Source organism: Exiguobacterium sp. s40 (assembly GCF_018617905.1).
In the GTDB taxonomy this organism is placed as follows: Bacteria; Bacillota; Bacilli; order Exiguobacteriales; family Exiguobacteriaceae; genus Exiguobacterium; species Exiguobacterium mexicanum_A.
Window position 1 is genome coordinate 57,148 of record NZ_JACSLC010000007.1, and the last position, 57,671, is coordinate 114,818.

The 57,671-nt window shown below is 49.5% G+C and carries 51 protein-coding genes and 1 pseudogene (2 of these 52 only partly in view); 31 read left to right on the forward strand and 21 right to left on the reverse strand.

Features of this window, described 5'->3' with window-relative positions:
- Nucleotides 1–1,396 carry the 3' end of a DEAD/DEAH box helicase gene (locus KNP02_RS08455; protein ID WP_214708239.1) on the forward strand. The gene continues 1,484 nt to the left of window position 1, outside the view, so 1,396 of the gene's 2,880 nt are visible here — the last part of the coding sequence; its start codon lies beyond the left edge, outside the window; the stop codon is at nucleotides 1,394–1,396.
- Between the two features lie 20 nt (nucleotides 1,397–1,416).
- Here the strand turns inward: KNP02_RS08455 and KNP02_RS08460 are convergent, their stop codons facing one another.
- Nucleotides 1,417–1,830 (reverse strand): (deoxy)nucleoside triphosphate pyrophosphohydrolase, encoded by a 414-nt coding sequence (locus KNP02_RS08460; protein WP_214708240.1) that lies wholly within the window; start codon nucleotides 1,828–1,830, stop codon nucleotides 1,417–1,419.
- 224 nt (nucleotides 1,831–2,054) lie between these two features.
- Between KNP02_RS08460 and mqo the strand changes: the two genes are divergently transcribed.
- From mqo to KNP02_RS08475, 3 genes are all read left to right on the forward strand, one after another.
- Nucleotides 2,055–3,554, forward strand: a complete 1,500-nt coding sequence (gene mqo, locus KNP02_RS08465; protein ID WP_214708242.1) for a malate dehydrogenase (quinone) — start codon at nucleotides 2,055–2,057, stop codon at nucleotides 3,552–3,554.
- A 116-nt stretch (nucleotides 3,555–3,670) separates the two neighbouring features.
- Nucleotides 3,671–4,159, forward strand: coding sequence for a hypothetical protein (locus tag KNP02_RS08470; protein WP_214708244.1), 489 nt, complete (start codon nucleotides 3,671–3,673; stop codon nucleotides 4,157–4,159).
- A 15-nt stretch (nucleotides 4,160–4,174) separates the two neighbouring features.
- Nucleotides 4,175–4,867, forward strand: coding sequence for a hypothetical protein (locus KNP02_RS08475; protein ID WP_214708245.1), 693 nt, complete (start codon nucleotides 4,175–4,177; stop codon nucleotides 4,865–4,867).
- Nucleotides 4,868–4,897: 30 nt separating this feature from the next.
- Here KNP02_RS08475 and KNP02_RS08480 read toward each other — a convergent pair whose 3' ends face one another.
- Nucleotides 4,898–5,422, reverse strand: a complete 525-nt coding sequence (locus KNP02_RS08480; RefSeq protein WP_214708247.1) for a CarD family transcriptional regulator — start codon at nucleotides 5,420–5,422, stop codon at nucleotides 4,898–4,900.
- Nucleotides 5,423–5,528: 106 nt separating this feature from the next.
- The gene (locus tag KNP02_RS08485; protein WP_214708249.1) at nucleotides 5,529–5,957 is read right to left on the reverse strand and encodes a MarR family winged helix-turn-helix transcriptional regulator; all 429 of its coding nucleotides are present in this window, start codon (nucleotides 5,955–5,957) and stop codon (nucleotides 5,529–5,531) included.
- A gap of 135 nt (nucleotides 5,958–6,092) precedes the next feature.
- On the opposite strand from KNP02_RS08485, the gene KNP02_RS08490 reads away from it, so the two are divergent.
- The 4 genes from KNP02_RS08490 to KNP02_RS08505 all read left to right on the forward strand — a co-directional run bounded on the left by KNP02_RS08490 (nucleotide 6,093) and on the right by KNP02_RS08505 (nucleotide 9,200).
- Nucleotides 6,093–6,839: a hypothetical protein gene (locus tag KNP02_RS08490; protein WP_214708251.1), complete on the forward strand. Its 747-nt coding sequence runs from the start codon at nucleotides 6,093–6,095 to the stop codon at nucleotides 6,837–6,839.
- A 114-nt stretch (nucleotides 6,840–6,953) separates the two neighbouring features.
- Nucleotides 6,954–7,700, forward strand: a complete 747-nt coding sequence (locus KNP02_RS08495; RefSeq protein WP_214708253.1) for a methionine ABC transporter ATP-binding protein — start codon at nucleotides 6,954–6,956, stop codon at nucleotides 7,698–7,700.
- The gene (locus KNP02_RS08500) at nucleotides 7,693–8,355 is read left to right on the forward strand and encodes a methionine ABC transporter permease (RefSeq protein WP_029596402.1); all 663 of its coding nucleotides are present in this window, start codon (nucleotides 7,693–7,695) and stop codon (nucleotides 8,353–8,355) included. Before KNP02_RS08495 ends, KNP02_RS08500 begins: the two co-directional genes overlap by 8 nt.
- Before the next feature lie 26 nt (nucleotides 8,356–8,381).
- Nucleotides 8,382–9,200: a MetQ/NlpA family ABC transporter substrate-binding protein gene (locus KNP02_RS08505; RefSeq protein ID WP_214708255.1), complete on the forward strand. Its 819-nt coding sequence runs from the start codon at nucleotides 8,382–8,384 to the stop codon at nucleotides 9,198–9,200.
- Between the two features lie 35 nt (nucleotides 9,201–9,235).
- Here KNP02_RS08505 and KNP02_RS08510 read toward each other — a convergent pair whose 3' ends face one another.
- Entirely contained in the window at nucleotides 9,236–10,072 is an 837-nt protein-coding gene (locus KNP02_RS08510; RefSeq protein WP_131472018.1) for an aldo/keto reductase, read from the reverse strand.
- Between the two features lie 142 nt (nucleotides 10,073–10,214).
- Between KNP02_RS08510 and KNP02_RS08515 the strand changes: the two genes are divergently transcribed.
- From KNP02_RS08515 to KNP02_RS08540, 6 genes are all read left to right on the forward strand, one after another.
- A complete protein-coding gene (locus KNP02_RS08515; protein ID WP_029333962.1) occupies nucleotides 10,215–10,475 on the forward strand; it encodes a hypothetical protein in 261 nt (86 codons plus the stop codon).
- 655 nt (nucleotides 10,476–11,130) lie between these two features.
- A complete protein-coding gene (locus KNP02_RS08520) occupies nucleotides 11,131–12,984 on the forward strand; it encodes a heavy metal translocating P-type ATPase (protein WP_029333961.1) in 1,854 nt (617 codons plus the stop codon).
- Between the two features lie 192 nt (nucleotides 12,985–13,176).
- Nucleotides 13,177–13,410, forward strand: a complete 234-nt coding sequence (locus tag KNP02_RS08525) for a heavy-metal-associated domain-containing protein (protein ID WP_029333960.1) — start codon at nucleotides 13,177–13,179, stop codon at nucleotides 13,408–13,410.
- A 33-nt stretch (nucleotides 13,411–13,443) separates the two neighbouring features.
- On the forward strand, nucleotides 13,444–13,743 hold the full coding sequence (locus KNP02_RS08530; RefSeq protein WP_128123856.1) for an iron-sulfur cluster repair di-iron protein, ric: 300 nt from the start codon (nucleotides 13,444–13,446) through the stop codon (nucleotides 13,741–13,743).
- A 65-nt stretch (nucleotides 13,744–13,808) separates the two neighbouring features.
- The gene (locus tag KNP02_RS08535; protein ID WP_026907428.1) at nucleotides 13,809–14,042 is read left to right on the forward strand and encodes a heavy-metal-associated domain-containing protein; all 234 of its coding nucleotides are present in this window, start codon (nucleotides 13,809–13,811) and stop codon (nucleotides 14,040–14,042) included.
- A gap of 64 nt (nucleotides 14,043–14,106) precedes the next feature.
- Entirely contained in the window at nucleotides 14,107–14,814 is a 708-nt protein-coding gene (locus tag KNP02_RS08540) for a Crp/Fnr family transcriptional regulator (protein ID WP_029333958.1), read from the forward strand.
- A 670-nt stretch (nucleotides 14,815–15,484) separates the two neighbouring features.
- Here KNP02_RS08540 and ahpF read toward each other — a convergent pair.
- On the reverse strand, nucleotides 15,485–17,008 hold the full coding sequence (gene ahpF, locus KNP02_RS08545; RefSeq protein WP_214708257.1) for an alkyl hydroperoxide reductase subunit F: 1,524 nt from the start codon (nucleotides 17,006–17,008) through the stop codon (nucleotides 15,485–15,487).
- A gap of 12 nt (nucleotides 17,009–17,020) precedes the next feature.
- Nucleotides 17,021–17,584, reverse strand: coding sequence for an alkyl hydroperoxide reductase subunit C (ahpC, locus tag KNP02_RS08550; RefSeq protein WP_021067918.1), 564 nt, complete (start codon nucleotides 17,582–17,584; stop codon nucleotides 17,021–17,023).
- Between the two features lie 322 nt (nucleotides 17,585–17,906).
- Between ahpC and KNP02_RS08555 the strand changes: the two genes are divergently transcribed.
- Nucleotides 17,907–18,593, forward strand: a complete 687-nt coding sequence (locus KNP02_RS08555; RefSeq protein WP_138860196.1) for a BglII/BstYI family type II restriction endonuclease — start codon at nucleotides 17,907–17,909, stop codon at nucleotides 18,591–18,593.
- 13 nt (nucleotides 18,594–18,606) lie between these two features.
- Here KNP02_RS08555 and KNP02_RS08560 read toward each other — a convergent pair whose 3' ends face one another.
- Both KNP02_RS08560 and KNP02_RS08565 read right to left on the reverse strand, forming a co-directional pair.
- Nucleotides 18,607–19,053, reverse strand: coding sequence for a very short patch repair endonuclease (locus KNP02_RS08560; RefSeq protein ID WP_058765246.1), 447 nt, complete (start codon nucleotides 19,051–19,053; stop codon nucleotides 18,607–18,609).
- A 54-nt stretch (nucleotides 19,054–19,107) separates the two neighbouring features.
- Nucleotides 19,108–20,478 carry a Sau3AI family type II restriction endonuclease gene (locus tag KNP02_RS08565; RefSeq protein WP_214708259.1) on the reverse strand — a complete coding sequence of 457 codons (1,371 nt, stop codon included), beginning with the start codon at nucleotides 20,476–20,478 and terminating at the stop codon, nucleotides 19,108–19,110.
- A 142-nt stretch (nucleotides 20,479–20,620) separates the two neighbouring features.
- Between KNP02_RS08565 and dcm the strand changes: the two genes are divergently transcribed.
- Together dcm and KNP02_RS08575 are read left to right on the forward strand one after the other, a co-directional pair.
- Nucleotides 20,621–21,955, forward strand: a complete 1,335-nt coding sequence (gene dcm / locus KNP02_RS08570) for a DNA (cytosine-5-)-methyltransferase (protein WP_214708260.1) — start codon at nucleotides 20,621–20,623, stop codon at nucleotides 21,953–21,955.
- A gap of 275 nt (nucleotides 21,956–22,230) precedes the next feature.
- Nucleotides 22,231–23,427, forward strand: coding sequence for an MvaI/BcnI family restriction endonuclease (locus tag KNP02_RS08575; RefSeq protein WP_214708262.1), 1,197 nt, complete (start codon nucleotides 22,231–22,233; stop codon nucleotides 23,425–23,427).
- A 53-nt stretch (nucleotides 23,428–23,480) separates the two neighbouring features.
- Here KNP02_RS08575 and KNP02_RS08580 read toward each other — a convergent pair whose 3' ends face one another.
- Together KNP02_RS08580 and htpG are read right to left on the reverse strand one after the other, a co-directional pair.
- Nucleotides 23,481–24,842: a DNA cytosine methyltransferase gene (locus KNP02_RS08580; protein WP_214708264.1), complete on the reverse strand. Its 1,362-nt coding sequence runs from the start codon at nucleotides 24,840–24,842 to the stop codon at nucleotides 23,481–23,483.
- Between the two features lie 297 nt (nucleotides 24,843–25,139).
- A complete protein-coding gene (gene htpG, locus KNP02_RS08585) occupies nucleotides 25,140–27,008 on the reverse strand; it encodes a molecular chaperone HtpG (protein ID WP_214708266.1) in 1,869 nt (622 codons plus the stop codon).
- A 279-nt stretch (nucleotides 27,009–27,287) separates the two neighbouring features.
- On the opposite strand from htpG, the gene gloA2 reads away from it, so the two are divergent.
- Nucleotides 27,288–27,668, forward strand: a complete 381-nt coding sequence (gene gloA2 / locus KNP02_RS08590) for an SMU1112c/YaeR family gloxylase I-like metalloprotein (protein WP_214708268.1) — start codon at nucleotides 27,288–27,290, stop codon at nucleotides 27,666–27,668.
- Nucleotides 27,669–27,694: 26 nt separating this feature from the next.
- Here the strand turns inward: gloA2 and KNP02_RS08595 are convergent, their stop codons facing one another.
- Nucleotides 27,695–28,321, reverse strand: a complete 627-nt coding sequence (locus tag KNP02_RS08595; protein ID WP_214708270.1) for a TetR/AcrR family transcriptional regulator — start codon at nucleotides 28,319–28,321, stop codon at nucleotides 27,695–27,697.
- 122 nt (nucleotides 28,322–28,443) lie between these two features.
- Here KNP02_RS08595 and KNP02_RS08600 point away from each other — a divergent pair, with 122 nt between their 5' ends.
- The 3 genes from KNP02_RS08600 to KNP02_RS15085 all read left to right on the forward strand — a co-directional run bounded on the left by KNP02_RS08600 (nucleotide 28,444) and on the right by KNP02_RS15085 (nucleotide 32,038).
- The gene (locus tag KNP02_RS08600) at nucleotides 28,444–29,193 is read left to right on the forward strand and encodes an SDR family NAD(P)-dependent oxidoreductase (protein ID WP_214708272.1); all 750 of its coding nucleotides are present in this window, start codon (nucleotides 28,444–28,446) and stop codon (nucleotides 29,191–29,193) included.
- 220 nt (nucleotides 29,194–29,413) lie between these two features.
- Entirely contained in the window at nucleotides 29,414–29,542 is a 129-nt protein-coding gene (locus KNP02_RS15005) for a hypothetical protein (RefSeq protein ID WP_256441047.1), read from the forward strand.
- Entirely contained in the window at nucleotides 29,543–32,038 is a 2,496-nt protein-coding gene (locus KNP02_RS15085) for a S8 family peptidase (protein WP_353047347.1), read from the forward strand.
- Nucleotides 32,039–32,087: 49 nt separating this feature from the next.
- On the opposite strand, the gene KNP02_RS08610 is transcribed toward KNP02_RS15085, so the two are convergent.
- On the reverse strand, nucleotides 32,088–32,414 hold the full coding sequence (locus KNP02_RS08610; RefSeq protein WP_034780432.1) for a hypothetical protein: 327 nt from the start codon (nucleotides 32,412–32,414) through the stop codon (nucleotides 32,088–32,090).
- Nucleotides 32,415–33,154: 740 nt separating this feature from the next.
- Here KNP02_RS08610 and KNP02_RS08615 point away from each other — a divergent pair.
- From KNP02_RS08615 to KNP02_RS08630, 4 genes are all read left to right on the forward strand, one after another.
- Nucleotides 33,155–35,392 carry an SNF2-related protein gene (locus KNP02_RS08615; protein ID WP_483297729.1) on the forward strand — a complete coding sequence of 746 codons (2,238 nt, stop codon included), beginning with the start codon at nucleotides 33,155–33,157 and terminating at the stop codon, nucleotides 35,390–35,392.
- A 266-nt stretch (nucleotides 35,393–35,658) separates the two neighbouring features.
- Complete coding sequence (locus KNP02_RS08620; protein ID WP_214751496.1) at nucleotides 35,659–37,383, forward strand: hypothetical protein; 1,725 nt, start codon at nucleotides 35,659–35,661, stop codon at nucleotides 37,381–37,383.
- Nucleotides 37,280–38,239: a hypothetical protein gene (locus tag KNP02_RS08625; RefSeq protein ID WP_214751499.1), complete on the forward strand. Its 960-nt coding sequence runs from the start codon at nucleotides 37,280–37,282 to the stop codon at nucleotides 38,237–38,239. Before KNP02_RS08620 ends, KNP02_RS08625 begins: the two co-directional genes overlap by 104 nt.
- A gap of 21 nt (nucleotides 38,240–38,260) precedes the next feature.
- Entirely contained in the window at nucleotides 38,261–39,490 is a 1,230-nt protein-coding gene (locus KNP02_RS08630; protein WP_214708278.1) for a hypothetical protein, read from the forward strand.
- A gap of 286 nt (nucleotides 39,491–39,776) precedes the next feature.
- Here KNP02_RS08630 and rluF read toward each other — a convergent pair whose 3' ends face one another.
- Nucleotides 39,777–40,487, reverse strand: coding sequence for a 23S rRNA pseudouridine(2604) synthase RluF (rluF, locus tag KNP02_RS08635; protein ID WP_214708280.1), 711 nt, complete (start codon nucleotides 40,485–40,487; stop codon nucleotides 39,777–39,779).
- A 95-nt stretch (nucleotides 40,488–40,582) separates the two neighbouring features.
- On the opposite strand from rluF, the gene KNP02_RS08640 reads away from it, so the two are divergent.
- Nucleotides 40,583–41,392: a hypothetical protein gene (locus KNP02_RS08640; RefSeq protein WP_214708282.1), complete on the forward strand. Its 810-nt coding sequence runs from the start codon at nucleotides 40,583–40,585 to the stop codon at nucleotides 41,390–41,392.
- Here the strand turns inward: KNP02_RS08640 and KNP02_RS08645 are convergent.
- Both KNP02_RS08645 and KNP02_RS08650 read right to left on the reverse strand, forming a co-directional pair.
- Nucleotides 41,380–42,039, reverse strand: a complete 660-nt coding sequence (locus KNP02_RS08645) for a C39 family peptidase (RefSeq protein ID WP_214708284.1) — start codon at nucleotides 42,037–42,039, stop codon at nucleotides 41,380–41,382. The genes KNP02_RS08640 and KNP02_RS08645 overlap by 13 nt on opposite strands.
- 73 nt (nucleotides 42,040–42,112) lie before the next feature.
- The gene (locus KNP02_RS08650; protein ID WP_214708286.1) at nucleotides 42,113–43,489 is read right to left on the reverse strand and encodes a YjiH family protein; all 1,377 of its coding nucleotides are present in this window, start codon (nucleotides 43,487–43,489) and stop codon (nucleotides 42,113–42,115) included.
- A gap of 272 nt (nucleotides 43,490–43,761) precedes the next feature.
- On the opposite strand from KNP02_RS08650, the gene KNP02_RS08655 reads away from it, so the two are divergent.
- On the forward strand, nucleotides 43,762–44,754 hold the full coding sequence (locus KNP02_RS08655) for an MsnO8 family LLM class oxidoreductase (RefSeq protein WP_214708288.1): 993 nt from the start codon (nucleotides 43,762–43,764) through the stop codon (nucleotides 44,752–44,754).
- Between the two features lie 41 nt (nucleotides 44,755–44,795).
- Here the strand turns inward: KNP02_RS08655 and KNP02_RS08660 are convergent, their stop codons facing one another.
- Nucleotides 44,796–45,107, reverse strand: coding sequence for a hypothetical protein (locus tag KNP02_RS08660; RefSeq protein WP_214708289.1), 312 nt, complete (start codon nucleotides 45,105–45,107; stop codon nucleotides 44,796–44,798).
- A 153-nt stretch (nucleotides 45,108–45,260) separates the two neighbouring features.
- Here KNP02_RS08660 and KNP02_RS08665 point away from each other — a divergent pair, with 153 nt between their 5' ends.
- The 4 genes from KNP02_RS08665 to KNP02_RS08680 are packed head-to-tail and all read left to right on the forward strand — an operon-like array spanning nucleotide 45,261 to nucleotide 50,506.
- Nucleotides 45,261–48,446 (forward strand): EAL domain-containing protein, encoded by a 3,186-nt coding sequence (locus KNP02_RS08665; RefSeq protein ID WP_214708291.1) that lies wholly within the window; start codon nucleotides 45,261–45,263, stop codon nucleotides 48,444–48,446.
- Between the two features lie 14 nt (nucleotides 48,447–48,460).
- Entirely contained in the window at nucleotides 48,461–49,222 is a 762-nt protein-coding gene (locus tag KNP02_RS08670; RefSeq protein WP_214708293.1) for a P-loop NTPase family protein, read from the forward strand.
- Nucleotides 49,209–50,069 carry an MBL fold metallo-hydrolase gene (locus KNP02_RS08675; protein ID WP_214708295.1) on the forward strand — a complete coding sequence of 287 codons (861 nt, stop codon included), beginning with the start codon at nucleotides 49,209–49,211 and terminating at the stop codon, nucleotides 50,067–50,069. Before KNP02_RS08670 ends, KNP02_RS08675 begins: the two co-directional genes overlap by 14 nt.
- Nucleotides 50,069–50,506 carry a GNAT family N-acetyltransferase gene (locus KNP02_RS08680; protein WP_214708297.1) on the forward strand — a complete coding sequence of 146 codons (438 nt, stop codon included), beginning with the start codon at nucleotides 50,069–50,071 and terminating at the stop codon, nucleotides 50,504–50,506. The genes KNP02_RS08675 and KNP02_RS08680 overlap by 1 nt, the downstream gene beginning before the upstream one ends.
- Nucleotides 50,507–50,534: 28 nt before the next feature.
- On the opposite strand, the gene guaC is transcribed toward KNP02_RS08680, so the two are convergent.
- The 5 genes and pseudogenes from guaC to KNP02_RS08705 all read right to left on the reverse strand — a co-directional run.
- Nucleotides 50,535–51,518: a GMP reductase gene (gene guaC / locus KNP02_RS08685; RefSeq protein ID WP_214708298.1), complete on the reverse strand. Its 984-nt coding sequence runs from the start codon at nucleotides 51,516–51,518 to the stop codon at nucleotides 50,535–50,537.
- A 199-nt stretch (nucleotides 51,519–51,717) separates the two neighbouring features.
- Nucleotides 51,718–53,775, reverse strand: coding sequence for a PAS domain S-box protein (locus tag KNP02_RS08690; RefSeq protein WP_214708300.1), 2,058 nt, complete (start codon nucleotides 53,773–53,775; stop codon nucleotides 51,718–51,720).
- 110 nt (nucleotides 53,776–53,885) lie between these two features.
- Nucleotides 53,886–55,070 (reverse strand): MFS transporter, encoded by a 1,185-nt coding sequence (locus KNP02_RS08695; protein WP_034780462.1) that lies wholly within the window; start codon nucleotides 55,068–55,070, stop codon nucleotides 53,886–53,888.
- A gap of 212 nt (nucleotides 55,071–55,282) precedes the next feature.
- Nucleotides 55,283–56,092 (reverse strand): annotated as a pseudogene (locus KNP02_RS08700) (MFS transporter); the annotation flags it as partial.
- A 120-nt stretch (nucleotides 56,093–56,212) separates the two neighbouring features.
- Nucleotides 56,213–57,671, reverse strand: the 3' portion of a protein-coding gene (locus tag KNP02_RS08705) for a catalase (protein ID WP_214708304.1). It continues 551 nt past the right edge of the window; only the last 1,459 of its 2,010 coding nucleotides appear in the window; its start codon lies beyond the right edge, outside the window — the gene reads right to left on this strand; the stop codon is at nucleotides 56,213–56,215.

Consider the following 57,671-nt stretch of genomic DNA (forward strand, 5'->3'; position numbering starts at 1 on the left):
GGAAGAGGGTCGTCTAGATTACATTTTAACAGTTGATATATTCAACGAAGGTATTGATATTCCAAGCATTAATCAAGTCGTCATGTTGCGACAGACAGAATCAAGTATTATTTTTATTCAACAACTAGGACGGGGATTAAGAAAACACAGCTCAAAACAATACGTGACCGTTATCGATTTCATTGCTAACTACAAAAATAACTATTTGATTCCAATCGCTTTATCCGGAGACCGCTCTCAAAATAAAGATTCGATTCGGAGAAAAGTAATCGATCGTAGCTATATTTCTGGCACGTCGACCATTAATTTTGAAGCCATCGCAAAAGAGCGAATTTACGAATCGATTAATCAAGCAAAACTAACGGACTTAAAAGTGTTAAAAGAGGCTTATCACAATTTGAAAAACCGTTTAGGCCGACCTCCGATGCTAAGTGATTTTGTTGAACATTATTCAATGGATCCAATTGTTATTGGAACAAAGAAGGGTCATTACGGTGCCTTTTTGAATATAGTGGAGCCTGATCTCCCTGATCTTCCTTCCATTCATTCGAAAGTTCTGTTGATGGTGACCCAAGAGTTATTATCAGGAAAACGAGTACATGAGGCATTGTTAATGCAATTTCTGTTGGAGCAGGAAAGTTTGAACAAACAAGATTTTATTCATCGCTTGCGTGAGCAGGGCATACGAAGTGATAAAGCTACCATTCACTCTTTAGAAAACGTATTATCACTAAACTTCTTTAAAGATGCTGATCGATTGAAGTATGGAGGACACGCCTTAATTTCTTGGGAAGGTGAGGTGTATAGATTCTCATCTCATATGCACTCTTTATTAAAAGATGAATGGTTCACTCAGCTGTTTAAAGATGTATTAACAGCTTCCTTAGCTAGAGGTCAACGATACGATCAAACAAAACCATTAACCCGACTTGAAAAGTACACGAGGAAAGATGCTTGCCGCCTATTAAATTGGGATAAAGAAGAACAATCGACGATATATGGCTACAAAATAAAACATCAAACTTGTCCGATTTTTGTCACGTACCATAAGGGTGAAGACGTTGAAGCTAGCGTCAATTATGGAGACTCCTTTATTAATCCAGAAGTGTTTCATTGGTATACGAGAAGCAGAAGAACGACAAAATCGGAAGAAGTACGTAAAATCATTGAAGCACAGGAAAGAGAAATCGATATTCATCTCTTTGTGAAAAAGGATGATGATGAAGGCGGAGATTTCTACTATTTGGGTGAAGTCAAACCGGATCGCGAATCTGTTCAAGATACGACAATGCTGAATCAAGACGGACAGGAATTGTCTGTTGTTACGATGAACTTACTCCTCCAAGAACGTGTCGATCAGCAAATTTACGACTACTTACACGAACAAACGCATTAATAAAAGCCGAGACGTGATTGTTACACGTTCTCGGCTTTTGTCGTTTGATTAATGACGTCGTTGACGGCAGGAATATCTGCTGGGGCCCACACAAGGGAATGTAAGTTATCGCGTTTTAACCAAATTAACGCATCGTGTTCTGTCGCGATAGGCGTTCCTGATTTTAACTCAGCACGCAATGAAATCAATTGAATGATGAACGTTTCATATTCATGTACATGTTCATTAATCACTTCGTGCGCAGTGATTTCGCAAGCTAACTCTTCAGAAATCTCACGTTCAAGTGCTTCTTGCAAATTCTCACCGTTTTCAACTTTTCCACCAGGGAACTCCCACATGTTTGGGATCAACATATTTGTTGAGCGAAGGGCGCAAAGGATTTCTTGGTTTTCATTTTCAATCACTGCTGCAACCACTTTTACTTTCTTTTTCATCATAGCAACCTCATTCTCTTCAGTATTCGTTGCACTCATCATAACATCTCTAGTTACTGAGAGTTGTCTAAGGGAGAAACTCTAAAAGTTTTCCGTACTTAACCCTTATCAAACATCACAAAAGCGTTATAATTAATATAACAATTATAAACGGGGCGAGTCGGCGAATGGGGATTTACCGAATCGTCTCATACACAAATCCAGGGGAGAAGGATGGGGTTTTCATGAGCAGTGTTCAAAAGAGAACAGACGTCATTTTGATTGGTGCCGGTATCATGAGTGCGACGCTCGGGTCGCTTTTTAAAGAGCTCGTACCAGAGTGGGAAGTCAAAGTGTTTGAGAAGCTCGAAAGTGCAGGGGAAGAGAGTTCGAACGAATGGAATAACGCCGGGACGGGACATGCCGCCCTCTGTGAGTTGAACTATACGACCGAGAAGCCAGATGGCACGCTCGATATCTCGAAAGCGATCAACGTGAACGAGCAGTTCCAAATCTCGCGTCAGTTTTGGGCGCATCTCGTCAATAAAGGCTTGATTCAAAACCCGGAAGCGTTCATCCGTTCGATTCCACATATGAGCATGGTCCAAGGCGAGAAAGACGTCGACTTCTTGAAGAAACGTTTGGAAGCGCTAACAAATAATCCGTTGTTTGAAGGAATGGTTTTATCGGATGACCCGGAACAACTCCGTGACTGGATGCCGATCGTCATGGAAGGACGTTCCGTCGATGAGCCGATCGCGGCGACGAAAATCGATTCAGGTACCGACGTCAACTTCGGTGCGCTCACACGGATGCTGTTTGACCATTTGACCGGCCAAGGCGTCGAGGTCAATTACAAGCATAGCGTCGAGGACGTCAAACGGTTGGCGAACGGGCTGTGGGAAGTGAAGGTAAAGGATATTCAGGCGAACACAATCGAGACGCACACGGCGCCATTCCTGTTTATCGGCGGCGGTGGCGGCAGCCTGCCGCTCCTTCAAAAGACGGGCATCCCGGAGTCGAAGCACATCGGCGGATTCCCGGTGAGTGGTCTGTTCCTCGTCTGTAAGAACCGTGACGTCATCGAACAGCACAACGCGAAAGTATACGGCAAAGCGAAAGTCGGCGCACCGCCGATGTCGGTGCCGCACCTCGACACGCGCTTCATCGAAGGGCGCAAAGAGTTGTTGTTCGGACCGTTCGCCGGCTTTACGCCGAAGTTCTTGAAGACGGGCTCAAACCTCGATCTCATCCAATCGGTCAAACCGTACAACGTCGTGACGATGCTCGCGGCCGGGGCGAAAGAGATGCCGCTCACAAAATATTTGATTGAACAGGTGCTCTTGTCGCATGACAAACGGATGGACGAGCTCCGCGAATTCATCCCGACCGCGAAGAACGAGGAGTGGGAAATCGTCGTCGCCGGACAACGAGTCCAAGTCATTAAAGACACGCCGGATGGCAAAGGGACGCTCCAGTTCGGGACGGAAGTCGTCAGCGCCGAAGACGGATCGGTCGCAGCGCTGCTCGGTGCGTCACCGGGAGCCTCGACGGCCGTGCACGTCATGTTGAAAGTGCTCGAGCAGTGTTTCCCAAGCCGAATGCCGGAATGGGAGCCGAAAATCAAAGAGATGGTGCCGTCTTATGGCGTCTCGCTCTCGGATCACCCTGAACTGTTCAAGACGATTCACGAATCGACAGCGATGGCGCTCGGCTTGAAAGAGAAAGGTGTCGTCCACAATTAAGCGAGTACAGGCGAGGATATGAACATATTCTCGCTTTTTCTTTTTGATTGTAAGACAATTAATCCATATATTGGTTAAAAATAAGTAGGAGTCTACATAAAAATAGGAGGTGCTGCATGAATAAAATCATTCTTTCTGAATGGGAGCGTAAAAAATACGGTGATTATGTCAACAAACTTCGAGAGTACCCGGACTGTTTCGAGTATTGTGTGGTCCCTAACTACGAAGACCATATGGAGATCGCACAGACGGAATGTATCCAGTTGGGCGACTGTTTCGCAGTCCTGATGAGGCATGCGGATCACTATATCCTTGTTGCCATCCTGTTCGATGTCGAATGGGAAACGAGACAAGTGTTAGAATGGCTTGACCGCTGGGAAATGCGTTGCATGAGACCGACAACAGAGACGCTTCTAATCTCACATGCGAATGATGTGGTTGAACAAATCAAATTCAAAGACCATCCACTTCTCTTGATTGAAAAAGGGTCGAAGACATTGCTTGTGGATCCCGAAGAACTTGTTGATGTGGCGGATGTGTATGATCAGTATAAGAAAATCAATAACACAGGGCTCGCGGAAGACATCATTATTGAGAAGGAATGAGGAGGGGGATTAGTGATGCAGAAGAACATGGAGGAGCTGGTTCAGCTAAAAGAGGAAGACTCCTATTTTAGACCGTTTGTTGTTGAGTCTCCGGATTCAAAAGGGAATGTATTTATCGTCGGCATCAATCCAGCCACACCTATGAAAGTGAAAGACTTCGAAGATACTAGCGAATATATCGATCTGATTTATAATCGAAGTCGATTCATGGAACGGATGCAGACGCTTCGAATCCGAGACGGAAAATCACGACTCTCTAAGACGCGGGTCGGTTTGAACGCATTCGTGAAAGATTTGGAGGCCAAATCTAGCGGAGTGATTAACGTGGTTGAAACGAACATGAATGCATGGCCTACAAAATCTGCAAAATGCTTGTCTTTACTAAAAAACAAACAAGCGGCAGTATACGGTGCACAAATCTTCAAAAGGGTTTTCTTCCACTACAAACCTAACGTGTTGATTGTCCACAGTAAGCAAGCACTTGGCGAATTACTGGCGTTTTTGGAAATAGAAAAACTAAACCCATCCGTAACCTTCGATTCGAACGTGCGATTAGTGGACTGGATTGCAGCCGGCCCAATTACTTTTACGTACGAAGATGGAACAATCGGGACGATTTTCTGCTCTAAGCATTTTATGTACCACGGACATGTCGGACATAGCTTCCAACCGCTGAAAGAACAGGTGCTGGCCATCTTTGAACAATAAAAAAAGACCTCTTCGCACGGAAGGGGCCAATCAAGTAGTGGCGACAGGTTCTTCGCTCAAATAAGCAGCAATTTGTTGATCGATAATTTCTTCCGATAATTCAAGCGCGAGCGAAAGTTCTTTCACGAGGATCGTTTTAGCGTTCTCTAGAATCTTGCGGTCCTGTTCATATAACTTCTTGTTCATCAAGGTAGCTTCGCTTTGACGGCGAGCAAGCGTGTTGATGACTTGAGCGATGTCGTGACGGTTACCCGAGTGCACGACGTTCAAGAATTCGCGATTGCGGTTGTTCGGATGGGGATTCCATTCGACACCCGGCGAGCGGAACGATTCGAGGATCTCTTTTGCTTCTTTCGCTTCAAGGAGCGTCAACATCATCACTTTATCACTATCGACGGGGATACTGATTTGCAACTTCTGTGCGTTATTGATGGGATGGAGCGTGTAGTACGACTTCGTCTCACCCGCGACCGTCATGTCGGAAATGTCGTCAATGCGGCAAACTCCGTGGGTCGAATAGATGATTAAATCACCAGTTTTGAACAAATCGATCACCTCTTCCTTTCATCAAGTATAGTAGTTCATGACACGAAATGTCAACTCGGTTGACATTTGAGGTGAGATATGACACAAAAAAATCTCTCCCAATCGTTAGGAGAGATTACAAATTCCAGTCGGCTTTCAACAACATTTTCAGTTGTCGGAATGCGTCGTCACCGAGTGATTCGGCTATTTTTTGTTCGAGTTCGGCTTTCAGTGCCTCGTTCTGTTCGTAGCAACGGACTCCGAGCTCGGTCAGCTCGATACATTTATCTTTTCGACTCGTCGGATGATCGGTCACCGTGACGAGGTCTTTGGCTTTCAAGTTCTTGATGAGCTTATGGATCGCTTGGCGGGAGATGTGGACGTTGCGTGTCACTTCGGCAATGGTCGGCTTCGTCTTATAGATGCGGGCGAGCACGTACCATTCGGAGTTGGAGATGTAGATGTCATGTTGCTCGTTCCAAGCCCGTTCGCTGATGCGACGGATTTTGTCGTGACGCTCGCTTAGGAGATCGAGAAGTCGTGTCGTCGGTTCTGTTGGAGTCAAATTGGTCACTCCTATTCCTTTTTGTCGTTCCTAACTATACAAAAGCCGATGTGTCGCGTCAATGCGCAAACGAGATCGTCATCCTCCAATAAGATTTACTAATTTAGGGAACAGAAAAACAGAGGAGGGACTTTCATGCCGACACGTACTGACTTGTTTCAACGCTATAAACAACATATTCTCGAACTGCCCGACCTGGAGGAAGCGACACTGAAGAGTGAACCGTTCTTACTCGAGGAGGACCCGAACAAGCAACTCACGATTTACTATGCACCGTTCGAATACATCAACCCGAACGCCAAAGTCGTCATCGCGGGAATCACGCCGGGGCTGTATCAAATGCGGCAATCATTCGAGGCCATCCGCGATTTGGCGGACGCGCCCGACGAGGAAGCGCTCCGAGCCGTCAAACAACGGGGCAGTTTCTCGGGACCGATCCGCAAGAACTTGGTGACGATGCTCGACGACTTGGAGTTGCATCACCACCTCGGTCTCCCGACGACGCTCGACTTATTTGGCGAGGCGAACCATCTTGTGCAGAATACGGCGGTGCTACCGTATCCCGTCTTCTATAAAGGGAAGAACTACAACGGGTCGAGTCCAGACATGTTGAAGACGGACTTGTTCCGGTCTTATGTCGAAGGCAGCTTCGCCGACGAGATGGCCGTCCTCGAGGACGCACTCATCTTGCCGATGGGCATCAACGTCCGTCGGGCCGTCGAGACGCTCGTCGACAAGGGCATTGTCGCGCCAGAATGCGTCGTGAGCGGATTTCCCCATCCATCAGGGGGGAACGGCCATCGGCATCGCATCTTTGCCGAAAATCGTGAATCGATGCGGCGCCATATCGCTGACCATTTCAAACAGCACCCGTTAAAGTGAACCGCCCCGTGCGGTTCTTTTTTTGTGAAGCACCTCACCTGACAAATTTGCTTTAGTTCGCTAAAATGGGGTACGAGGTTGACCCAGTTTTCCCATAAGAGAAAGGAACCGTCTATGATCACGTTAACGAATGTCAGCAAACAGTTCGGCCGCGACGCAGCCGTCCGTGACGTCTCGCTTCAGATCGAGCGGGGCGAGGTCTACGGCATCATCGGCGCGAGCGGGGCCGGCAAGTCGACGCTGCTCCGGTTGATGAACCTGCTCGAGACACCGGATACAGGGCAAGTCACGGTCGATGGGGACGAATTGACGAGCTTATCGAGTCGACAGCTACGCGAGAAGCGCCACGTCATCGGCATGATTTTCCAACAGTTTAATCTCGTCGCGAACAAGACCGTCTATGACAATGTGGCCGCTTCAATGAAGCTGGCTGGCCGGCCGCGCTCGACGCATGAGGCCCGGGTGCTCGAGTGCCTTCGTTTCGTCGGGCTCGAGTCGTTCAAAGATAAATACCCGGCACAGTTGAGCGGCGGGCAGAAACAGCGCGTCGCCATCGCGCGGGCGCTCGCGAACGAACCGCACGTCTTGTTATGTGATGAGCCGACGTCGTCGCTCGACCCGAATACGACGGCTGAAGTGCTCGGCGTGTTAAAGTCGATTAACGAGCGGCTCGGCGTCACCATCGTCATCGTGACACATGAGATGGACGTCATCAAACAAGTGTGCGACCGCGTGACCGTCATGACGGACGGTTCGGTGTATGAGACGATTGATGTCATTCCGAGTGGGGTCGCAGACATCGATGACAATCCGTCCTGGTTCGTCGATCAACTGAAGAAGGCAGGTGAACCACATGCCTGAGGTGCTCCTGCAATATCAGACCGAGATTTGGCAATCGATCGGCGAGACGTTCATCATGGTCGGCGTCTCGATTCTCGCGGCCGTCCTCCTCGGCCTGCCGCTCGGGACGTGGCTCTACTTGTCACGAAAAGGGCAACTGCTCGAAAATCGGGCCGTCTTCTCCGTGCTCAACTTGATCGTCAATATCGTCCGCTCGTTCCCGTTCCTGTTACTCGTCGTGTTTTTGATTCCATTTACGCGGCTCATCATTGGAACGGCCATCGGGACGGCGGCGGCAACCGTGCCGCTCGCCATCATCGCCATCGCCCATTACTCACGACTCGTCGAGCAGTCACTCCTTGACGTACCGCGTGGCGTCGTCGAGGCGGCCGTGTCGATGGGGGCGTCCATCAAAGACGTCATCTTCAAGTTCTTGTACGTCGAGGCCCGTTCCGGTCTTGTCCTCGGGCTTACGACGTCAATCATTAGCTTCATCTCGTACTCGACCATCATGGGGGTGGTCGGGGGCGGTGGCATCGGCGACTTTGCCATCCGCTACGGCTATCAACAGTTCAAGACGGAGCTGATGATGTACATGATTTTGATCATGCTCGTCTTCGTCCAGATGATTCAGTTCACCGGTACGACGGTGGCTCGGCTCATCGACAAACGCTAATTACCTAAAGAAAGAAGGAGAACTTTATGAAAAAATTATTGGCGCTTTTCGCCTCACTCACACTCGTCCTCGCGGCGTGTGGGAACGATTCCGAAACGAACACGACGGAAGCCCCGTCAAACGAGCCGCAGACGCTCAAAGTCGCATCGCTTATCCCACCGATGACGGATATGCTTGAAATCGCGAAAGAGCAACTCGCAGAAGACAACATCGAGCTCGAAATCGTCGTCCTCGGTGACAACGTCCAACCGAACACAGCGCTCGCAGCAAAAGAAGTCGACGCGAACTTCTTCCAACACGTCCCGTACATGGAAGAGTTCAACCGCAGCAATGACGCTAACCTCGTCCCAATCGAACCGATTTACTTCGCCAACTACGGTGTCTACTCGAAAGAGTATGACAACATGAACGATATCCCGGAAGGCGCGACGATTGCCATCGCGAACGACGTGTCGAACATCGACCGCTCGCTCTCATTGCTCGCGCAACACGATGTGATTAAGCTCGGTGAGAAGAACGGGTCGTATTACACGCAAGCCGATATCACAGAAAACCCGAAGAACCTCAAGTTCGAGGAAGTCGATTTGCTCATGCTCGCGCGTGCGTACGATGACGTCGATGCGGTCCTCATGACGCCGGCCTATGCGGCGCCACTCGGCTTGACGCCGAAGAGCGATGCCCTCTTGACGGAAGGTGTCGAGAACGACTTCGCCATCACACTCGTGGCCCGTGAAGACAACAAAGACGAAGAAGCCATCCAGAAACTCGGCGAAGCACTCACAAGTGACGAAGTCCGTGCGTTCTTGGAAGAAAATTACGAAGAAACGGCGATTCCGGCGTTTTAACGAGAAAAGATTGAGCCCAGACGGCTCAATCTTTTTTAGTATTCCTCGTATTCTCTCGGGTCTTGATTATCGATGCGGCCGTCTTGCTTCGTCAGGGCGTTGAGCGTCTCCATCTCGTCCTCGGTCAATTCGAAGTTGAAGACGTCGAGGTTCTCTTTTTGGTGCAACTCGCTCGACGAACGCGGGAGCGGGATGACACCGAGTTGGACGTGCCAACGCAGAATGACTTGGGACACGGTCTTGCCTTTTTGTCTTGCTAGTTCCGCAATCGTCTCGTCATGCGTGACAGTCCGGGCTCGGCTCAACGGACTCCATGCCTCAGTGATGATGCCGCGCTCTTTGTCAGCTTGACGCTGTTCCACTTGGGAGAAGTATGGGTGGAGCTCGATTTGGTTGATGACCGGTGTCTCACCCGTCTCCTCAATCAAACGGTCGAGGTGCTCAGGCATAAAGTTCGAGACGCCGATGGAGCGGATCCACCCGTTCTCTTTCGCTTGGATGAGTGCGCGCCACGCCTCCACGTATTTGTCTTGTTTCGGGTTCGGCCAATGTAACAGGAACAAGTCCCAATAGTCGAGGTTCGCCCGGTAGAGCGACTCACGAATCATCTCGAGCGCATCGTCGTAGTCGAAGTATTGGGCGCGAAGCTTCGACGTCAAGAACAGTTGCTCGCGCGGGATGCCGGATTGCCGGACGGCTTCGCCGACCGTTCCTTCATTGTCATAGCGAATTGCCGAATCGATGAGACGATAGCCGTTGCGGATAGCGCTCGTGATGGCGTCGACGCCCGGTTCACCTCGTAAATAAACGGTGCCGAGCCCGATTGCCGGAATCTCGTAGCCGTCATGTAGTTTGATGGTTGGGATGTTCATGAAATGCCTCCTCATTCAAAATCCGTTCTCTTGTCCGATATTCCACTTTCCCGGGGAATCAAACGTTTGAATCGGTCGGAGTTAATTAAAATGGAGTTGCCTATTTTCCTGTTTTTGGGATAATCGGCATGAGGTGATGGGGATGAAGTGGTGGTGGATGTTCGGGATATTGGCCATTGGAGGAATGATGTTCGTCAATGAGGCTTGGTATGGAAACTCGGCGGCGTTTGGAACGGCGACCAGTATGATTATCGTGGCGTTGATTGGCCTAAAGAGTTTAGAAAACCGATATCGGATAAGAATGGGAGTCATCTTTTCATTATTGATTGCTGGAGCGATTTACTTTGGGTTGCCGAGTTATTCAGTCGCCGAGGCGGAACATACTTTGAAACATTCACACTGATACGGAACAAAGCCCGAAAACACGCTATCTTACGCGCTTTTGATTTAGAGTTGGTGTTTGTTTGGTGTTTAAAGATAATAAACGAAAATTAATGATGAAATACAAAACGGCCCTTTTTACACTTTCTGTTAGTGTTTGGATGAGCACCATTTTTTTATTATAGCTTGGAGGGTTTCGTTAAATAGTTGAGTTATTCACACATTCGCGACAAAATGTTAAACAAAACTACCTGTTTAGGTGATTAGGATGATAGCTGTTTGTTAAACAAACTATTTGAGCCTATGGCGGATATTCCAAAAAAACCGGTAACTGGATCATGTTGTTCCATAATCTTCATTAGCTTTTGTTTAGTAATTGGAGCAAATTCTGAGTAACGCCAATGGATAATGTGAAAGAGTACACTTAAACTAACTACTTTTCTAAAGCCTGCTGAATAAAGAATGTACAATATAATGAATTTTTGTGATTGTATGTCGATGTTCGATAATATATAAGAGTTATTCCGTAAAACAGTTGGTTTTGTTTTGCTGTTCTTTTATAATTTTTCACTTTTACAATAGAACTTGATTCGAATCAATTTTTATTTCATAGAAACATCCTAGACTAGAGTCATCAACAAGGAATACAAATGAAAATGAAATTGGAGGGAATCAACATGCAAAGATATATATTAAGTAAAAAGAATTCCATTACACTGATCAGTGCAATTTTGATTGCACTTGCATTCTTCGGACGATTTTCCTTAGACAACATGGCCATTTTCAATTGGTTGCTCATCATTGCATCCATTCTTGGTGTGGCGCCGATTGCAATCCAAGCCTATCAGGCATTAAAAGTAAAAGTTGTCAGTATTGATGTTTTAGTTACCATTGCAGTTATTGGAGCAGTATTGATTCAAAATTATGAGGAATCAGCCATCGTTACTTTCTTATTCTTATTTGGTTCTTACTTGGAGCAGCGTACCTTGAACAAAACACGTTCTGCCATTAAAGAATTAACAGAGCTGGCACCAGAAAGTGCTTTAAAGCAAATGGAAAACGGAGAATTTGAAGAAGTAGATGTCGATGATGTAGACGAAGGTGATATTTTATTAGTTAAAACGGGTGCAAAAGTTCCGGTAGATGGAACAGTGTTAACTGGTGAAGGTCACATTAATGAAGCAAGTATTACTGGAGAATCTCTACCTGTAAGTAAAAAGGTTGATTCTGAAGTATTTGCAGGATCTATCTTAGAAAATGGAACGATCCAAATTCGAGCTGATCGTGTTGGAGAAGATACAACATTTGGTAGAATTATCGAATTAGTGGAAGAGGCACAGGATTCCAAATCAGAAGCAGAACGTTTCATTGACCGATTCTCAAAATACTATACACCAGCTGTGTTAGTCCTTGGTTTTATTGTTTGGTTTTTCTCAAAAGATATTGAACTAGCTATCACGATTCTTGTTTTAGGATGTCCAGGTGCATTAGTTATCGGGGTTCCTGTATCCAACGTTGCCGGTATCGGAAACGGTGCACGTAATGGTGTCCTCTTAAAAGGTAGTGAAGTTATCAATGACTTTAGCAGAGTAGATACTATCGTTTTTGATAAAACAGGAACATTGACAGTAGGAAACCCTGAAGTTGCCGAAAAAGAATTTTACGGAAAAAATACTGAAGAGGTTCTAGGATATTTAGCAAGTGTGGAGCGTGAATCGGACCACCCACTAGCGAAAGCTGTCCTACAGGATATTGGCGAGATAACTTTCTCTACTGTTGAAGAAACCGAAGTCGTTAAAGGTGGCGGAATTGTAGCAAAAATAGGTGTTCATCGTATAGCCGTTGGTAACGTAGCTTTAATGGAAAAGAAAAATGTGAAATTAAGCGAAAAAGCTAAAAAAGACGTCGAACGCTTTGAGAAAAATGGGAATTCTCTTGTGTTAACTGCGGTCGACGGAGAATTAAACGTTCTGATGGGTATTCGGGATCAAATCCGCCCAGGTGTTAAAAAAGATCTTCAAAAACTGAAAAAACTAGGGGTCAAAAACCTTGTCGTTCTTTCTGGGGACAACCAAGGAACCGTAGATTTAGTTGCTCGAGAACTTGGGTTAACAGAAGCACATGGTCATATGCTACCGGAAGGGAAATCTGCTTATATCGAAAAAATGCAAGCAGAAGGCGGGATCATTGCCTTTGTCGGTGACGGAGTGAATGATAGTCCTTCACTAGCCTTAGCAGATATCGGAATTGCCATGGGAAGTGGAACAGATGTTGCAATTGAAACATCAGATGTTGTTTTAATGAATTCTGACTTTAGTCGTTTACCACACGCATTAGGCTTAACAAAATCAACTTCAAGAAACATGAAACAGAACATTACCATAGCAGTTGGTGTGGTATTAGTCTTACTTGCCAGCCTACTATTTGGTGAATGGATGAATATGTCAATCGGGATGTTGGTTCACGAAGCAAGTATCTTAGTAGTTATCTTGAATGGTATGAGATTGCTTCGATACCGTTTGAGAGAATAATTTTAATAGAAAGCAGTCTTGATGAATGATAAAGGGGAAGTATTCAGGTAGGAAGAACAAAATACTCCCCTACTTTTTCTTAAAACTTGATTTGCATCAAATTCATTTCGTTGAACCTGAACTATACTTAAATTGTAAAGAAGAAGAGGGAAAACAAAAAAATAAAAGATAAGATGAAAGGAGAAATAATTCATGCAAAAAGCAGTTATTCAATTAGAAACATTATCTTGTCCATCTTGTATGCAAAAGATTGAAAATGCGGTGAAAGGATTAAACGGGGTTAATCATGATAGCTTAAAAGTATTATTTAATGCCAGTAAAGTAAAAGTAGATTTTGATTCAGAAACGATCACCATTAACGACATCGAAAAAGCCATTGAAGACTTAGGATATCCAGTCGTCAAATCAAAAGTAAAATCGGCCTAAGACCAAAAAACCACAAGAAAGAGGGAACGAATAATGTCTGAACAGACATTTAACGAAGTAATAACAAACCATTTTGAAAAGCTGGATTTATACACCACTGCAATTACACGGGCCCATGGTAAGAATCACCCAGAAGCCTTTGAAGTACGTGAATTGTTTGAAACAATTAGTGGAAAAGTAAAAGACGCAGGTACGAACAAACCTGACTTAGATGCTGAATTTGCTCAATTACGAAAAATCACAGACAACTACACCATTCCTGGAGATGTATGTGAAACGTATGGAGGCACATTCGAGATGTTATCAGAAGTAGATAAAGCATATCAGGCTTAAAGTAACTCAAAAACAAAAGAATAGATTGGTTTACGGTCGTTAAAAAATGAAGGGGGAAATGATTTATGCAAAAAGCAACGATTCAATTAGAAACCTTATCTTGCCCATCTTGTCTCCAAAAGATTGAAAATGCGGTGAAAGGAATAAACGGTGTGAATCAAGATAGCTTGAAAGTAATGTTCAATGCAAGTAAAGTAAAAGTAGATTTTGATTCAGAAGCAGTCGCTATTAACGATATCGAAAAGGCAATTGAAGACTTAGGATATCCTGTTGTCAAATCAAAGGTAAAACCTGCTTAATCGAGTGAATAGAAAGGAAGCCTAGGATGCCCTCTTAGGCTTTTTATAAAAGGAAGAGGTTATTATGGAACAAAACCAATGTTGTCATCACCAACATGGACATGCAGAATGTATTCGTATTGTCCCCATTTTCAACCATTTGGAAGACTCACAAATGGATTTGATTGCGGAATCTGCCAAGACACTTCATCTTAAAAAAGGGGAAATGTTATTCCGTGCAGATGAGGAAGATGATACCTTATATATTATCAATTCAGGTAAGGCTCGGATTTACCGCTTATCGGATTCTGGAAAAGAACAACTTGTTCGCATTTTAAATCCTGGTGATTTTACAGGTGAAGTCGCCATTTTCCAACCTGGAAGTATTCATGAGAATTATGCGGAAGCACTACAAAATACATCTATTTGTTTAATTAAACGAGGTGATTTACAGAAGTATTTGGTGGAATATCCGCAGATCTCATTAAAAATACTGTCAGAAGTAACGATGCGTTTAAAGGATTCTGAAAAACAAACCACACAAGTAGCGATTGAAAATGTAGAAACCCGCATTATATCCTTTTTAGCTGAGAATATTGAAAAGGGAAGTGGCAATAGTCCAACGATTATCTTACCAATGTCCAAAAAGGATTTAGCCTCGTATCTTGGTACCACACCAGAAACAATCAGCCGTAAATTTACTACTCTAGAAGAACTTGGATTGATTAAACAGTTACCGAAAAAGAAAATTAAAATAATGGATTTAGATCAATTGTTACTTCATACTAAATAAATATAAGCAGAGTAGCGTGCCATCATTAACGTGTTAAGTTTAATAGTACAAAACATAAAATAACAAACATTTTAGCAATCCAATTAGCATATAAAATGGATTGCTAATTTTTGTTGATTTAACAATGTTTATCTACAAAAAGAAAGAGAAATGGCTACTTATTTGGCACTTAATTTTATAATTCATCCCATAAAATATCACCTCCATACAAATTAGTTTCCCCCATTTGTTGGAAAATATTATAGTGTGCTGCAAACGGGTACACAAGGCAATTTCGAGTGTGCTGTAAGGTTAGAAAAATCCTTGCAGTACATTTTTTATAGAAAAGTGTACTTTAAGAGAAATAGTTGGTGTTTATCCGGTGTTTTAATTTGCAAAAAGGGTCCAAACGAAAATGTACAATACACAATCAGATTGCAACAAAACCCCATTTCATGCGGGTTTGAGGCACGTTCTTAAACAATACGAAACTACTTTTTACGGTTTGAAAAAGAGAACACAAGAACGTGACATATGTGAATGATCTCGGTGTATCGGACAGGGGATGGAACCCATTTCGACCGAATCGCGTCTACTTGTTTGAAATCGATTCTGGAGACAAAATCTTGTTTCTACCAGACTCGGGAGAAATTATAAAAACGCGTCCTCCAATATGAGGACGCGTTTCCTATTAGTTGCGAATCATATAATCGAAAGCACCGAGTGCGGCAGTCGCACCAGATCCCATCGAGATGATGATTTGTTTGTAGGCGCTGTTCGTGCAGTCGCCTGCTGCGAACACGCCTGGGATGTTCGTCGCACCGTGACGGTCGACGACGATCTCACCGAAGTTGTTGCGTTCGACCGAGTCGAGCCAGTCCGTGTTCGGGACGAGTCCGATTTGGACGAAGACACCTTCGAGTTCGACGTGATGCGTCTCGTTCGTCTCACGAGACAAGTACGAGATGCCGTTCACTTTGTCCGTACCCGTGATTTCTGTCGTCTGTGCGTTCGTGACGACGGTCACGTTCGGGAGGCTGTGGAGACGGTCTTGAAGCACTTGGTCGGCTTTGAGTTCAGAAGCGAACTCGAGCACCGTCACGTGTTTAACAATCCCAGCGAGGTCGATCGCTGCTTCAATTCCAGAGTTGCCGCCACCGATGACTGCGACGCGCTTGCCTTCGAAGAGAGGGCCGTCACAGTGCGGGCAGTAGGCCACACCTTTGTTTTTGAACTCAGCTTCACCTGGGACGTTGACGTTACGCCAGCGTGCACCAGTCGACAGGATGACGCTCTTACTCTTCAAGACGGCACCGTTCTCAAGTTCGACTTCGACGAGGTCAGTTTTCTCAAGACGCTTCGCGCGTTGGAGATTCATGACGTCGATGCCGTATTCTTTCACGTGCTCTTCCAAGCTCGCGACGAGTTTCGGGCCTTCCGTGTAAGATGTGCCGATGAAGTTCTCAATCCCCATCGTGTCCATCACTTGACCACCAAAGCGTTCCGCGACGATGCCGGTCCGGATGCCTTTACGAGCCGCGTAAACCGCTGCGCTCGCACCAGCTGGGCCGCCACCGATGACGAGGACGTCATACGGGTCTTTGTTTTCAAACGCCGAAGCGTCAGGACCAGTTCCGAGTTTCGCCAAAATCTCTTCAAGTGACATGCGTCCGTTGCCGAACGCCTCACCGTTCAAGAAGACGGTCGGGACAGCCATGATCTCTTTCGCTTCCACTTCTGCCTTGAACGCGCCACCGTCGATCATCGTGTGTGAGATGTTCGGGTTGAGGACGCTCATGACGTTGAGTGCCTGGACGACGTCCGGGCAGTTGTGGCAACTGAGGCTGATATACGATTCGAAGTGGTACGTGCCTTGAATGTTTTGAATCTGTTTGATCGAATCCGCGTCCACTTTCGGCGCCCGGCCGCTCACTTGGAGCAACGCGAGGACGAGTGACGTGAACTCGTGACCGAGCGGGATCCCTGCGAAGACAATCCCTGTCTCTTCAGACGGGCGGTTCACGCTAAAGCTTGGTGTGCGTTCGAGCGTGACGTTCTCGACCGAAATGCGTGACGACATGCTCGCGAGTTCGTTCACGAGGTCGAGCATCTCTTTAGAGACCGCGTCATCTCCAGCGCTGACACGGAGGACGACATCGCCCTCCATAAGCTGGAGATATTGGTCCAACTGTTGTTTAATATCTGCTTCTAACATGAAATCCGCTCCTTACAACTTGCCGACGAGGTCGAGGCTCGGGCGAAGTGTTGCAGATCCTTCTTCCCATTTAGCCGGGCAAACTTCGCCTGGGTTGTTGCGGACGTATTGTGCCGCTTTGACTTTGTTAACGAGTGTGCTCGCGTCACGGCCGATGCCGCCTGCGTTGATTTCAACTGTTTGGATGACGCCGTCTGGGTCGATGATGAACGTACCGCGGTCAGCAAGGCCATCTTCTTCGTTCAAGACGTCGAAGTTACGTGAGATTGTGTGTGATGGGTCACCGATCATGATGTACTCGATTTTACCGATTTTCTCTGATGTTTCGTGCCATGCTTTGTGCGTGAAGTGTGTGTCAGTCGATACTGAGTAGACTTCGACGCCGAGGTTTTTAAGTGTCGCGTATTCGTTTTGAAGGTCTTCCAATTCAGTCGGGCAGACGAATGTGAAGTCAGCTGGGTAGAAGCAAACGACGCTCCATTGACCTTTGAAGTCGTTGTCCGATACTTCGAGGAATTCACCTGTTTGGAATGCTTGTGCTTTGAAAGGTAAGATTTCTTTGCCGATTAATGACATGGGATATGTCCTCCTTGGTTTTTTACTCTAGTGGGATTCTATCTCTACTAGAATAATTATAATGTAATACTAACTTCATATAACCCGCCAAAAATGTCAAGGCATTTGCATGTCTGGTAAAATGTTGATATATCAACGTTAAATGGATAAATCGCTTGACGAAAGGAAAGAAAACGATTACAAAATAAATGTGCTTTTGTTTTCAATCCTGTATCCTGATAAAGTGATTAGGAATAGCGAGAGTTTGAATCGAGTGAAGGAAAGTCGTTTATTCTCGTCACGAAGTACATCATTATCAATTACATATAAAAGGGTGAGACAGTTGAACTATCGAATTCATTCACACCGCTTCGGGGAGACAATACTTAAAAATGATGAGGAGTTCACAGAGATTTGGAGAGAAATTCATGACATCATATCTTCCATAAGTGATGATGACATCATTCAAAAATTCGAAGAGAAGTATGCGGACAAGAATAAAAGTCTGTCCTCAACCTTGAATGATTTATTCAAATCAGAGTTTTCAAAGAGAGGATGGGCCAGCGAAAGTCCGATCTTCCAAGACCGTGACTATTCAGAGAATGTATGGCGTCTCGATTTTGCCAAAGAGAATATCTCGCTGGAAGTAGGTTTCAACCATTCGGGAACGATTGCATGGAATCTATTGAAACCGGTCATTGCGAGCGAGTTGAACCATGTCGAGAAGGCAATTCAAACACGGATTGGTGTGATTATTTGTGCGACCCAAAGACTTCAGCGGGCCGGAAATTTCGACAACGCCATCGGTACATATGAGAAATATGTCCACCATTTGAAACCGTTGAACACTCAGTTGACCGTACCAATCGTCATCATCGGGCTTGAAGCACCCGATACGTTCAGGATTGTCGAGCATTTTAATGAAAAGGGCAAAAAAAGAGGCCGTGTAGAAGGATTCTATACGAACCAGATTGTCGATGATGCAACAGAAACTTATGATGAGCCGTTGTTTGATGAGGACTTAGATTAACATGTAATTTCTATTATCCACTTCGTATATGTCGATTGGTTTTGGCCATGTCTACGAAATGGGTGATGGTATAAATCACATGATCAAAGTCTTCATTGACCTGATGCTCCCAAAACCGGAGGATGACCCATCCTTCTTCGACGTAGTGTCTTGTAACGTCAGCATCCCGTTCGATGTTGCGACCGATTTTCTGACGCCAGAACTCGGCGTTCGTCTTCGGAAGTTTGAAGTGAAGGGGGCAGCCGTGCCAGTAGCAGGAGTCCAAAAAGACGACAACACGGAGTCCGGGAAACGAGATGTCCGGTGTCCCATACAACTTCCGATTGTTCTTCCGATATCGATATCCGGCAGCCCATAGTGCTTTCCGGACCTTCACTTCCATCTTCGTGTCCTTGCCGCGATTGCCGCTCATCGTCTTGAAGACGGCTGGACTCGATGCTTTTGGTACATTTCTGGCCATACCTTCACCTCCCTCTAATAGGAAGATTCCACGTGAGGGAGATAAGTACTCATTTTACGCGTCTAGAATCTGCTGGATGTAGTTTCTGTCCAACCAAAACGATTGTTTTGTGATCCACTGACCGTCTGGGAGTTTCACTTTGTCCTGACCGTCGGCTCCTTTTGAGCGCACATGGGCGACCTGATTGAACTTCGGGCCGGGAAGATTGTTTTTAACTCGTTTACCCGAAGGTATCAGTTTTACTCCAGTATGGACAATGTGTTTAGCCTCGAGCCACATCGACTTCAATTCGCCATCGACCGTTTCAAGCGGCATGTTCCATAGACGTATCCCTTCGAAACGAGGGATACGTTTTTGTTTGGGCACGTACTCCTCGTCATATCGGAATACGAGGAAGAGGTATTTCTGTTCGGCGAACGTGTCATACAAGTCGGATTCTTCCCACTCGTCTCGAGACAAGTCGTCGAAATCGACTTTTCCGAACGACATGTGTTCCCGAATCTTGCCGTCAGGCTCTCGCGCAATCGTCTTGAACTTGATGTTCGCTTTCGCGAACTCTTCGATGCTCGACAAATCAGTCTTCCTGACTCCGAAAAGTTTTGCCATGACTCGTGGAATCATCGCCTTATTGCCCGGGTTATATGGGATGCTTGTCTCTTCGCATAGTTCGAGTACCGTCTTCCCGTAATGAGGCGCGAGTTTTGCCTCGAGGAGTTCTTCAATCGACATTTCTTTCAATTCACCGTGATTGGCGATTGACTCCATCAACTCTGGGGTTAAGTACTGACGGACGAGTCCCGACATATAAGAAGCTTTGAGTGAGAAGGCCCGAGGTTTTGCGGGTTGCTCTGAGAACGGTTGGCTACGGACGACCGAGCCGTTCGCCCCTTTCGTGCAGGCTGACAAGTACATTGTATCGGCCTCGGAGATCAAATGGGCCTCGCCACGTTTGATTTTTGCGACGATTGTCTCCCAGTCTTGCCGCATCACGTCCAAATCCTCTTCTGAGAACTCATTCAAGAACGCTTTATAGATACGGTAGTCGTCGATAGGGATGTTTGGCTCATATTGATAAAGCATAATCAGCATGCTCGTGGCTTTGGATAAGAAGCTCGACGTCTCGAACGAATACTCGTGCTCGTTATGATAATCAATCATGTTCAAGACGAGCCGCTCCTTCGATGAATATGTACCGTTTTTGTTTTTCTTGAAAGGGGTGACCTTCAACTCGATGCCGAGTTCCTCGAAATCAGGCCGTGCGTCCGAGTTGATTTGGTAGCCGAAATGGCTCTCCTCGATGATGTGCCCGAGGGAACCTTTCGAGCGGACATTTTTGATACGCCCGGTCGTGTCGATCTCTCCGAACGTCTTCCCTTCGGCTTCTCTTGCCTTGTCCATCAATTCTTGAATCGTTTCATACCGCAAAGTGAATCCTCCTATATTTTACATTTATAACCATTATAGCGTACCGCTTGATCGAATTCATCGTTCGTGATACACTATTTTCATTGAGTCGAAATTAAAAATAGAGTAAATTTAAGATAGAAAATGCGAAAGGGTGTTCCCATTGATTAAAGTAGTTGAGTTATTTGCTGGTGTAGGAGGTTTCCGCATCGCACTTGAAGGAATTAAAGACGTGAATGCCGAGCCTACATCGGACAAATTCGATGTAGTTTGGGGCAATCAATGGGAACCGGCGACGAAGAGTCAACCGGCTTTCGATTGCTACGCCGAACGGTTCAAGAACCGAGGTATACATTCGAATGAAGATATCGCCTTGTCGTGGATGGAGGCGGGTCCGCACCACCTGTTAGTCGGGGGCTTCCCGTGCCAAGACTACAGTGTCTCGCGCAGCCTCAAGAACGAGCAAGGCATTCAAGGGAAGAAGGGCGTCTTGTTCTGGGAAATCATGAACATTATCGAACAAGAGAAACCGCCATACGTGTTACTCGAGAACGTCGATCGACTCATGAAGTCTCCAGCCAAACAACGGGGACGTGACTTCAGCGTCATGCTTCGTGCGTTCGCCGACCAAGGCTATACGGTCGAGTGGCGCGTCATCAATGCGGCCGACTATGGGTTCGCGCAACGCCGTCGTCGCATCTTCATCTTCGCGACCCGCACCGACCTGAATCATTCGGCACGTGCTCAACAGGCAAACCCTGAGGAATGGTTGCTCGAGTCAGGCTTCTTTGCTCCGGCATTCCCGGTCCATGAACTGACGAGCGAGAAACATCCGGGCTCGCAGTTCGAACTGCCGAAAGATATTGTCGAGATTTCTGACATGTTCTCGGCCACGTACCGGAACGCAGGGATTATGTCGGGCAATCAGGTGACGACGCTCGAGACGTTACCTAAACGCGAAGTGCCGAAGACACTCGGCGAAGTGGTCCAAGAAGTCTATGAGCAGTTCGGTCCTGCACCGGAGCAGTATTATTTGGACACCGAGACGATTAAAAAGTCGGGTCGGAACGAGCAGGAAGAGTTGGCTTACTTGAAAGGGCCGAAGAAAATCGAGCGGACCTCGGCGAGCGGTCACGTGTATGTGTACGCGGAAGGCGGCATGTCATATCCGGACTCGCTCGACCTTCCTGGACGCACAATGTTGACGAGCGAAGGCACGTGCAACCGCTCGAGCCATGTCATCGAAGATCCACAGACGAAAAAGCTTCGTTACTTGCGCCCTGAGGAGTGCGAGGGACTGAACGGATTCCCTTATGGATGGACGGACACGATGACGGACCGCAAACGTTACTTCACGATGGGGAACGCCCTCGTCGTCGGATTGATTGAGCGGATGAGCCATCGAATCGCAGAGGTCCATGAGCAAGAGGATGACCAAAACATCTTGCAGGAAGCGATTCAGATGCAGTTGTTGGGTACGTATAATAATTTTAAATAAACTATGAATTTTCAATTAGTATTAAGAGGTCAAATCCTTATGAGTGATTTGATCTTTTTTTGTTAAGTTTTTTAGCTTTAGTATGTTTTATGGTTTATATGGGCCTTATAAAATCTGGTTAAAGGCATAGGCCTACTTTAAATTCATATATTATTAAACAGAAGATACATTTTTTGTAAGTAAAAAAGGTTAATGCATCTTATATTTGCTAATGTATTATACAGAGATTTAAATTTAAAAAGAGGAAAATAATATTTTAATGGAGGAGTTATTCTATGAATCCACTTTTTTTACCAACAGATTTCGAAAAATCATTGATTCAAATAATCCAAAATTATTGCCGGCATGAGTTTGCGCTCGTTAGGATGACTGATACTATGCTAAAAAAAGGCATTATAGATGCTTCTGAAGAGATAAGACTGTTTTTAAAAACTGAAAGCATTATAGATTTTGAAGAAATTATTCAAGGTGAGAAAAGAATGAGAAACTCTACAATATTATTGTCAGAAGGCCCCTTTCTAACCAAGTGCAGCTTTTATAGACCTAGAACTAAAAATGGTGACCCTAGGTTTTGGGTTTATGGGCTTAAACAACTTGTTGATTCAAACACATTAGTTTATTTAACCTTTCATAAAAAAAGAATTATTGTTATTCCACTGATTAACCATCCTGATTTCAAAAGAAAAATGAAGGTATATTTTGGGGATAATAAAGAAGAAGAGCAGATGGTCAAGAGATTTCGGGATAAAATAAGCGCTGTTGCGCAATCAGGCTGGGTCATGAGTGTCTCCCCTTATAAATTAAACGATAAAGACATAGGAGAGACTCTTGAAAGAGAATTAGGAATTCAAATCAATAATCTGAAAACACCGGATTTTGAAGGGGGAATAGAAGTAAAAGGAAAAAAGATAAATTCTAAAACTAAAGACACTTTGTTTAGTATGGTCCCTAATTGGCAAATTAGTACCGTCAAAAGTTCAAATGAGATGGCTCTCAATTATGGTTATGAGGATAGAGAATATGAAGGCTACAAGGCTTTATTTGTAACTGTAAGTCAAAAACCGAACGCACAAGGATTGTTTTTAGAAGTCGATGAAGAGAATGAAATGATACATCAAAAGTGTTTGCAAGGTGATAAAACAGTAAATGTGTGTTCTTGGAAGTTTGAAGACATAATGCAAAGGTTAAACGCCAAACATCCTAAAACGATGTGGGTAGTTGCTGAACATACTTGGATAAACAGTATGGTTTATTTTAAATACATAAAAGTAGAGTACTCTCGAGACCCGATTTTTACTCAGTTTTTATATTTAGTACAAGAAGGTATTATTACGTTCGATTGGCGAAGAAGGGCTGATATGGGGGCGAAGGTAAAACTAGGCTCATCAAAAATTGATTATGGACAGGGTTTTAGAATAGATCCTCGAAACAGAAAGTTATTGTTTGGAGAAGTAGTGGACTTTAGATTGTAAAATCAAAAATCTTCAGAAGCAATATTACGTCAAATGATGCTTCTGAAGATTAATTAAATTAACGTATGCGTTTTTTTGCTTTCAAAAATTGCTTCCATTATTTTTTCTGATACAGCTTTTGCCAACAAAGGTGGTACTGCATTGCCTACTTGGGTGTATTGAGGAACTTCAATTTTTCTTCTACTTCCTCCGGTGGTACGCTTGCCGAGAAACTCAAAACTGTCGTCAAAAGACTGCAACCTAGCCATTTCTCTCACGGTTGGGATTCTATTTTCGAAAGGTATTAGATAATCATCAGGCAAAGTAACAACAGTAGGTGCTACTTTATTCCTATCAAATCGATATCTATTAATTTTCTTTGTCAGTAATGCTTTAATCAATACGGGATCTGCTGAACCGGATAGAAATGAATTGATAATTTCTTCTTCGCTATAGCTATCTTTAAATTTTAACGTTAAATCTTTTAGCAAAGAAGGATATTCTCTTAAGTCTAATTTCCCACTAGCTAGCCTATTTATTAATGCAGCTACACTTTCGCCCTCTTTATAAAGAGAAAAGCGCTCTTTGACTGAAGAGGTGTGCTGGGCCAAGTCGTGGTTGTATACAGAGTGAGTTACAGGAAGGCTATTCCCATGGATAGTTTTTGTTCTTCCTTTCATAGACTCTACTTGATATTCTGATTTACTTGAATCTATTGTCTTTTTTATTTGTGGGTCTGTAATTAAATCTCCGATTGCTTCTAAAACTGTAACTTTTTGATTTTCTTCAGGAGTAGTCGGCTCAGGATAATTAGGAGGCGTCTGTCCATTCCTATACGCGATAAAAATTGCACGTCTCCTTCTTTGCGGAACTCCATAGTCAGAAGCATCTAAAACCTTTGGTACAAGAGTGGTATATCCTATAGTGTTTAATTCTACCTGAAGAAGATTTGGTACTAAGCTATTGTCTGGATAAACTGTTCCGCTCACTCCGATGAATCCGTCTAACTTAGTAGAATTAAAGCCTTCCACATTTTCCATTACCACGTATTTTGGTTTAAGTTCATTTATGACTCTAAGGTATTCTTTGAAGAGCATATTTCTTGGATCGTTTTTGTCTCTTCTCCCTGCATTACTAAAACCCTGACATGGGGGACCTCCAAATACAACATCAATCTCTGGCACTTCTTGGTCTTTAAATATTTCTAAATTACTAATTTTTTTTAATATATCATCGCCGGTTAATTCTCTGATATCTTTTCTATAGAAGAAGGTGTTTAAGCCTTGAATTAGGCCTAATTGCTCGTGTCTATTAGTATAAGTTTTTTCGACATATTCGTTAATGTCACTAGAAAAAACTATGTGGAAACCGGCTTGGATAATACCCTCGCTCATGCCTCCTGCTCCACAGAATAAATCTACCGCTATAGGTTTCATTTGGTCACTCCTATTAAACAAAAAATGAGGTTATAGTTATTTTATTAAAAATGAGAAGAAAAATCCAGGGATTTATTCTCGCTTGGAAATTATAAAATTCATAGTATTGCTACGTCTATATCATTTACCTTTTACAAATCATATGTGTTTATCATAGGTAATACAATCAATAAGGTTGATTTTTGAAATTCTTTAGAACTTTCTATCGGTTTTATTTGTAAGTGATTTTCAATAAATTTTCAGCGGATGTATATAATGCTTAGTAAAAAAAGACAGAGGTCGCCCTCTGCCTTTCCATTATTCTGCCATCAACGCACACACCGCATTCGAATAGGCGACCGGGTCTTCAATCGTTAGCCCTTCGATAAGGAGCGCCTGCTGATAGAGCAAATCGGTATACTGTTTCGCTTTCGCTTCATCTTCCTTATAGATGCGCTGTAACGTCTGGAAGATGGCGTGATCGGCGTTCACTTCAAGCACTTTTTCAGCTTTCATGCCGCCGCCATTCGGCATCGTGTTCAAAATCTTCTCCATCTCGATTGAGACGTCGCCGGCGACCGTCAAGCAGACCGGATGTGACTTGAGGCGTGTCGATGCGCGCACTTCTTTAACACGGTCGCCCAGTTCTTGTTTCATGAAAGCGAACAAGTCCTTGTTGTCCTCATTGAGTGAATCGGCCGCCTCGTCATCGAGACCGAGGTCACCGCTCGCAATCGACTTGAACTCTTTGTCGTCATACGACTGGAGCATCTTGATGGCGAACTCGTCGATTTCTTCGGTGAAGTAGAGAATCTCGAACCCTTCTTCTTTCAAGCGTTCCGCCTGAGGGAGAAGGTCGATGCGGTGAATCGATTCACCCGTCGCGTAATAGATGTACTTTTGATCGTCTTTCATGCGCTCGACGTACTCTTTGAGCGTGACGAGCTTGTTCTCGTTCGACGAGTGGAACAAGAGCAAGTCTTTCAACTCGTCCTTGGCGGCACCGAACTGATCGTAGACGCCGAACTTGAGCTGACGGCCGAACGACTCGAAGAACTTCTCGTAGTCTTCGCGCTCGTTTTGGAGCATCTTCTCGAGCATGCCTTTGATTTTCGACTTCACGTTTTTGGCGATGACGCGAAGTTGGCGGTCCTGCTGCAGCATCTCCCGGGAAATGTTGAGCGACAGGTCTTCCGAGTCGACCATCCCTTTGACGAAACCGAAATAGTCCGGGAGCAGGTCAGGCGACTTCTCCATGATCAAGACACCGTTCGAGTACAGCTCGAGCCCTTTCTCGAACTCTTTCGTGTAATAGTCGAACGGGACCGTCGATGGGATGTAGAGAATCGACTGATACCGGATCGAGCCGTCGACGTTCAAGTGAAGGTGTTTGAGCGGCTCATCGAAGCCGTAGCGTTTCTCGTGATAGAACGCCTTGTAGTCCTCCTCCGAGAGCTCGCTCTTCCGTTTGCGCCAAATCGGCACCATGCTGTTGACCGTCTCTTCTTCGACGTAATCCTCGTACTCGTCCGAGTCTTCTTTTTGACGGTGCTTCGTCACGTCGAGCTTAATCGGATAGCGGATGAAGTCCGAATGCTTCTTGATGAGCGAACGGATCTCGTACTCTTCGAGGAACGATGAGTACGTCTCGTCGTCCGTGTCAGCTTTCACGTGCAACGTGATCTCAGTCCCGATGTCGGTCTTATCTGTCGGCTCGATCGTGTAACCGTCTGTGCCTTCCGACTCCCACAAGTAGCCTTGTTCACTGTCGACCGAACGGGTGCGGACCGTCACACGGTCTGCCACCATGAACGCCGAGTAGAAGCCGACACCGAATTGGCCGATGAGGCTGTGGTCTTCTTCCATCTTCGTCGCCTGCTTCATCGCGAGCGAGCCGCTCTTGGCGATGATCCCGAGGTTCGATTCGAGCTCATCGGCCGTCATCCCGATTCCGGTGTCACGGATGGTGATTGTGCGGGCGTCTTTGTCGAGCTCGACTTTAATGAAGTAGTCGTCCTTGTTGAAGTCGATTGCCTCATCCGACAAGGCCCGGTAATACATTTTGTCGATGGCGTCACTCGCGTTCGAGATGAGCTCACGGAGGAAGATGTCCTTATGCGTATAGATTGAGTGGACCATCAACTCTAAAATTCGTTTCGATTCGGCTTGAAACTGTTTCTTTGTCATGATCGTTCTCCTTTTTATTTGTTCGATTTTGGCACTCTGATGATAAGAGTGCTAACACTATTGATTATCCTAATTTTTAGGAAGATGTCAACCCGATTCAAACAAAACGTTGACGCGGGGCTCAGATTCACCTATAGTTGAGTACATGCGATGAGCTGGTCTATGTAAGACGGCGGACATTCCTTCGGGAGCACGTTGTGGAGCGTGGTTCGACGCGGTAGACTTTTCGAGAGCACCTCTAGTGAGAGGTGCTCATTTTTTTGTATATGGGGGATTATGATGCAACTACATACCATCCATCACGTGGCGATTATCGCCTCAAATTATGACGAGGCGAAACGGTTCTACATCGATATCCTCGGTTTCGACGTCATCCGCGAGCATCATCGTCCGGACAAGGGCGATCACAAGATCGACCTGCGGCTCGGCGCGTACGAGCTCGAGCTGTTCATCAAACCGGACAGTCCGAAACGGCCGAGCTTCCCGGAGGCGTGTGGGCTCCGTCATCTCGCCTTTAAAGTCGACGACATCGAGTCGGTCGTCGCTGAACTGAATACGCACGGTGTCACGACGGAACCGATTCGGCATGACACGTTCACGGGCGAGAAGATGACGTTCTTCTTCGACCCGGACGGTCTGCCGCTCGAACTGCACGAATAAAGCCCCTTCACGCGAAGGGGCTTTTGTTATGAGCGCACATACGACAAGAGCATCTCTCGCAACACCCGTTGTTGGATGTGCGGTTCGATATCGTCCTCTAAATAACTGATGTGAGACTTCAAAATGATATTGTTGCCGAACGTCCCGAACGCGTTGATGATGGTGACGACGGTCGTTTTCACATCGATGTCGCCTCGAAGCGAGCCGTCCGTCTTCCCATGCTCAATGAGCGGTTCGAGCGTCTCCATGATCTCGCGCTGTAGTCCGATGTAGTTATCGATTCCGGGAAGGGGACTTACGACGAACGAGGCATAACTCTCGAACGCCTCACGGAAGCGAGAGTGACTCGTCCGTTTCATTTGTTGGTCGAGCAAGTAGTCAATGATCGCCTCGAGTCGCGAGTACGCATCTCCCGTCCGGCTCGTCAATTCCTTGAACGCGTCGAGCGTCGGTGCCAAGTTACGGACAGCCGCGGCGACAATCAATTGATCTTTTTTCGGGAAATAGCGAAACAGTGTCGCGACCCCGATTTCGGCGGCGTCAGCGATGTCCTGCATTTGGACGCGCTCGAACCCGTCTTTTAGAAACAGGATTTCAGCCTGACTGATGATCCGATTTAACCGTTCTTCTTTGTTTTGTTGACGTTTACTCATATCATCACCTCTTTGTTCTCTTGTCATTATAACGCTTTGAAGCAGTTTCGTTGAGAATCGAATGTGCATCGACTACTATTGTGATAGTTAGACTATCATAATTTAAGACTGGAGCTGGAATCATGCGGTTAACGGGGAAAGTAGCGGTCATTACGGGGGCAGGCAGTGGTATGGGTGAGGAGACGGCCAGACTGTTCGCACGCGAAGGAGCGACCGTCGTCGCGACAGACATCAATGTTGACGCGGTGACACGTGTCGTCGAAACGATCCGGGCGAACGGAGGAGAGGCGCTCGCGCTTCAGCACGACGTCACTTCGCGCAGTGATTGGGAAAGAATTTATGATGAAGTGCAATCGGTGTGCGGGAAGCTCGATATTCTCGTCAACAATGCGGGCATCGCGCTTGCAAAACCGTTCTTGGAACAGACCGAGGACGACTGGTCACGGACGTATCGAATCAATATCGATGGCGTCATGCTCGGGACGCAGTATGCCATCCCGCTCATGGAGCAAAATGGCGGCGGTTCAATCGTCAACATCTCGTCAATCTCGGCGCTCACCGGTATGGCCGGGGCAGGTGCCTATACGGCTTCAAAAGGGGCCGTTCGCTCACTTACGAAGGCTGCGGCCGTCGATTACGGGAAGCACAATATTCGCGTCAACTCGGTCCATCCGGGCTATATCGTGACGCCGATGAGCGCGCCGCACATGGAGCACCCGGACTATAAACAGCATTTCCTGAATCAAATCGCTTTGCCGAATCTCGGTCAGGCGGGGGAAGTGGCTGCGGCTGTCTTGTTCCTTGCATCGGACGAGGCGAACCACATCACCGGAATCGAACTACCCGTCGACGGGGGTGTCACGGCCAAATAAGAAAAATCATTTGTTCAGGTCAGAGGAAATTCCTCTGACCTTTTTCATATTATTTTTCGAAAAACCATATTAGAGATAGACAAATTGAGCGTTTCCTAAAATAATGAAATGAAGTGATTTTTTGGAGTTAATTGTTGGAACCTTCAAGCCATTATCTCGTATACATGAATTGACAGATCCGTCGGTCGTAGCTATGGACATGTAGAAATGAGGAAAACAGATGAAAGCAACATGGAAACAAGTATTATCATTCGTCACGGTGCTCATGCTCGTCTTGGCCTTGATCCCGCCCTACGTGAGCGCGGATGCAGGAGCGGGCATGCAAGATGCGAAGACGCTCAGCCCGTGAGTGGAGGTCGCGTTTGAGACCGGGACGGACGCAACGAATACATATTGGTTCAAGATGGAGCGGGGTGCCCCGTCATCGATGACACATATGGAAATCCAGTTCGAGTCAACAAAACTCGCAAACATCTCGGTCTATCCGAGCGCCGACATGGCAGCGAAAGATGAGACGTTCGAGCAATATCGTTCGAGCGCGACACAAGAGGAAGAACAACAGGCGGCGACGCTTCGTCTCCCGTATGCATGGGAAGGCCCGTACTACATCAAAGTGGAGTACCTTCCAATGACAGAAGACGCGGAGGAGGCCGCTGCGTCTGACATCAAGCTCGTCTACAACCCGGTCAAATTGCCGGTCAAATATGAGAACATCGAGACTGAGGCCGGCATGTGTGCCGTCGAGTCGATTCTGAATCCGACACCGGAGCGCGACTCGATGTTGAAGCTCATCCGTCGCATTCAGACGGAAGTGTTGTCGCAGTCTGAGGCCGGGAACGATTTGGCCGCCTTGTACTATCGCACGTCTCCGTACTTGATCAAAGCGATTGTGAAAGACGGAGCCAAACGTCAACAAGCGTACAATGATTTGAAGGCGCTGCAGCCACTCATGAACGCGCTCGTCGACCGCAAGGCGTACACGCTCACGAAAGCGGATGAGGCCGCCATCAAGAGTTTGCAGGCCTTCGTGACGACAAACGTCCCGACCGCGTTACAGGCAGAAGTAAACAAAGTAGCAGCCACACTCGGCACAGGTACACTTGCCGGGACACCGCTTCAAGATGTGATGGTCAAATTCGGAGTATCGATTGAAGTCGATGATGCGCCGCGTTATATCGTCAAATACAAGTCGTCACCGAGCAAGTCGATCGGGAAGATGAACGCATTGTCGAACGTCTCGGCAGAACAGATCGATCTCGGTCGCCCAGGTGACCACTTCGCGGTCGTCGATGTCGAGTCGGCGAGCACGAAAACGCAGGCGACGGCCAAGACGACGCTCGAGCGTGACACGAACGTCGAGTTCATCGAGCCAGTCCAGACGTATCAAGCGTTCATGGCCGACACGAGTTACGACTACCAATGGTCACTCAACTCGAAATCGGTGTTGCAGCCGTTCCAGGAAGCTGGAATCGGACTCGATGCGTATGAGGCCCTCAAATTACCTGTCCGTTCGGTGAAAGTCGCCGTCCTCGATACGGGTGTCGATTATCGCCTCCTTGATTTCAAAGGACGGGTCGACATCGCCAACGAGAAGAACTTTGTCGACCCGAACGGGGAAGGCAGCGCGCTTGACGATCACGGACACGGGACACACGTGGCCGGCGTCATCGGTGCGATTCAAAATAACGGGACATCGATGCGCGGGATGATGCCTGCTGTTTCGATTCTCCCGGTCAAAGTGCTCGACGCGAGCGGTTCTGGGGATACGGAACAAATCGCGCTCGGAATCAAATATGCTGTCGATGCCGGTGCGAAAGTCATCAACATGAGCCTTGGCGGCAGCGAGAGCCGGACGATCGGCTACATGTTGAAGTACGCCTATGACCGCGGTGTCGTCGTCGTGGCGGCAACGGGGAATGATGGCGATTCAAGCCTGTCGTACCCAGCTTCATCGAAGTATACGATTTCGGTCGGTGCGACGAACACGTTCGGCATCGTCTCGGATTACTCGAACTATGGCTATGGGGTCGATGTCGTGGCACCGGGCACGAAAGTCGCGAGCCTCGTCCCGAACGGTAACGTCGTCTATATGGACGGAACGAGTATGGCGACGCCACACGTCTCGGCTGTCGTTGGATTACTGCTATCGACACGTCCGGCACTCAAAGTCGAAGAGATTCGTCAGTTGCTCCATCGTACGGCAGAGCCGCTTGCTTTCTCTGGCGGGGATGCGACAGGTGGAATGAGCTATGAAGACGGCCTCGATTATTTCATGGAAGACTCGGAAGAAGAACTTCCGTTCAACTATGACTACATCAGCGGCTATGGCAAGGTCAACGTGCACCATGCAGCTTCGATGCTACGTCTCTACGCCAAACCAGGCGTCGTCCGTGACAATTCGACGGTGTTTGCTGCTAGCGTGCAGAGCGGGACGACAGTGACGGTGTATAACGGCGAGAAACGTCTCGCGACCGGAACATCGAAACAAGCTCGTGTCGCGTTGAACATCGGGGCCCAAAAAGAAGGCACGATTCTCCGGGTCGTCTATAGCAACGGGAAGCTCGCCTCGAGCGAACGCCTCCTCGTTGTGAAAGGTGCCCGTACGAAACAACCGATCGTCTCGACACCACGTGCGAACGCGAAGCAAGTATCGGGTCGCGCGGATGTGGGAATGACGGTCATCGTCCGAGACGCGAAGCGCCGCGTCATCGGGAAAGGGACGACCGGCCTCACGGGAACGTTCGTCACGAAGACACGCACTCTTAAAAAAGGGGAGCGCCTCTCGATCCACATCGAGGACGCGAAAGGTCGCGCGAGTCAGATGAAACACGTCGTCGTCAAATAAGGACATATGAAACAAGGAGTTCGCCGCAGCGAACTCCTTGTTTTGCCTTCTACTCGAGGATGCCGAGGAGCTCCATGACCAATAAAACGAACAGTCCGGAGCCGAGAACGGCCGCGAAGAAGACGAGCACGGCGTACTCTTTTTGTTTCAAGATGGCCCACCATCCGGTCACGAACGCTCCGAGCCCAAGGACGAAGAATGTGGTCATGTAGCTGAGCCGTAGCATGTTCGCGGCGTTGTCGCTCCAAAGCGTCGAGTGGAAGGTCGTATCGAAGTTATCGAGCAAGAGGAACGGCACGTACATGGCGAGGAACAAGCCGATGAGGATAATCGACCACTTGCCGACCGAGGTGCGTGGGAACAAGGCGCCATTCATGACGATTCACCTCTTTTCATTACAAAATCATCTGTATAGGACTATTCCCGTTTTGACGAAAAGTTGACGGCTTTCGTTGAAACGACATGATATAGTCGAAACTAGAAGGTGTTCGATTGTAGTGATGTAATAGTTGAAAGGTGACGTTTGAAGTACGAGCAATGAATTTTAGGAAAGAGAGTTTAGAATTCAGAGAAAATCGAAAAAATAACAAAGAGGTAAAGTGGACACGTTTAGAGGAGCCATACAGGGTGAATCGATTACCAAATAGATGGTCATTACACGCTTACAAGGAGGCGTCATGGATAGAAGTCTTTCCCACCTTAATCAGTTTCAGACAGCTATAAATTAGATAGACCAAAAAAATCTATCGTCTGTCTATACCAAGCGGAAGGAGGTTTTGATGAACTATGAAAAATGATTCTGACTTTCGTCTCCTTAATCTAAATCCCTCGTATTACACGAGCCAAACGGACATAGCGCGTGATTTCTATAATCCCATCCTCTCGGTGGCCGTCTCTTACGACCGTGTGAGCGGATACTTCAGCGGGAAGGCGCTCGCACGCTATGCGAGGGGCATTCAGGGACTGGTCGAGAACGGTGGACGCATGCGTCTCATCATCTCCGAGGAGATATCAGAGGACGATTTCTACGACATCAGCGAGGGATATCAGCTGAGGAAGTCACTGGAGCAGGACCTGCTGGGTCGGGTTGAGGAACGACTGTCGCTCCAGGAGGAAATGGACTTCGCGAACCTGGCCCATCTCATCGCGAACGGGTACGCGGATATACGGGTCGGGTTCATCAAATCCGGACTGTTCCATTCTAAATTTGGGCTCGCCGAGGACGCCGCAGGGAACATCGTCTATTTCACGGGTTCAAACAACGAGACCAGAGCGGCCATCGAACATAACTATGAGTCGTTCGACGTCACCGCTTCCTGGCTCTGCTCGGACTTCGACAGACAAAAGATTGACAAGGCGATCGATGAGTTCGACGCATTATGGGAGGACAAATCGGGCGCTTATGGCGTCAGGGTCAAATCGTTCGAGGAACTGGTACTGAAAAAAATCTTGAGACGCGACAGGGGGAGAATCATCTTGGACAAGGAGATGCTATTGGATGACGTGCTCGTATTAACAATCGACAAGGGGGTGCTCGTGATCCATGATCGCGTCGCACCTGGAAAGATACGGCCGAACGAGCGCACGTTCACGAGCAAACTCGTGCCGTTCTGCAAAAACGAGGGGTATCCACACTTCCGTGACGACCTGACCTACGTCGAGATCAAGACGGTCATTCGTCATCTCGAGCGGCTCGGTGGTCGCCGGGACTTCGAGCTCGTTGTGACCGAACAGTTGCGCCAACATCTCGGGGACCAGGAGTACATGATTGAGGAGCGGGCGGAGTATGCCCGACTGCTCAAGTCTCTGGACGAGAAGGTGAGCATGAGGTTCGAGGCGTTCGCTGAAGTGGTGGACCGTGAGCTCGTCCGAAGCCTGCGGGAGATGCAGATGCGTTCCGCCTTCTATATGGTAGAGATGAAGAAGGCCGCCAACTTTTCTGTCCCTGGGGCAGGGAAGACCTCGATGGTCTATGGGGCATACGCCTTCCTCTCGTCAGAGGAACAGAAGAAGGTGGAGCGGCTGGTTGTCATCGGGCCGAAGAACACCTTTATCTCGTGGAAGGACGAGTTCAATGCCAACTTCGGGGAGAAACGGGACCTGCGGGTGCTCGACATCCATGACTCGGTGGCCCCGTTGCTCTCCTTGAAGACCGACGCGCACCTCTACGACCTGATTTTGATTAACTATGAGTCACTCGGCAAGTACGAGCGGGTCCTCATGGATGTGATAGACTCGAAGACCATGCTCGTTTACGACGAGGTACACAAGGTCAAGGGCTTGACCAGCGTGCGTGCGAAGGCCGCCAAGTCGATTGCGCCGTATGCCGGATACAAGTTCGTCCTGACTGGGACACCGATACCCAACTCATACGCGGACATCTACAACTTCTTGAACATCCTCTATGGCGAGGAATATAAATCATTCTTCAACTTCAAGCCACATGAGCTGAAGGCACCGAACGAGACAAAGATACAGGAAGTGAACAGGAAGCTCGCACCGTTCTTCTGGCGGACGAACAAAAGGGAGCTCGGGGTCCCCGATGCGGATGCCGACCTCGTGTATAAGATTGTCGCCGATGATACGGAGCAAAGAATCATCGACCTCCTCTATCAAAAATATCGCGGCAATCCTTTCAGTCTGTATATCCGACTGATCCAGGTGGCTTCGAGCCCCGAGCTCGTCCTCCGTAACATCGACCTCGTCGAGATGTTCGGCGAAGACGATGACTCCATCCCAATCCTTGACGGAGGGGCGCCCTCCCAGGTCACGTTAGACCTCGAAGACGTGAGATTGCTCATGTCAGTCCGCGAGACGCGGAAGTTTCGACGCGCCATCGAGACCGTCATCTCGCTACACGAGGAAGGCAAGACTGCCGTAGTCTGGTGCATGTTCGTGCATACGATCGACAGGGTCCATGAGGAGCTCATGTCACGAGGGATAAAGTCGGCCGTCATATATGGAGGCACCCCGCAGGAAGAGCGAGAGCGGCTCATCAAGGCGTTCCAGAACCGCGAGTTCGACGTCATCGTCACGAACCCGCACACCCTGGCCGAGTCTGTTTCCCTCCACCATGTCTGCCATGACGCGGTCTACCTCGAATATTCGTTTAACCTGACCCATATGCTCCAGTCGAGGGACCGCATACATCGCCTAGGTCTACCGGACGGGCAATATACCCGCTATCATTACATGATGCTCGAGGGCCAACCCGATCGACAGAACACGGTGGATGAAAAGATATATATCCGATTGAAAGAGAAGGAGCAACGGATGATGGAGGCCATCGAGAACGGCGACCTCCGCCCCGACCCGAACGTGGACTATGATGAGATTGTGGCTCTGTTCGATTGAGACCCCATCAAGCGGAGAAGGCCCTGCCATGACGGCGGGGCCCTTTGCCCGTACTTGAAAAAAGAAATTACGAACATCATATTTTTTGACGGACCATGCCGGAAAAAGGACAGGGCAGGGCTGTCAATCGTGCGAAAACAATAGTAAAATATAGGGAAATAAGGTGTCGTGTTCTAAGTTTAAAGACCTGTTCTCAGATTCTCGGACATAAGATAAGAATCCATGAAGACAATCCTCACACGACCCTTGATGGAGGAGGCGGACATATGGTGGACCACAAGAAAACAGGAGTGGCCGAATCGGACACGTTCGACCCTGGACAAGGCATATTCGGCATCCTCGACCTTTTGGAGAGGTTCGATGTGGAGGTCGCCCCTGCCGATGCCGTGTCCCTTCTGAAAAAAGGTATATTCATCGACGACCTTCTGTCGAAGAAAGGGAAGTCGCTACCGGGCGTCCCGGCGACTGTGAGACGCGCGTTGATTGTCCTTCAGTCTGTGATGGGCGATAAGGAGATCAAAGACATGTGTAAGACGAGGACGCTTTATCATCTTCTCTTGCCAGAGACAGGGCTACTGGTCTCTGACATCGAGCTCATGAGGGACGCGGGACTGACATATAAAGATCTCGAGGGACTCGACCTCGAATCATTTCAGGCTGCCACAGGTGGAGGACGGAGACCAGGTGCGTATGAGCGAGTCATGAGGGCGTACGACACCTTCGAGGGACGGAAGCCCGCCCCGATTTCCGTATCCGAGAACGTGTTAGATGATGCTAGGACAGAAGATAAGATAGAGGATAAGACACGAGCCACGACGGTCATAGCACGAAAGATAGACAGGAAAGGACTTGTCCATACCTTTTATCAGACCATATACGACAGACTCGATGACGTCTTCTCGACCGAAGACGTGATGAGCGAAATCGATAGGAGCGGTCCTGAGGTCTCGGTACTTCTTGAAGAGATGTCACGCTCTGCCATTCTGTCCCCGACGCAGGACGGATTTTTTAAGAAGAGGACGAGGATGCTCAAGTCGATTCTTTCATCGGAACTACCGCACATGGACCTGTTGAGGGAAAGGTTGGAGCAGGGACTCACACCCCATGAGATTGCGCGTCTACGTGGACTGAAGCCGAGGTTCGTCATGAGGCAGTTGAGGGAAATCCTCGACACGATTCCCGTTACATCTGTGAAGGAGGGAAAAAGATATCTCAAACGATTCGTGCGTTTCGACATACCAGAGGACATATTCGTGGAGGTGTTCGCCGAACCCCCCATGGTACACCGCTTCCTCTCGTCGAAGGTTCGTATGGGAACCGATGACGTCATGGGCCTTTATAACAGGTTGGACGATGCCCAACGTCACAGGTTCAGGTCATATCTCTCCGTCATCGTCGGACGTGACGGCAGCATCTCGCCCGCCACGAAGACGAGCGTGTTCGAGCATGTCTTATGGCTACACGCCGACGACACGGCGAGACCTATCGAAGAGTGGAAAGATATCTATGATCGGTACATCCTCGAAGAATTCGATGTAATAACCGTCGACAGGCTACGGGCAGACGTCAGGTCACTCTCCGCCATCGGGTCACGCTCGGACGTCATCATACCGTCCGCTGGCAGACGTCTCCGATTCCATGACACCTCGGTGCTGACGCAGAGACGCCTGCAGAGGTTGCGCGGCCTGATTCGGCTCGAGCCGGGATTCTATAGCACGGAACATATCTTCGGCCTCTCGCCTGATTTGATGGACGAGCTCGACTGCAGGGATCACGAGGAGCTGCACTATATCATCCGTAAGCATGTCGAGATGACAAACGTCACCCCTGGGCGTCAACCAGAAATCGCAATCGGGACGATGGGGGAAGGCGGAATGGCTGAAGAAGATGATCAGACAGAACGCTCCTATCGATATAGAAGCGTTCCTCACACTCATCCAGCACCGCTTCGGCCTCTCGCCCAAATCCGTGAGACAAGTGCTCCGCCGTGAACTCCCGGACTATCTCTCGCCCGACGGGACGATAGGTCACAGCATGTCCTTGCTCACGAAGAGGGAGGCGGCGTGGTTTTCAAGGCGTCTCACCAAAGAAATCTATACCTATGAAGAGTTGGAGCAGGCGTTCAGTCATATCGAGAACTTCACTTCCCGTTACCTGAACAGCGGAGCACTCGAAAAGGTCGGATTCGTGAATCGCGGGGGGCTTGTCCTCCGAGCGGGGCACCCCAGCGCGGAAGCTTATTTCCAGAAGCTCCTGACCCGTGAGGACTTCTTCAGCGTCCCTGATTCTCCTGCCTTCAAGACGGCCCCGTTCAAACGTGTCATCAAGAGGCTGGAGGACGGCCACGATATCTTCCGATTCGACGACAACACCTATATCCACATCGCACGACTGCGTAAGGCCGGTATCAACAAGGGGATGGTCAGGGGATTCATCAGACAGATGGTCGACGCCGCCAAAGAGATAGGGACGGGCTACTTCACCATCGCATCCATCCGTGTGCTTCTGGATTCCCCAATTCTCGAGCTCGGACTAGAGGACATCTTCTTCGAGGGACTGCTTCACACGCAAACGAGGCTCGGCGCCATCAGGACGGGTAAGGGGGACATCTTCTACATGGGTCGAGACAAGAGGACGCTCGGCCGATTCTTGCTCGACCTGCTGCCTGAGACTGACGGGCTGGATGCGGACACGATACGCGAGGAAATCTTGCAGACATATCATCTAGAGTTCGACAGGAACGCCATCATCTCGAACGTCCGTGGGAGAGGCGGGTACTTCTCCCCGGACACAGGCAAACTTTACAGAGACAAGGAGCTGTTCCTAGACAGTATATTCAAATCTTGAGAAACAGTGGAGGGATACGACATGACGGTAGAACCAGGTACAGACAAGGTCAATTTGAGGGGGCGAATCGGAAAGGACATCTCGAAGACGGAACAGAAACGGAAACTCACCCTCAAAGGGGAGACCCGCGTCTTCGATGTTTATCAGATTCCGCTCGAACATCTCGTCTACAACAAGCGCAACGGACGCATCATCAGCTGGATGAACCGGCTCGAGTCAGACGGCAAGGATATCGGCCTCCTCACCAAGGAGGAGTACAATGAACAGGTCGAGGACATGATTGTCCGATCAAACACGGCCGCGCTCGAGAAGACGAAGAACAACATCAAGAACTTCGGGCAACGCGTGGCCGGCGTCGTCCTGAACAACGGGACAATCGTGGACGGGAACCGTCGATTCACCTGCCTGCGCCACCTGAAGAGGGACCATGGCATGGACGTTTTCTTCGAGGCCATCATCTTGGACCCGGCCGAAGGGCTCTCCGACATCGACATCAAACGGCTCGAGCTCAACCTTCAGCATGGCGAGGAGCGACCGGTCGACTATAACCCGATCGATAACCTCGTGGACGTCTACAATGACATCGTCGTCAACAAATATTTCACCGTCCAAGAGTATGCCCTGAACACGAACAAGAAGCCGGCAGAGGTCAGAAAGATGGTTGATAAGGCAGAACTTATGGTCGAGTACCTCGAGTTCATCAACGCCAGCGGGAAGTTCTACCTTGCTCGGGAGATGGATCTGGACGGCCCGCTCCAAGAGATGGTCGGCATCCTCAAGAAAGAAGAGGACGATGAGGAAGAGCACATGCGTGTGAAGGATGCCCTCTTCGCGGCACTCAGTGTCTCGAAGGACAAGGACCTGACCCGATACATCCGGAGAATCGGGAGTGATATCTTGAAGGGTGGAAATCGCGAGGATTTCTTGGAGGAGTTCGAGGATATCGTGGATGACGTCCATGACACCTTCCAAGAAAAAGATGGTATCGACCTAGACTCCTATCGTCAAGTAATCAAAGAACTCGAGGACACGAGGGGAGAGGCCGCCTCTATCGTCAGCCGCCGGGCCGAGGAGACGGCCATCTCCCGTGCCAAGATGAAGCCGCTCGATGCGTTGAACACCTCCTTTAAGGCGCTCGAGACGATTGACATGGACCATGTCGGGAGATTCGATGAGAAAACAAAAGAGGAGTTCGTCCGACTCATGGGGCAAATGAGAGGAAAGTTGGACGCTTATGAGGAACGGCTCTGAAACGGTATAGGGGTTTGTATCGTCACCGACACAAAATAAAAGAGCAAGAGACGTCGGTCCACCAACGGATTGACGTCTCTTGCTCTTTTCATCTTTAAAGACTTGGCATCGAAGTGCGATCACGCTCGTCACATGTTTTCGATGATATCGAACGTGTCCCGATATCGTATCGGCAACTTTGGATGTTCGAACCTTGGCATAGGTTTGTAGCCTCTTCTTTTGATATACCAATTAGGTGATGTTATATAACCCTTATTCGAAAAAAAAATAAACTGTTCCCTGCTGGTTAGTACCATTCTTTCGGTTCGTAATTCAATTCGCGGAACAACTGCTCGCGCTCTTTCTTCGATAGGTCGCGCCATTGTCCTGGCGGGAGCTTGCCGAGCGTGATGTTCATGACACGCACGCGTTGAAGTCGGTACACCTCGTAGCCGAGCGCTTCACACATGCGACGGATTTGGCGGTTGAGTCCTTGCGTCAGCGTGATGTTGAAATCGAACTTCGACAGTTGGTGGACTTTACATGGCAACGTCTTCTGGCCGAGGATTTTCACGCCGGCTTCCATCTGTTCGACGAACTCCGGGGTGATCGGCTTATCGACCGAGACGATGTATTCTTTCTCGTGCTCGCCCTCGGCGCGAAGGATCTCGTTGACGATATCGCCATCGTTCGTCATCAAGATGAGTCCTTCTGAATCTTTATCGAGGCGACCGATATTGAAGATGCGGAGCGGGTGGTTGACGAGGTCGACCAAGTTGCCTTTAACCTTCTTCTCGGTCGTGCTCGTGATGCCGACCGGCTTATGGACGGCGATATAGACGTTGTTTCGTGCGACACGGGCGACCGAACCGTTGACGAGCACTTCGTCTCCTGGGCTCACTTGGTCCCCGATTTTCGCTTTCTTCCCGTTGATGGTTACCCGTCCTTCTTCGATGAGGCGGTCGGCTTGGCGGCGGGACGCCTTGCCGGATTCACTGATAAATTTGTTGATACGCATAGATCCACGTCCTTTTTTGGCTTCGTCCTCTCACTATAACGCATTTTAGAGGTGCCTGAAAGCGGGAAACGACCGAGTAGAGAGGATGTGGCACGATGGAGCAGGCACGTTTGCTATTGCAAGACGCGATACGATTTCAACAAGAACTCATGACGTCGTCGTTTCAGGCAGAGCTGATTGATGGGGCGTCCCCGGTTCTATGGTACGGGCAACCGACGGAGGAACAATGGCTCACCATCGGGACGAACCCGTCGCGCGGCGAGTTTTTCGAACGGGACGGTAGCGTCAGAAGTGGGGAGTCGCAAAAGTTTTATTGGCGTGACCAATCACTCGATGCCTATCTTCAAGACGAAAGGGCGCAAGAAGCGACGCTTGAACACGCCGCGGCCTATTTTGAGGCCGGACGGGCGACGACGAGTTGGTTCGGCAAGCGGGGTGGGGCGAAACTGGAAGCGTTGCTTGAGGGCATGGGACGCTCGTTCTACGACGGGTCCGCGCTCCATGTCGACTTCTTCAAATATGCGACGTGGCGTCAGATGGGCCGGTTGCGGACGGGACGACAATGGATGGAGCACCCGACGTCACTTGATTTGCTGCAACGGACGATCCGTTATGTGACCCCGTCGCGTCTAATTGTCCTTGGGCGGGACAACTGCGCGTCGTTTGAAGGATTCACTTACAGTGAACGGATCGAGGCGTATCCGAGTGCCCGGTTCGAGCTCGGTTATCATACGACGCTCGGTGTCCCGATGGTCGGACTGCATTTCAAACCGTCCGAAGTGTTCGTCGGTCTCGGGAACGGTCGAGACGTATTCGGACTCCATCACGGTTCGTACGCGAAGCGAGACCATCTGACTCGAATCGGGGCAGCCATCGAGACGAGCGCTCGTCGTTATTTTGCCTGAATGTCAAGCTTTGGCGGATGGACGCGCGTGATGCTGCCCCAAAAGTTGAACTCGTTGAAGTCGATATAACGGACGTCACGTACCCGATTATCAAGCACCTCGAGCAAGATGACGTCGGGAAAGCCAGGTTTGCGGAAGATGATGTACCCGATTCCGGTCACGGAGTGATTTTTATAGAACCCGTTTGCCATATTCAAGATGAAGGGACGGTCGGCCGCGAGTTCGCGCTTGAATGTCGACCATTTCCATAGATACCGCGAGCTGCCGCGCCCGTCATAGCCATAGTGGGCCCACAGTTTCGTGACGATTGTCGCGATGCGGGTCGGGGGTGTACCTTTCTCGTCTTTGAACTGATGGGCGAGGGCGATCTCGCGGGCATCCTGTTGAATCTCGAACACGTCCTCTGGGATTTGGTCATAGCCTTGGTCACGGTAATAACGAAAGACGGCCGTCATCGAAGTGAGCGTACAATTGTTTTTGCCGCCGTTGAACGCTTTTTGCAGGAGCGCTGGAACTCCTTCAATCCGCTTTTCGGTTTTGATCGTCCAATGGCCATGATAGCGGTCGTTCACATAAGCCATAGGGTCGACGATCCCGGCATAGCCTTTTTTCGCGACCTCGAGCTGACCTGCGTAATGATGTTCCATGACGCACCTCCTTTTTCTTTAGTATACAAACAACGCCTCTTCTCAGGAAACTACGAGAAGAGGCGTTGTGTCGTCAAAAGACCAAGTGGGCGATCCCGACGATGATAGGTAACGTGATAAACGTCCGGAGTAAGAAAATGAGGACGAGGTCAAAGAATGAAATCGGCAGTTTCGATCCGAGCAGCAGTCCCCCGACTTCCGACATGAAGATGAGCTGCGTGACCGATACAGTGGCGATGACGAACCGCGTCAGCTCACTTTCGATCCCGCTCCCGAGGACAGCCGGTAAGAACATATCGGCGAACCCGACGACCATCGTCTGAGCAGCCGCTTCGGCTTCAGGAACTTGGAGCAACATGAGAATCGGTTCGAACGGTTTGCCGAGAATCGTGAACAATGACGTATGTTCGGCGATGACGAGCGCAATCGTTCCGACGGCCATGACGACCGGTAAAATACCGAGCCACATGTCGAGCACGTTTTGGAACCCGTCTTTGAACGTGGCGCCGGCGCCTTTACTCGATTTTGATTTGAGCAACGCTTGACGCAGTGCCCAGACACGCATCGGGACGTTCGCCGGCACTGGTTCTTCCGGTTTCAACTCGGTCTTTTCATATGCCGTATCGGGCTTGCGTGACAACGGATAGATGCGTGGCATGATGAGCGCGGCGACGATCCCGGATAGGATGATGGTTCCATAATACTGCGGGAAGTATGCGTCGAGCTTCATATACGACAAGATGACAATCGTGAACGTGATCGAGACGACCGAGAACGTCGTGGCGATAATTGAGGCTTCCCGTTTCGTATAGTAGCCTTCTTCATATTGTCTCGTCGTCAATAAAATCCCGATGGTGGCGTCCCCGACCCAAGATGCGAGCGCGTCGAGCGAGGCCCGACCCGGTAGACGGAATAACGGACGCATCACTTTAATGAGCATCGTGCCGACGAACTCGAGCAATCCGAAGTTCAACAGGAGCGGCAATAAGATTCCGGCGAACAAGAACGTCGCGAACAAAATCGGGATTAAATCATATAACAACAGTCCGCCCGTGAACTCGGACGTGATCGCCTCGGGACCGATGACGAGTAGCGTCATGACACCGGCGATGAAACCGATGACGCGCATCACAAACCAGAACGGTGTGACGTTGAATAACGTGTTCATGTGCGGACGCTCTAAAATGAACGCCGGTTTGACCGCGTACGTGATGAATGAACCGACGACCGAGATGCCCATCATGATGACGGCGAGCGTTGGAACGATGTCACCGATCAAGCCAATCAACCAGTTTGATAAAAAAGCGACCGGGATGGTGTACCCGTCCCCATCCGGAATTGGGACGATGAAGAATAGAATCCCGATGAGTGATGGAATGATGAATTTCATGTAATCTGCTGACGTGAATGTGGGCCCGTCATGACCGGGCCGGTTTGGTGTGTGATTCATTCAATTTACCCCTTTTCCCCGAAATAGTAATCGGTGCCTCACAAGTATGTCCCCAACATACGGTGTGTGAATGGCTTTGAAAGAATTGCTTCTTCTCGTTCATTATAGAGAAGTAGTCGCTAGGCAAGCAATCATCCGTTTTCATTTTCTGGAAAGAACGTGCGACTTACGAGCGAAGTATTCGTATTCTCTGTTTGACTTTAGTATGATGACGGCGAGTCTTACAAAATCGAGATATTCACCATATATATTTTAGGAACGGAGCGATAGAGATGAAATTAAGTGTACTGGATCAAGCACCGGTGACATCCGGTCATACGTCGGAACATGCGCTACAAAGTGCGGTCGAACTTGCCCAGGTAGCAGAAGAGTTAGGTTATTATCGGATGTGGATGGCCGAACATCACGGGGGCATGTCGTTCGCCAGTTCGGCTCCCGAAGTGATCACGGCTTATATCGCCGCCAAAACGGAACGGATTCGACTCGGGTCGGGTGGTGTTATGATGATGCATTACTCTCCCCTCAAGATGGCCGAGGTGTTCAAGACGCTCAGCGCGCTCGCGCCGGGACGCATCGACTTTGGAGTCGGGCGAGCACCGGGCGGGGACGCTAATGCGATTTATGCGATGTCGCAAGGGCAAAAACCGATGATGGACGGTCTTTATGAGAAGCTCGGAACGACGCTTCAACTCATCAATGATGAGGTGCCAGAGGAGCGATGGTATAAGAATACGCCGGCCGCTCCAGCGAGTGTGACGTTGCCAGAGGCGTGGTTGCTTGGGTCGAGTGGAAATAGTGCGGTCCAAGCGGGAAGAATGGGACTCGGCTATTCGTTCGCGCAATTTTTTAATGGGCAATTGAGCACGGATGCGCTCGATGCGTATCGCCATCACTTCACGCCGTCTGCTTTTATGGAAAAGCCCGAAATTAGTGTCACCTATCTCGTCACGACTGCCGAAACGGAAGAAGAAGCTGAGTACTTGGCTGGCCCATCTGATTTGTCGCGCTTATTCTTGATGAAAGGGCAAATTCGTCAGCTAATGACGCCGGAAGCGGCGCGCGACTATCCGCTCACAGAGATTGATCGCATTCATATTGCGAACAACCGCAATATTCATCTCGTCGGCACGCCGAAGCAGATTGCGACGCAACTTCAGGAAGAATCAATCCAGTATGGATTTGAAGAGGCGATGATTTGCAGCATCCAGCATACACAAGAGAGCCGCTTGAACGTCTATCGGTTGCTCGCCAAAGAACTTCTATGACGAAAACGCACCTATTCCTAACGGAAAGGTGCATTTGTCAGTTAGAGGAACAGTTGCATGAGCACGAACAAAGCGACAAGCCCGCCGAGCGAGACGGTAAAGAAAACGGCGACCGAACGTTCGTGATTGCGTAAGATCGTATACACCCCCACGACGAACGCACCGAGTGCGGCGGCGATGGCCAACATCGATACGATAGCCGCCCACGTGTTGTCGAATAACGTGTCGAAGTTGAACGGTTGAGCGGATTGGACGATGAGGGCAGACAGGAGTAAGAGCAAGAACACCGCAAGTAACAAGAGGACCGACCATTTTCCAGGCCGTGTCTGTGGATAGACGTTTCGACTGAGCATGATGGTTCACCTCACTTTTGCGACTTTTACTTATCTATACCCGATTATTGACCGCTCGTTAAAAACGTCTTCCCCTTTTTTTAAATGGTTTCGTGAACAAGACCGGCTAAAACCACTAAACTAGAAGAAACGGAGATTGCCTGGAGGTACAGTATGCAGCAGATGAAGATCGACCCGCATTATTTGTTTGATGTTTTCGTTCATTTATACCGGATGGTGTTTTTGATGGAAGTGACGCCTGAGGGATATCGGTACGCACGCGTCAGTGAACAGGGGAAACTGGCGTCCTCGCTCCCGGACGATGTGAGTGGCTTGTATTTACATGATATGTATGCGGTCGATGTCGCCAACGAGTTAATCGTGCATTATGACGAAGTCGTCGCGACGAAGGCACCGGTCTATTTCATGTCGCAGATGAACATCGAGGCCAATACGGCCCGCTTCGCATCATCGGTCCTCATACCGCTCGAAGATGAGGCGGGTAACGTGCGTTATGTGTTAGGGCTGACGACCGATTTATCGGAAGAGGCAGAGATGAAGCTATTGAGCAGCATCGAGAACATCGATTATTTGACCGGGATGCCGAACTTGATGAAAGTGAAGCTCGAGCTCGAGAAGTTGTTCACGCAACGAGAAGGAGCGGAAGTGACGAGCGTCATGCGGTTGCACATCAACCGGTTTAAAATCATCTTGTCCTTGCAAGGCGTGGAACAATCTCATCGCCTGATTAAAGAGATGACGCGCCATTTATCGGACTTGTTACCGAAAGGCTCGATTATCGGGCGCGTGGACGGAGAAGATTTTATCGCCGTGTTGCCTTACACCTCAATCGAGACGGCGACGATACATGGGGAGCGATTGCTTGCGGCCATTGCAGCGTACACGTACCAAGTGGCCGAGACCGAGTTCGCTTTATCCGGTTGTCTCGGAATCAGCGCGGGGAGCGAGGACGCCGACCGGATCATCATGAATGCGTCAACGGCGCTCCTCGAAGCGAGACAAGCGGGCAAGCAAATCATCAAAGTGTACGAAAAGGACGATTATGTCCAACATTATATCGATGAGATGACGATTGAGATGGAACTCATCAAGGGACTGAAAGCAGATGAACTGAGCGTCGTCTATCAACCGAAAGTTGGCTGTCAGGACGGGATGGTTCATTTTGAGGCGCTCGTGCGGTGGCATAGTGCGGCGCTCGGTAACGTCTCACCGGAAACGTTTATTATGATTGCCGAAACGTCGCTCTTGATTGAAGACATTACCGGGTTCGTTTTCGACCGCGTCTGTCGTGACATGATCGAGCAACCGGACCTGTTTGCAGGGCGACGTGTCGCGGTCAATGTATCCCCGGTGTTGTTTCGGCAAGACTATATCAAACAGTTATTACAGGTGCTCGCGACATACGGGTTGAGACCAGAACAGTTCGAGTTTGAGATCACGGAACATACGCTCATGCAAGAACCGCTCCTTGGCATTCAGACGGTCGACTATTTGAAAACGAAAGGCTTTCGCGTGTTGATTGACGACTTCGGCGTCAGCTACTCTTCCCTCAATTACTTGAAGATGTTTGAGATTGACGGCATTAAAATCGACCGCTCATTCATCAGTCAATTAGATAAAGACAACGGCCTGAAAGAGTATGAAATCGTCAAATTGATTGTCTCACTCGCTAAAAAATTGAATTTAGAGGTCACGGCCGAAGGGGTCGAGACGGAAGCGCAGTACCGGGTGATGGAACAGCTCGGTTGTGATGAGATTCAGGGGTATTTCTTCAGTAGTCCACTCCCGCTAAATGATCTCCAACAGGCGCTCGATGCGCTCGTCTATCAACATGCGGCGCTGCGGCAACTCGAGTTGGCCACGACTTCTCCGTCGACGGTACTTGATGAGCAAGAAGCCGAACGACTGAAGACAATCCTTCGGCTTGAAATTTTGAACACCCCGCGAGAAGAGCGGTATGATCGGATCTCACGGCTTGTCGCCCGGACGTTGGACATGCCGGTCGCACTGATCTCGATTTTGACGACGGATCAACAATGGATCAAATCGTGCCAAGGGGTCGCGCTTGAAAATTCGAGCGTGGAGCGGAAGTGGACGTTGTGCGACCGTGTCGTGACAGGAAAATCGGCGCTCGTCATCGAGGATGTACGGACGGCCGAGGCGATGTCGGACAATCCGTTACTCGAAGGGATTGGTTTTTATGCCGGCGTGCCGCTCTTGACACGAAGCGGCCACGTCATCGGTACGCTATGCGTGACCGACGAACGGTCACGTCGCTTCGATACCGAGGCGCTGCAAACGCTCGAAGATTTCGCCCGATGGGTCATGGCGGAAATCGAATTGACCGAGCAAGCGCGAGCGCAAGCCCGACGGCAACAGACGCTCGAGTCGCTATATGAAGTGACGGCCATTCACGAACCGTTCAGTGATAAATTGAAACGGATTCAGACGGTGCTCCGTGACTGGATTGGATATTCCCACGCACTCGTTTTCTCGACGGAGTCCACCTATCGCGTCTTATCAGAGGATGGGGAAAGCAAACTCGATTGGACGGGAGACGAGTTGCAGCAACTACACGCGTTGACGACGATCGGTCATCAAAAGCTGGGTCGAAACGAATTCGTCATCGATGGAATCGAGTTTGCCTCGATGATCAGCCTGCCACTAGCGAATGAAGGGAAGACGTTCGGATGGGTCGTCTTTTTGGCTGAACAAGGCAGCTTGGACGATGTCGTCGACACGGTGACAATCAACGAGATGACCGATACGATCCTGCTCGTGACCCGCTGGATGGAGAACGAGATTCGACGTGAACGCAAGCATCAAGAAGTGATTGAGCTCATCACCCAAGATGGGCTGACGAAGCTGGCGAACCGGCATTCGCTCATGACCGATTTGAGACAGAAAATGAATCGGAAGCAAACGGTCGCTCTGCTGTTTATCGATTTAGATGACTTTAAACAAGTAAACGATTCCTACGGTCATTTGATCGGGGACGAGGTGCTCATCGAGACGGCGAAACGAATCCGTACGTTCAGCCAAACGGTTTCAGGGAAAGCGTACCGATTTGCGGGCGACGAGTTTTTAATCGTCATCGAAGCGGAGCCGGAAGCGCTCGATCCAACCGTGTTTGGCGAGTTGAATCATGTCATTTCCCAGGAAATGACGGTCGGGAACGGCTTGAGACTTAGTTTATCAGCCAGTGTCGGTGTCGCCTACTCTAGGATGGACCAAGCATCCCTTGATGCGATCATCCATCACTCGGACGCGGCCATGTACGTCGCGAAAAACTGTGGCGGGGACGGATACTACGTGTACGACTCATATCAAGAAAACTGAAAAGGAGACAGACGATGGGGAAGTTGTGGCTGATTGAAGGGTTGCCTGGGAGCGGAAAGACGACATTCGCCGAAACGTTTGTGGCGAGAGGGAGTTCCTACAAATTCTATTCGGAAATCGATGCGTCCCACCCGGTCGATTTGCATGACGTCCATTGGGTCAAAGGGGACATACGGTTCGAGGGAGAGGTCATCGATCAAGATGGAGACGGTCGATTCGTCCGCTATCGGGCTGGAGAGGCCATCTACGGCACGGACGTCTATGAGTTACCGTTCGAGAAACATGTCGACCTCATGATCGGCCGCTGGCATCGGTTCGTGGAACGTGCACAAAGGGATGAGGTAGACTATGTGTTCGAGTGCGCCATTCTTCAAAATCCGTTCACGATCGGCATGGTGTCACAACACGTTCCGAACGAACAGATTGAGCGTTATATTGAGACCGTGGCGGCCCTGATCACTACGCTTGATCCGACGGTTGTGTACTTGGAGACGAACGATGTCCCGGCTGTGTTTCGTAATGTGTATGCGGAACGTCCGCCCGAGTGGCAACAAGGTTTCGTCGACTACTATACGACTCGTGCGTATGGCCGGGCGAACGGATTGGATGGAATCGAAGGAACGATTCGACTTCTGGAAGAACGGCAACAACGTGAATTGAAGGTGTTGAGTCATTTGCCGCTACGAACGATTCGGATCGTCAATGACGAACGGAGAGCGCTCGAAGCGTTCGACAAATTATGGAATAAGGAAGGAGCCGGTCATGCAGACGCTTAAACAATATTCCGACCGCTTTTGGTACATGACCCCTGTCGCGGAGACCGATCGTCCGATTTTAGGAGCCGTTGTCGGTGATACACATACACTCATGATTGATGCAGGGAACTCCGAGGCGCATACGAACTTATTTTTAGACGCCTTGACCGTACAAGGAATCAAGCGCCCAACGCTCGTGGCGTTGACGCATTGGCACTGGGACCATGTTTTTGGATTGTCGGCATTGACCGATACTGTCTCGATTGCAAGCACGGCGACAAAAGCCGGAATCGAGCGACTGCTTCCCTACACGTGGGACGATGAGGCGTTGGCCGAACGGGTCGAGGACGGACGTGAAATCGCGTTTTGCGCGGAGGCGATCCAACTCGAATACGGTGAAGACAGGTCGATGCGTGTCGTCTTACCAACCGTGACGTTCGATGATACAATCACGCTCGACCTTGGCGGGGTCCACGTCCTCTTAAAGCATGTCGGTGGAGACCATGCTGCCGATGCGGTCGTGGCCTATGTGCCGGAGGAAAAAGTACTGTTTTTAGGGGATGCCCTCTATGCGAACTTGTACGCGCCGTCTTGGCGGATGACGCCGGCCCAGACGCTTCGCCTTTTAGAGGTGCTCGACCAGTTCGAGGCCGAGGCGTACGTCTGGTCGCACGGTCAAGTCGTGACCCGTCTCGAGTACGAGAAAGACCGAGACATATTACGGAGTTTGGCCCAAATCACTATCGATTTCCCAGGAAATAAGGAAAAGATAACCGCACAGTACGAACGTTTGACGGGGCGCTCGGTCGACGAGGAAGAACAAGAGCTGATTTCGTTCTTCGTGAACGGCTCGAGTGGGGAAGCGTGATGGAAATCAAACGGATTCACGACGAAGACGAAACGTTTCAACAGTTTTTGAGGAGTCGGTTGCGAACGTTCAATGACGCTCACTCGATGCACCATCGCGAGATCCGCAATGCTGACGTCCCGGTCGTTCAGCTGAAAGTGGAACACGACGGGGACGTGATCGCAGGGTTGTTTGGGAGCGTCTATTGGGGCTGGTTCGACTTGGACCGGTTATGGGTCGCGTCAGAACATGCGGGAACAGGCCTGGGAAGCCGTCTGCTCGAGGAAGGGGAGCGGTTGGCCCGCGAACTCGGGGCGACGCGCGTCAAGTTGACGACGTTCTCGTTTCAAGCGAAGACGTTTTATGAGCGCTTCGGTTATGAGGTGGCGGGCGTCCTATACGACTATCCGCCTGGCTCTGATTACTATATGATGACGAAACGATTGATTGATGCATAAAAAAAGCGGCTCACGCGAGCCGCTTTTTTTAGTACACTTTATCCCCGTTGAAGATTGAGTTTTTCACCATGACGTAATCGACGGTGCGCAATGCATCGAGATTGTCCCCACCCGAGTAAGAGATGGCCGATTGGAGGTCTTGCTCCATCTCGGTCAACGTGTCTTGGAGCGCCCCTTTATGCTCGACGAACACTTTCTTGCCTTCGACGTTTTTCCGTTCCCCTTTTTGGAATTCAGAAGCCGACCCGAAGTATTCTTTGAGCAACTTCCCGTCCTGTTCGAACGTCTCGCCCGGTGACTCGTCGTGGCCGGCGAACAACGAACCGATCATGACCATCGATGCCCCAAAGCGAATCGATTTGGCGATGTCCCCATGTGTCCGGATGCCCCCATCCGCGATAATCGGTTTCGTCGCCGCCTTCGCACACCAACGGAGCGCGGCGAGTTGCCAACCGCCCGTGCCGAAGCCTGTCTTGATTTTCGTGATACAGACTTTGCCCGGTCCGATACCGACCTTCGTCGCATCCGCCCCGGCATGCTCGAGTTCCCGGACTGCTTCCGGGGTCCCGACGTTGCCGGCGATGACGAACGAGCCTGGAAGGTGGTGTTTGATGTGTTGAATCATGCGGATGACCGCGTTCGAATGACCGTGCGCGATATCGATCGTGATGAACTCCGGCGTATGCCCGGATTCGGCCAGCATCTCGACGAAGCGATACTCATCTTCCTTCACACCGACACTGATCGATGCATATAACCCGCGTCCATGCATGTCTTCGATGAACTTGAGCCGCGTCTCTGGATGGAAGCGATGCATGATGTAGAAGTAACCGTTCTCGGCCAGCGATAAGGCGACTTTCTCATCGATGATCGTCTGCATGTTGGCAGGCACGACCGGAAGTCGGAACGTAAAGCCCCCAAGCGTCACGCTCGCATCACATTCAGACCTGCTGTCGACAATACATTTTGCGGGAATCAATTGAATATCTTCATAATCAAATACTTTATCCATGTTGTCACACCCCTATTTACGAACAATTAGATTCGTTGAATGATAAATACTTCGCCCATTCGGTAATGTAACGTAAATTAGAGCATATGTCAAAGGGATATAGCGATAAAAGATAAAAATTCTTGATGATCGTTGATTAATCCTCTTTAATGTTCGTGTTTATGTACTGTCTTCTGTGTTTCACGTGAAAAAAGACCGCTCAGGAGCGGTCTTCAAAAACGACGTATTGGTTTCGCCCACGGGCCTTGGCTTCATATAGTGCCAAATCCGCGTGTTTGAGCAATTGTTTCGTCGGCATTCCTGGTCGATACGGGGCGACCCCGACGCTCGAGGTCGTGACGAACGTATGTCCTTCGATTAACCACGGAAGTTGGAGCGCGGTGACAAGCTTTTCGGCCACCCGTCTCGGCGCATCGGATTCCGTGTAACGGATGAGCACCGAAAATTCGTCGCCGCCAAAGCGAGCGATCACGTCTTGGTTTCGCAGGACATCGGTCAGGCGAGCAGAGAATTGGCGTAGCAGTTCGTCGCCGATGTCATGTCCGAGTGTGTCGTTAATCTGTTTGAAACAGTCGATATCGAGCGAGAGGACGGCGAGAGACTCGTCCTCTTCATCCAATCGCACCAATGTCTCTTCCAAGTAGGCGAGGAAGTAGCGCCGATTCGGCAAGTCGGTCAACGTGTCATGGTAAGCCAGGTGCTTGAGCTGTTTCTCTAACACTTTGCGTTTCATGATCTCCCGCGTGACCGTCAAATAATGGAGCAGCTGGCCGACGTCGTCGTAAATCGCTTGAATCTTCGTCTCGAGCCAAATCCAACGTCCATCCTGGTGCAGGTGACGAAATTCGAGGGTGAGCGGTTCGCTCGACGCTGTCATCGTGTCGAGTTGTCGTCTCGCGGACTCGACGTCATTCGGATGGATGAAGTCGAGCGTATTTTTACCCTCGTAAAGCTCGGGCGCATATCCAAGCACGGTCTTGTGGGACGGCGAAGCGTAGCGCACTTGACCGTCACGCTCGAGGATACAGACGAGGTCGCTCATGTTCTCCGTAATGAGGCGATATTGCGTCTCACTTTGGTGCAGGGCACGCTCCATCTCACGCTTTTCGGTGACGTCGCGCAACAAAGTCATGACGGCAGTCGTGCCTTCGTAATCGATGAGCAGGCTGCCGATGTCCATATGTAGTCTTCGTCCTGTCGGCGTGAGGAGCACGATTTCCGTGTCTTGAACGGGATCACCTTGCCGTAAGGCTTGGAGGCGCGCCTTTGTCGTCTCATGAAATTCCGAGGCGGCAAATTTAAAGATTAATTCGCACTCGATATTCGTCTCTCCGATCGTTTCTAGCGCTAGGGCGTTGGCGTATAGAATGACGCCGTCTTTATGAACGATAATCCCTTCCGGAATCGTCTCGATCAGTTGGCGATAGCGACGCTCGCTCTCTTGGGTCGCACGCTCGGCATTTTTCTCCGGAGTATGGTCAATAATGATGGCGAACAGACCCGTGATTCGGCCTCCGACTTCAATCGGAATATTCAAGATGGCCAAGTCGAGGAGATCCCCGGTCTTTTGAAGCGCCGTGATCCCGTATTTGTGCGGAGTGCCGGACAAGGCAAAGCGGAGACCGTCGTCGACGAGCATTCGTTCTGACTCTGGCAACCATGCTAAAAATGACTCGCCTAACAAATCATCTTCTCCGTAACCCGTGATTTGCGTGGCAGCGGGGTTGATCGATTGGACGCGAAACGCGTCATCGAGGACGAAGATGCCATGCGGCGAGTAGCGCCGGAGCGACTCGTGCTGGTCTTTCAGAATCGACAGTTCGAGTTCACGACGCTTCCGCTCCGTCACTTCCCGGACGACCGAGATGACGTGTGTGCAGACGCCTGCCTCGTCGAAGACCGGGGTCACCTCGGATTCGTAGTAATGAACCGGTAGTTGAATCTCATGTGAGACGGGTTGGACCGAGTAAGAAGGTTCGGCCAGGCGGTAGTCTTCGAAGACGATACTCTTTCGTTCCCGAACAGCCTCCTCGTAATGTCGTGTGACGAGAGCGGCTGTCTCGGGCGGGACCATGTCCTCGACACGTTTCCCGATATCGGCATCTGTCCAGCCGATCGCCTGCTTCCCCGGCTCGTTTACAAATATATAGCGATAAGTTGAACCGTCCACTTCCATGAAGAAGACAAAATCAGAGATTTTGTCGAACGTTCGGAGGAGGACGGAGGAATAGTGTTGGATTGTCTGGTCGGCGTGCATCATGTCCCTCATTTCAATCAAAAACTTTTCGGCGCGTCATTCTCATATTACCGTAAGTGACGATGAAATGTGTGAACATTCTAAAAAAGACAGGACTGTAAAAAGTCCTGTCAGGCAGCTTGTTTCATTTCGGATCGCTCGTGGCGACCGTTCATCAAGTAATAGAGGAACAACGTAAAGGAGACGACGCCGGCAAGCAACAGATAGAGCGTTGAAAAACCGGTCAACGGAATGAGCAAGCCAATAAAATAAGGCCCGAATCCTAGACCCGCGTCCAAGGCGATGAAGAAGGTCGACGTGGCCATGCCCATCCGGTGAGGGGACGCCGCTTTGACGGCGATCGCTTGTGTGCCGGATTGGATATTCCCGAATCCTAATCCGATTAGCGCCCCGGCGAGTAACAGCATGACTGCGTTGTTTGCTTGGCTCAAGACGAGCATGCCGATCGCAAAGAAGGCGATGGCCGGGTACATGACGATGTTGGCCCCTCGCGCGTCCATCAGGCGCCCGGTGATTGGCCGCGAGATCAGGACCGCAATAGAATAGACAAGGAAGAAAATACTCGCCGCTTCCACGAGATCGAGTTCACTCGCATAGAAATTGATATAAGACAACACGCTCGAGTAACTGAGGGCCGCGACGCCAATGATGAGTGCAATTGGCAACGCCTTTGGTTCGACGAAGGCACTCAGTGACAAGCCCCGAACAACTTCCGGATTGTCGGCCTCAGGGACGTTCACGAACAAGGCACTTCCTAGACTGATGAGTCCGACGACGAGACAAGTTAGGAAGATGACCGAGAAGCTCGTGTACTGACTCATCATCAAGCCGACGAACGGGCCGATGGCGGTGGCGAGCGTCGAGCTCATGCTGTAATAGCCGATGCCTTCGCCTTTTCGAGAGCCGGGGATGACCTGGGCGACGATTGTTCCGGTCGCCGTACTCGACAGTCCCATTCCGAGACCGTGAACGAAGCGGGTGAACAGTAAAAAGCCAACGCCGAGGTCGATAAAATAGAGCAAAATTGTCGCCGTGAAGAAGGTGAGACCGATGAGAAGCGTCTTACGCCGTCCAATCGAATCGATCAAGCGTCCGATGAAGAGTCTCCCGACGAGCGTCCCGATAATAAAAATGCCGGTGACAAGCCCGGCCTCGCTCGTCGAAGCCCCATATGTGGAAACGGCATGAACGCCGATGGTTACCATTAGTAAGAAGAAGATAAGCGTCAAGAAGAAGTTGACGAGAGAGATGATGAGAAAATCTTTCGTCCATAGTTTTTGTGCGGTCAGTTGCATCGTCGGCCCGCCTCCTTATCCATTTGATTCTAAATAGTTAACAAACATAACTAAAGGAGTATAACAAAAGGATGGAGGTTTGTCCGAACAGACGCTTGTCACTAGAAAAACCGATGCGCGTTCACGCATCGGTCGGTCGTCAGGCTAGATGACGGCGATACCAGAGGACAAGCGGGACGAGCACGAGGAAGATGACGCCGCCGAGCAGTGACAAGGTCACTCCCGTGGTGGCGCATATGAACGGGCGTCATCGTCATGATGGCGACCATCACGATTTGGCTGAGGATCATGACGAACGCACCGACATAGACACCACGGCGGTCATGCGTCGATTCAAGCGGATGGACTGATGTGTCGATGGTTTCTTGCCGTTTCGCCTCGATGGCACGGGTGACGAGAAGCGGGTCAGGGTTCAAGAATACGAGCAAAATGAGGCCGGCGAAGAGATAGGCTACCCCCGCAAGCAAAAATGGTCCTGATAGTGTCGGCAACCCGAGCCCGTCGGCGACACGTCCCATCGGCTCGACCAAGTTCGGTCCGGCGACAGCCCCGAACGTCGTCGAGACCATCGCGATACTGACCGCGGTCGCTCGCTCCGTCGCATTCGCCAAATCCGTCCCGGCGTAACGGGCTTGGAGGTTTGTCGCTGTCCCCGCCCCGTAGATAAGGAGTGAGATGAACAAGAGGGGTACGCTCTCGAGCGTCGCGGCAATGATGACCCCGACCGCTCCGAGCGCACCGGTCAAGAACCCGGTCGCCAGTCCGAAGCGGCGTCCGACCCGCTGTGACATCAACCCGATCAAAAAGGCGGCGGCGGAACCGAACGTGAACAGTGCCGTCGGAACGCCCGCGTATGCGTCGGTCCCGAGTAAATCACGGGCCAGCAAGGCGCCGACCGTGATCCCGGCGGCGAGGGCGGCCCCTCCAAATATTTGTGAGAGCACGACAGTGACTAACGTTCGTTTGTATAACTGTCGTTGCAGTTCAAGGTTTTCCACATATGTAGCAAACTCTTTTCGCATCCAGTCTTTCCTTCTTTACGCTATATACCCCACCTAGTATATCGTTAGAGAGGAGGGGAAGGGAAGCACGTAAAAAGGATTCGACCCGTCGATTTGGATCGAATCCTTGAACTGTTCACATTAGGCGCGGTCCCAGAACCGTCCTTGCGCGATGCCGTCGATAAACGTATCGAAACCATCGAGACTATGTTGTTTGAACGTGTAGACGCCTGGTTGATCTGTCTTCACCCGGCAGCGGTGGAGCACTTCATCGTGGTGCAAATGTAGCGCGAGTGGCTTGAAGTGTTTATACGTGTTCTCGATGAACTCGAGCACGTCGTCCTCGACCGAGGTCGCTGTGCTGACGAGGAAAGCGGCATCGAACAGGCTCGAATCGACCGTATCATACGTCTCTTTCACTTTAAGGTCGCCGAGCGTATACGACTTCTTCCCGACGAGGCTGTAATTGACCTTGTTGTCAGCGAACACCTGGACCCACACATTCACTTGCGCGGCATCGACGTCTCCGGCAAGGAGGACGGCGACGCTCTTCGTGTCCGGTTTCGCGATTGTATTGGCCATGCTGAGCGCCGGTGAGGTCTTGTCCGAGACGACTTCATTGTTCTCGTCCGGAAGCTCGACGCCTAAGTTGTCAGCGACGACAGAGGCGAGGTGACGGTCGATACGATTCAACAAATCGACGGCGTTCTCTTTGACCATGTCCGACTCACATTTGCCGAGCTCGAAGCTGTAAGCGTCTTGAATGTGCTGCTTTTCGACGTCGGTCATGCTGTTATAGAAGAGCTTCGCTTGCGAATAGAAGTCGAGGAAGCTGTCGCTTCGGCCACGAATCTTGTGCCCGTCGATTTTCTCTTGATAGTGCTCGAACCCACCTTGCTCGGCTGGAACGGGCTCGGGTTGATTGTTGTTGAGCGCATTTTTGTGGTAGCTTGTCTGTCCTTTATGAACTGCCATCTGATGCATCCCGTCGCGCTGGTTGTTATGGAACGGGCAGACCGGTTTGTTGATCGGGAGTTGATGGAAGTTCGGTCCTCCAAGACGTGATAACTGGGTATCGGTGTACGAGAACAGGCGTCCTTGCAGGAGCGGATCGTTTGAGAAGTCGATTCCAGGTACGAGATGGCCAGGGTGGAACGCGACTTGCTCGGTCTCGGCGAAGAAGTTATCGACGTTGCGGTTGAGCATCATCTTGCCGACAAGTTTGACGGGCACGTCTTCTTCCGGCCAAAGTTTCGTCGGATCGAGAATATCGAAGTCGAACTTGAACTCATCTTCTTCCGCGATGATTTGAAGCCCGAGTTCCCATTCCGGGTAATCGCCTTTATCGATTGCTTCATACAAGTCGACACGGTGGAAGTCGGCGTTCTTCCCGAGCGCCTTCTGTGCTTCGTCCCACACTTGCGAATGGACGCCAAGTTTTGGTTTCCAATGGAATTTGACGAAATGTGCCTTGCCTTCCTTGTTGACGAGTCGGAACGTGTGCACGCCGAACCCTTCCATCATGCGCAGGCTGCGCGGGATGCCGCGGTCGCTCATCGCCCACATCACGTGGTGAGCCGCCTCATGGTTTTGACAGACG

Bases quoted from the DNA above. Each gene is read 5' to 3' on its own strand.
- KNP02_RS08460 (WP_214708240.1), bottom strand. From the start codon at position 1,830: ATGAAAAAGAAAGTAAAAGTGGTTGCAGCAGTGATTGAAAATGAAAAC.
- mqo (WP_214708242.1), top strand. From the start codon at position 2,055: ATGAGCAGTGTTCAAAAGAGAACAGACGTCATTTTGATTGGTGCCGGT.
- KNP02_RS08470 (WP_214708244.1), top strand. From the start codon at position 3,671: ATGAATAAAATCATTCTTTCTGAATGGGAGCGTAAAAAATACGGTGAT.
- KNP02_RS08475 (WP_214708245.1), top strand. From the start codon at position 4,175: ATGCAGAAGAACATGGAGGAGCTGGTTCAGCTAAAAGAGGAAGACTCC.
- KNP02_RS08490 (WP_214708251.1), top strand. From the start codon at position 6,093: ATGCCGACACGTACTGACTTGTTTCAACGCTATAAACAACATATTCTC.
- KNP02_RS08495 (WP_214708253.1), top strand. From the start codon at position 6,954: ATGATCACGTTAACGAATGTCAGCAAACAGTTCGGCCGCGACGCAGCC.
- KNP02_RS08500 (WP_029596402.1), top strand. From the start codon at position 7,693: ATGCCTGAGGTGCTCCTGCAATATCAGACCGAGATTTGGCAATCGATC.
- KNP02_RS08505 (WP_214708255.1), top strand. From the start codon at position 8,382: ATGAAAAAATTATTGGCGCTTTTCGCCTCACTCACACTCGTCCTCGCG.
- KNP02_RS08510 (WP_131472018.1), bottom strand. From the start codon at position 10,072: ATGAACATCCCAACCATCAAACTACATGACGGCTACGAGATTCCGGCA.
- KNP02_RS08515 (WP_029333962.1), top strand. From the start codon at position 10,215: ATGAAGTGGTGGTGGATGTTCGGGATATTGGCCATTGGAGGAATGATG.
- KNP02_RS08520 (WP_029333961.1), top strand. From the start codon at position 11,131: ATGCAAAGATATATATTAAGTAAAAAGAATTCCATTACACTGATCAGT.
- KNP02_RS08525 (WP_029333960.1), top strand. From the start codon at position 13,177: ATGCAAAAAGCAGTTATTCAATTAGAAACATTATCTTGTCCATCTTGT.
- KNP02_RS08530 (WP_128123856.1), top strand. From the start codon at position 13,444: ATGTCTGAACAGACATTTAACGAAGTAATAACAAACCATTTTGAAAAG.
- KNP02_RS08535 (WP_026907428.1), top strand. From the start codon at position 13,809: ATGCAAAAAGCAACGATTCAATTAGAAACCTTATCTTGCCCATCTTGT.
- KNP02_RS08540 (WP_029333958.1), top strand. From the start codon at position 14,107: ATGGAACAAAACCAATGTTGTCATCACCAACATGGACATGCAGAATGT.
- ahpF (WP_214708257.1), bottom strand. From the start codon at position 17,008: ATGTTAGAAGCAGATATTAAACAACAGTTGGACCAATATCTCCAGCTT.
- ahpC (WP_021067918.1), bottom strand. From the start codon at position 17,584: ATGTCATTAATCGGCAAAGAAATCTTACCTTTCAAAGCACAAGCATTC.
- KNP02_RS08560 (WP_058765246.1), bottom strand. From the start codon at position 19,053: ATGGCCAGAAATGTACCAAAAGCATCGAGTCCAGCCGTCTTCAAGACG.
- KNP02_RS08575 (WP_214708262.1), top strand. From the start codon at position 22,231: ATGAATCCACTTTTTTTACCAACAGATTTCGAAAAATCATTGATTCAA.
- KNP02_RS08580 (WP_214708264.1), bottom strand. From the start codon at position 24,842: ATGAAACCTATAGCGGTAGATTTATTCTGTGGAGCAGGAGGCATGAGC.
- htpG (WP_214708266.1), bottom strand. From the start codon at position 27,008: ATGACAAAGAAACAGTTTCAAGCCGAATCGAAACGAATTTTAGAGTTG.
- gloA2 (WP_214708268.1), top strand. From the start codon at position 27,288: ATGCAACTACATACCATCCATCACGTGGCGATTATCGCCTCAAATTAT.
- KNP02_RS08595 (WP_214708270.1), bottom strand. From the start codon at position 28,321: ATGAGTAAACGTCAACAAAACAAAGAAGAACGGTTAAATCGGATCATC.
- KNP02_RS08600 (WP_214708272.1), top strand. From the start codon at position 28,444: ATGCGGTTAACGGGGAAAGTAGCGGTCATTACGGGGGCAGGCAGTGGT.
- KNP02_RS15005 (WP_256441047.1), top strand. From the start codon at position 29,414: ATGAAAGCAACATGGAAACAAGTATTATCATTCGTCACGGTGCTCATG.
- KNP02_RS08610 (WP_034780432.1), bottom strand. From the start codon at position 32,414: ATGAATGGCGCCTTGTTCCCACGCACCTCGGTCGGCAAGTGGTCGATT.
- KNP02_RS08615 (WP_483297729.1), top strand. From the start codon at position 33,155: ATGGACTTCGCGAACCTGGCCCATCTCATCGCGAACGGGTACGCGGAT.
- KNP02_RS08620 (WP_214751496.1), top strand. From the start codon at position 35,659: ATGGTGGACCACAAGAAAACAGGAGTGGCCGAATCGGACACGTTCGAC.
- KNP02_RS08625 (WP_214751499.1), top strand. From the start codon at position 37,280: ATGATCAGACAGAACGCTCCTATCGATATAGAAGCGTTCCTCACACTC.
- KNP02_RS08630 (WP_214708278.1), top strand. From the start codon at position 38,261: ATGACGGTAGAACCAGGTACAGACAAGGTCAATTTGAGGGGGCGAATC.
- rluF (WP_214708280.1), bottom strand. From the start codon at position 40,487: ATGCGTATCAACAAATTTATCAGTGAATCCGGCAAGGCGTCCCGCCGC.
- KNP02_RS08640 (WP_214708282.1), top strand. From the start codon at position 40,583: ATGGAGCAGGCACGTTTGCTATTGCAAGACGCGATACGATTTCAACAA.
- KNP02_RS08645 (WP_214708284.1), bottom strand. From the start codon at position 42,039: ATGGAACATCATTACGCAGGTCAGCTCGAGGTCGCGAAAAAAGGCTAT.
- KNP02_RS08650 (WP_214708286.1), bottom strand. From the start codon at position 43,489: ATGAATCACACACCAAACCGGCCCGGTCATGACGGGCCCACATTCACG.
- KNP02_RS08655 (WP_214708288.1), top strand. From the start codon at position 43,762: ATGAAATTAAGTGTACTGGATCAAGCACCGGTGACATCCGGTCATACG.
- KNP02_RS08660 (WP_214708289.1), bottom strand. From the start codon at position 45,107: ATGCTCAGTCGAAACGTCTATCCACAGACACGGCCTGGAAAATGGTCG.
- KNP02_RS08665 (WP_214708291.1), top strand. From the start codon at position 45,261: ATGCAGCAGATGAAGATCGACCCGCATTATTTGTTTGATGTTTTCGTT.
- KNP02_RS08670 (WP_214708293.1), top strand. From the start codon at position 48,461: ATGGGGAAGTTGTGGCTGATTGAAGGGTTGCCTGGGAGCGGAAAGACG.
- KNP02_RS08675 (WP_214708295.1), top strand. From the start codon at position 49,209: ATGCAGACGCTTAAACAATATTCCGACCGCTTTTGGTACATGACCCCT.
- KNP02_RS08680 (WP_214708297.1), top strand. From the start codon at position 50,069: ATGGAAATCAAACGGATTCACGACGAAGACGAAACGTTTCAACAGTTT.
- guaC (WP_214708298.1), bottom strand. From the start codon at position 51,518: ATGGATAAAGTATTTGATTATGAAGATATTCAATTGATTCCCGCAAAA.
- KNP02_RS08690 (WP_214708300.1), bottom strand. From the start codon at position 53,775: ATGCACGCCGACCAGACAATCCAACACTATTCCTCCGTCCTCCTCCGA.
- KNP02_RS08695 (WP_034780462.1), bottom strand. From the start codon at position 55,070: ATGCAACTGACCGCACAAAAACTATGGACGAAAGATTTTCTCATCATC.